Raw genomic sequence first — 57671 nt, 5'->3', positions numbered from 1 at the left:
TCCGCGAATTGTTCGGCAAGTCGCCCTTCGGCCCCCTCGTCGAGCACACCAAGAAGGTGAACGAGTGCGTCAAACTCGTGCGTCCGCTGCTCGAGGCCTGCGTGCGCGAGGACTGGGCCGAGATTCACCGCCTTCAGGATGCCGTGTCGAAGCTCGAGTACGAGGCCGACGTGGTGAAGCACGAGATTCGCCAGCATCTGCCTCGGCGCTACTTCATGCCCGTGTCGCGCGGCGACCTGGAGCAATTCCTGCACTGCCAGGACGAGATCGCGGACGCGGCGCAGGACTTCGCCGTCGTGCTGCTGATCCGCAGCACGAAGATCCATCCCGAGCTGGTGGAGGAGTTCCGCGCGTTTCTCGACCAGGTGGTGCTGGTGAGCGAGACGTTGACCAACGCGGCGCAGGAGCTCGAGTCGCTGGCCGAGACCTCCTTCGGGGGCGCCGAGGCCGAGAGCGTGCTCAAGATGATCAGCGGCCTGGGCGAAGGGGAGTGGAAGGCCGATCGCATGCAGCGCAAGCTCAGCCAGCACATCTACTGCCTCGAGAAGCAGCTCGACCCGATCACGATCATCTTCTACGAGAAGATGCTGGGAGCGCTGAGCGCCATTGCGAACTCTGCCGAGAACACCGGGGACATGCTTCGGACCATGATCGTGAAGGGCTGAGCGCCCGCGTGGCTTGGCCCTCCACGCTTAGGATGCGCCATGCTGTGGCTTCTCATGGGCGGCATCGTCGCCCTCTGCCTGTATATGGCCTGGACGATCGGCGCGAACGACGTGGCGAACTCCATGGGGGCGCCCGTCGGCTCCGGCGCCATCACGGTCCGGCAGGCCATCCTGATCGCGGCCATCTGCGAGTTCGCGGGGGCCGTGCTCGTGGGGTCGGATGTGACGGACACGATCCGAAAGGGGATCGTGTCGCCCGACGCGCTGTGCCGGAACCCCGAGGTGTTCTGCCTGGGCATGGCCAGCGCGCTGTTCGCCTCGGCCGTGTGGCTGCACGTGGCGACGTGGCTGGGCATGCCGGTCTCCACCACGCATTCGATCGTGGGCGCCGTCGCCGGCTTCGGCGTGGTCGCCGCGGGCATCCACTCGGTGAACTGGGGCAAGATGCTCGAGATCGTGTCGAGCTGGTTCATTTCGCCCGTGGCGGGCCTGGCGCTGGGGTACGTCCTGTTCCGATTCATTCTCCGCACCGTGCTGACCAGGGCGCAGCCGTTGGCGGCAGCGGCGCGCATCGCCCCGCTCATGGTGTTTCTCACCACGCTCGTCGTGGCCCTGGCGACCATCTACGACGGGATGAAGAACCTGCTGAAGCCGGGCAGCGTGTTTGCCGAGTGGGCCACGGGGGGCCGCGCCATCCTGGCCGCGGCCCTGGTGAGCCTCGTCGCCGCCGTCGTCTCGCGGCGTCTCCTCCGCTACCGGGCGCGGGGGGAGGTCGGGCTGCCGTTGCCCGAGCAGTTGCGCCGGGTCGAGCGGCTGTTTGTGCCTCTGGCGGTCATGGCGGCCTGCTCGGTGTCGTTCGCACATGGCGCCAACGACGTGGCGAACGCGGTCGGCCCGCTGGCCGCCATTGCTGACATTCTCAAGACAGGCACCGTGAAGATGCGCGTGGCTGTGCCGTTCTGGATCCTCGCGCTCGGCGGCCTGGGGATCGTGCTGGGGCTGGCCACCTACGGCTACACGGTCATGCGGACCATTGGCAAGGGGATCACCGAGATCACGCCGTCGCGCGCCGTGGCCACCGGCATCGCCACGGCCGCCACGGTGCTCTCCTGCACGCGGCTCGGGCTGCCCGTCTCGACCTCGCATTGCGTGGTGGGAGCCGTGCTGGGCGTGGGGCTGGCGCGCGGCCTGGGCGCTGTGAACCAGCGGGTGATCCGCAACATCATCGGCTCGTGGCTGGCCACTGTGCCTGCCGCGGCTGGCACGACCATGCTGCTCTTTGTCCTCGGCCACTCGCTTGGGGTGGACCTCTTCCTGAAGCAACTGATGCCCGCCGCGCCGTGAGGCGCGCTACTCTGGCACCTTCGGGGCGGCCGGAGGCTTAGGCGGGGTTTCCCCGGCAGGCGACGGGTTGGCGCGCGATCACCTTCGCCGCCGCGCGTTGCCGGCTGGTTGCCGCCGAGGGCCGGCGTGCCGGCCTCGGAGGCGGTGGTGTTTGGAGGGCGCCGGGTTCGCCCGACTCGGTCGCGGCGCCTGCCCCTCTGCGCGAGAACGCGGTCCGCACGGCCTCAGGCCCCGACGATTGGGCCGAACTTCTTGCGGAAGTCGTCGGCGCTCATCTTGGCCGCCTTGGCGCACTTCTCGATCAGAGCGGGGTCGTCGAAGTCCTTCTTCTCCAGGCGGATCATGTTGGCGCGGGCGGCGCGGTAGATGTCGGAGTTGATGTTGACGCGGCGGGTGGGGGCGCGGCCGGTCTTCTCGTCGAAGATGTCGCTGAAGGGGATGGGCACGACCTCGCCGGCCTGAATCGAGATGAGGGCGCCCGGCTCGCTGCCGTAGCTCTCCTCGCCGATGCCGAGCAGGTAGCGCACGGCGCCCCAGCCGAGCTGCTGCGTGTAGTCGGCGTCGAACGGGATGGGTGCGGCGCAGCGCAGGTCATAGCCGATCGTCACGTCCACGATGGTGATCTTCTCGCCCCGGGCCTTGGCGCGGGCCTGGAGCTCCTTCTTGATGATGACGCCGAGCGGCACCTCGCCCAGGCGGATGTGGCCGTGGGGGTCGCGCTCGAACTCGACGAGCGGGTTGTTCGGGTACTTGGCCGCGATCTCCTCGGCGATGAGGAGGCCGACGCCTTCCGCGATGCTGGCGACGCCGTAGTCGTGGCCCACGGCCTTGCCCTTGGCCATGGCGGCCTCGATGATGGAGCACAGGAGGTCGAGGGAGCACTGGCCTTCGGCGAACTCCTCGGGGATGATGCTCAGGGTGGCGCCGGCCACGTTGCCCGAGCCGAGCGCCAGGTGGCCGGCGGTGCGGCCCATGATGATGGCGAGGTACCAGCGGCGGGTGGTGCGCGCATCCTCGACCAGGTTGCGGACGAGTTCCGCGGCCAGGGTGCGGGCGGTCTGGAAGCCGAACGTGGGCGCCTGCGCGGGCAGCGGCAGGTCGTTGTCAATGGTCTTCGGCGTGTGGGCGATGCGGAGCTTGCCGCCGGAGGCCTTGGCGACCTGGATGGCGCTGGACGCCGTGTCGTCGCCGCCGATGGTCACGAGGTAGCGAACGCCCAGGGTGTCGAGGGCCTTCACCACGTTGGCCAGCGTCTCGGGCTTCTTGGTGGGCGCCTCGCGCGAGGTGTGCAGAATGGAGCCGCCGCGCACGCGGGCCTGCGACACGTCGCCGATCGTCAGGGGCGTGGTGTGCGTGGTGTCGCCTTGCATCAGCCACTTGAAGCCGTCGTAGATGCCGACGACCTCGAGGCCGTTCTGAATGGCTTCGATGGTGGCCGCCCCGATGACGCCGTTGATGCCCGGGGCCGGCCCGCCGCCGACCAGGATGCCCAGCTTGCCCTTCTGCTCTGCCATCTGCGCTGTCTCCTCTATTGCCGGTGCTCTCGAGAGGCCGTCGAATGAGCCAGCCGCGCCACGGCTCGGCTGCCCAGCCCTTCGCGGTCCCACTATCATACGAATCAGGGCGGCCCTGAGCAAATGGGCCTCGGCCCGTTCCGAGGGGGAGAGGGCAGGCATCCTGGGGGGCGAGCCGCCGTTGCGGACAGGGGCCTCGCTGGGCGTGGCTCAAGCCGGAGGCTGCGAATCGCGGAGGCTCGCGTGGGACGGCGGGGCGAGATTCCTCGGCGGGGTGTAGCGGGTGCCGTATTCCTGGAGGCTCTTGACGCTGATGCCGCGCTTGCGCAGGGCTTCGATGCCCTGCACGACCGCGGCCGCGCCGCTGATGGTGGTGATGAGCGGGATGCCGTTGGCGATGGCGACGTTGCGGATGTAGACCTCGTCTTTCCGCGGGTTCTTGCCGCTCACGGTGTTGATGATGAGCTTGACTTCCTTGTTCTTGATGAGGTCCACGACGTTGGGCCGGCCGATCGAGACGCGCTGGAGCTTGCGGACGCGGACTCCGTTCCGCGCGAGGGTGCTGGCGGTGCCCTCGGTGGCCACGAGGTCGAAGCCCATGTCGTCGAGCTTCTTGGCGATGAGGATGCAGTCGCGCTTGTCGGTGTTCCGCACGGAGATGAAGACGGTGCCCGACAGCGGCAGATTGTTGCCGGCGCCCTGGTGGCTCTTGGCATAGGCGAGGCCGAAGCTGGTGTCGATGCCCATGACCTCGCCGGTGGATTTCATCTCGGGGCCGAGCACGGCGTCCACGCCGGGGAAGCGCACGAAGGGGAAGACCGACTGCTTGACGGCCACGTGCTCGATCTCCACCTCCTTGGTGAAGCCGAGCTGTTCGAGGGAGTAGCCGAGCATGACTTTCGTGGCGATGTTGGCGAGCGGCACGCCGATCGCCTTGCTGACGATGGGCACGGTGCGGCTGGCGCGGGGGTTGACCTCGAGGACGTAGATCACGTCCTCGCGGATGGCGAACTGGACGTTCATGAGGCCTTTGACCTGGAGTTCCTTGGCCAGGGCGCGGGTCTGGGCCTTGAGTTCCTCGACGACGTCGTCGGTGAGCGTGATAGGGGGGAGGGCCATGGCGGCGTCGCCGCTGTGGACGCCCGCCTCCTCGACGTGTTCGAGGATGCCGCCGATGACGCAGCGCTCGCCGTCGGCCACGGCGTCCACGTCAATCTCCAGCGCGTTCTCGAGGAACTTGTCCACAAGGATCGGGTGCTCGGTGAGCGCCTCGGAGGCGATCTTGGCCTCGGCGATGTAGTGCTTGAGTTCCTCGTCGTCGTAGACGATGCGCATGGCGCGGCCGCCCAGGACGAACGAGGGGCGGACGAGCACGGGATAGCCCAGCTCGTTGGCGATCTCGCGGGCCTCCTCGTAGGAGAGGGCGGTGCCGTTGGGGGCCTGCTTGAGCCCGAGCTTCTCGAGCAGGGCCGCGAAGCGCTGGCGGTCCTCGGCCCGGTCGATCGAGTCGGGCGACGTGCCCAGGATGCGCACGCCGGCCTGTTCGAGGGGCACGGCGAGGTTGAGCGGCGTCTGGCCGCCGAGCTGCACGATGACGCCCTCGGGCTTCTCGGCCTCGACGATGGCCAGGATGTCCTCGCGCGTGAGCGGCTCGAAGTAGAGCTTGTCGCTCGTGTCGTAGTCGGTCGAGACCGTCTCGGGGTTCGAGTTGACCATGATGGCCTCGTAGCCGAGTTCCTTGACGGCGTAGGAGGCGTGGCAGCAGCAGTAGTCGAACTCGATGCCCTGGCCGATGCGGTTGGGCCCGCCGCCGAGGATGAGGATCTTCCTGCGGTCGGAGATGCGGTTGGCGTTGACTTTCTCGTAGGTGGAGTAGTAGTAGGGCCGCGCAGCGGCGAATTCGCCGGCGCAGGTGTCTACCAGCTTGTAGGCGGGCCGCACGCCGCGCGCCTTGCGCGCGGCGGCCACGGCCAGTTCGTCGGTGCCGGTGAGGTGGGCGATCTGCACGTCGGAGAAGCCGCTGCGCTTGGCCTCCCAGAGCAGTTCGAGGGGCATGGCCTCGAGGCCGGCGCGGCCGCGGTGCTGCGCCAGCCGGGCCGCGGTGTCGTTGATCTCGCGGATGTTTTCGAGGAACCAGCGGTCGATCTTCGTGAGGGCGGCGATGCGCTCGACGCTCCAGCCCTGGAGCAGCGCGTTCTGGATGTAGAAGTGGCGCTTGTCGTTGGGCACGACGAGGCGGTGGGTGAGCTCGGCCTCGTCCTTGGGCTCCTCGACGAGGTGGTCGCGGCCGTCGAAGCCGAGGCCGTAGCGGCCGATTTCGAGGCTGCGAATGCCCTTCTGGAAGGCCTCCTTGAAGTTGCGGCCGATGGACATGGCTTCGCCGACGGACTTCATCGAGGTGTTGATCGTGGGGTCGGCCTGGGGGAACTTCTTGAAGGTGAAGCGGGCGATCTTGAAGACGCAGTAGTCCACTGTCGGCTCGAAGAAGGCGCGGCTGCACCCGGTCACGTCGTTCATCACCTCGTCGAGGGTGAGGCCGACGGCGAGCTTGGTGGCCACGCGCGCGATGGGGAAGCCGGTGGCCTTGCTGGCCAGGGCCGAGCTGCGCGAGAGGCGTGGGTTCACCTCGATGATCACGATGTCGCCGGTGGCCGGGTTGCCGGCGAACTGGATGTTGGCTCCGCCGCCCGTGATGCCGATCTTGCGGATGATGCGCTTGGAGTAGTTGACGTATTGGGCGTATTCCTTCGCCGTGAGCGTTTGCGAGGGGGCGACGACCATCGAGTCGCCCGTGTGCACGCCCATCGGGTCCACGTTCTCCATCGAGGTGATCATGATGACGTTGTCGGCGCAGTCGCGCAGGACCTCGAACTCGATCTCCTTCCATCCGAGGACCGACTGCTCGACGAGCACCTGGCCAACGGGGCTGATGGTGAGGCCTTTGACGAGGGCGGCCTCGAGTTCCTCGAAGTTGTAGGCGGTCGAGCCGCCGGAGCCGCCGAGGGTGAAGGCGGGGCGCAGGATGAGCGGGAAGCCGATCTGCTCGGCCACCTTCATGCCTTCTTCCACGGACGTGGCGATGCCGCTGGCCGGCACCGCGATGCCGATCTCCTGCATCGCCTTCTTGAAGAGATCGCGGTCCTCGGCGCGGCTGATCGCCTCGGGGCTGGCGCCCAGCACCTCGACGCCGTAGCGGTCGTACACGCCGGCCCGGGCGAGGAAGACGGCCACGTTCAGGCCGGTCTGGCCGCCCAGGGTGGGCAGCACGGCGTCGGGGCGTTCCCGGGCGATGATCTTCTCGATCACCTCGGCCGTCACCGGCTCCACGTAGGTGCGGTCGGCCATGCGCGGGTCGGTCATGATGGTGGCGGGGTTCGAGTTGATCAGCACGATCTCGTAGCCCTCTTCCTTGAGGGCCTTGCAGGCCTGCGAGCCCGAGTAGTCGAACTCGCAGGCCTGGCCGATGATGATTGGCCCCGAGCCGATCATGAGGATCTTGTGGATGTCGGTCCGTTTGGGCAAGGTGAATCACCCCTTCGTGCTCGTGACGGAACTTGGGGAGGATGAATGGATGAGCGGATGGGTGAATGGACGCCAGAAGGAGCGGAAGGCCGCACGCCCCTCATCCATCCAATCATCCATTCATCCAGCCATCCTCTTACTCGCCCTGCACCACCAATCGCTCCAATATCTTGCTCGGCCGCCCGTGCTCGTCGGGCGTCGGGTGGAACTGCACGCCCCAGGCGGGCGCCGCCTGGCTGCGGATGCCCTCGACGGTCTGGTCGTTGACGTTGACGTGGGTGATCTCGACGGCGGGGGGCACGGCCGCGTCGTCTACCACGAAGCTGTGGTGCTGGACGGTGATGTCGCAGTGCCGGTCGGTCAGGCGCCGCACGGGGTAGTTGACGCCGCGATGGCCGAGCTTCAGGCGGCGCACCTTGGCGCCGAGTGCCAGCGCCAGCACCTGGTGGCCGAGGCCGATGCCGAGCAGCGGCGTGTTGCCGAGCAGCGCGCGAGCCGTCTCGGCCGCATAGCCGAGCGCGCGCGGGTCGCCCGGGCCGCCCGCCAGCACCACGGCATCGGGCCTGGCGGCGAGGAGGCTCGCCACCGAGGCGGCCGCGGGCGCCACGTGCACAGCGCAGCCGAGGTGCGCCAGTTGCGCAAGGAGGCTGCGGGTGACGCCGAGGTCCACCACGGTCACGCGGTGCCTGGCTCCTTCGACGGGCGCGCGGCCGGGCTCGGCCGGCAGGTCCTTCACCAGGTCGGCCGCAAAGGGCGAGGGCGTGGCCTGGAGCTTCTCGGCGAGCGCCGCGCGGTCGGCGTCGGCCGGCGCGATCATCGCGCGCATCTCGCCGTGCTCGCGCAGGTGGACGGCCACGGCCCGCGTGTCCACCTCGCGGATGCCCACCACGCCGTTCTTCCGCAGCAGGTCCTCGAACGTGCCGGTGGCGCGAAAGTTGGACACGGTGGCGCTGTAGTCGCGGACGACGACGCCGCGGGTATGGACGGCCGGCGACTCGTTGTCCTCGTCGTTCACCCCATAGCTGCCGATGATGGGGTAGGTGAAGGTGACCAGTGTGCCGCGGTAGGAGGGGTTCGTGACCACTTCCTGGTAGCCGACGACGCCCGTGTAGAGCACGAGCTCGCCGGCTGCCTCGCCCACCGCGCCCAGAGCCACTCCGTCGAACGCGGTGCCGTCTGCCAGCAGGAGAATCGCCTTCTGGGGCATCAGGATTCGCCCTTCCCTTCTGGAGGGGATGAGTGGATGGAGGGAGGAGTGGATGGATGAAAGGCGAAGAGCCGTGCCATGCTCTTCTGGCATCCATCCAGCCATCCATTCATCCAATCATCCCCACATGCGTTCGTAGAAACGTGCATCAGATGTATTCGATCGTGCTCGGGGGCTTGGGGGTCAAGTCGTAGAGCACCTTGGTCACGCTGGGGATCTCCTGGAGGATGCGGTCGCGCATGCGCAGGAGCTTGGCCCACGACACCCGGGTGGGCGTGGCCAGCACGGCCTTCTCGGAGTCCACGCAGCGGATGGCTACGGCGTCGCCCTCGCGGCGGCGGCCGTCCCGTGTGATGCCCGTGGGCCGGTCGGCGAGCAGGACGCCGAACACCTGGAAGGCCTTGCTGCCTTTCATCTCCTGCTCGACGATGAGGCAGGCCTTGCGCACGATGGCGATGCGCTCGGGGGTGACCTCGCCCATGCATCGCGCGGAGAGGCCCGGGCCGGGGAACGGCATCCGCTGCGCGATGGCCGGCGGGAGGCCGAGGAACTTCGCCACGCGGCGCACGTCGGGCTTGTAGAGGGTCTTGATCGGCTCGACGACGCCGAAGCCGTAGCCGCTCCTGGGGTCAATGCCGATCTGCGCGAGCACATTGTGCTGGGTCTTCACGCCCTTCTTCGTCTCGAGGATGTCGGGCGCGATGGTGCCCTGGAGCAGGAAGCGGGCGCCCGAGGCCCTCACGGCCTCGCCGAAGACCTTGTAGAAGGTGTCGCGGAACGCCTTGCGCTTCTCCTCGGGGTCGGTGAGCCCCCGGAAGGCGTCGAAGAAGCGCTTCTTCTCGTCGAGCAGGCTCACCCGGATGCCGAGCTTGGCGAAGATCGCCTTCACCTGCTTGGGCTCGTCCTGGCGCATCAGGCCGTCGTCAATGAAGATCGTCTTCATCTGGTTGCCCAGGGCCCGATGGCCCAGCACGGTGACCACCGAGCTATCCACGCCGCCCGACAGCGCGCTGATGACCGTCGCATCGCCCACCGTGCGACGGATGTCCTCGACCTGCTCGCGCACGAACGCCTTGCAGTCCACCCTGTGTTCTCCTGTGCTCTGGTGCTATCGCGGTACGCCCACGGCAACGGCTGCCGAACACCATAGCCAAAAGGGGGGGAAAACGCAAGGCGATTTGCGCCCGGGAAGCCGCTGGACGATTCGAGGCGAACGGCTTCGGTGGCGCTCAGGGGGCTCTCGTGGCGGCAAGCGTCCCGCTTGCCTTCCGGGAGCCTGTCCGCAGCACCCACAGGCGGGGCGCTGGTGGCTGCGATCGCAGGGACTCGCGGCGGGCCGCTGGGGGCTGCTCCGTGGCAAGAGGTGGTTCTTCGGGGCTTGGGGGTCCGGACGCGGCTGGTGGTGCAGGGTGTGGGCATTCCTGCTCGTCGGGGACCTGGCGGTTCCTGGGGAGGGCTCTGCCGGGTGCCTGGGGGGCGCAGCCTGCCCATGCTGTATCAACCCTGTGAGGAGGGAAGTGATACAGCATGGGTAGAAGGGCGAGGATTGGCGATTCTCGCGGTTCCGGCCATGCTCGCTCATCCGGGGGATGAGCAAGTATGGGAGGGGGAATGGTCGGAGTGCGTAAGATATGGCTGCATATAAGGTTAGAGAGGCTCGCCCGCTCTGCAACACCCGCGCGATAGCGGCGGGTAAGGGAGGGGGGGGGCCGGAGGCTTGTGCGCGGCTGCCTCACTTGTCGCGGACTTTGACGCGCACCGCGGCGGCGTAGCACAGGCGGGGGTCGCGGTGGAAGCGCGCGCTCTCGAAGAGCTGCTCGATCGAGCGCTGGGCCTGGCCCTGGAAGACGACCTCGCCGTTGGCCACGATGCGTACGGGCTTCTCGAGGTCCACCATCCGGTCGTCGAGGTAGACGGTGAGTTCCTCGATGTGCTTCGTGACGAGGTTGATGCGGTTGCCAGGGGCGACGGCGGCGATGACCTGCCCCAGGGTCTTGGCCATTTCGCCGAGGTAGATCATCTGCATCTGCTCGGGGCTGTATTCCTGCCCGAGCGGGGCGCGGAAGCTGAGGCGGCGGTCGGGGTCGAAGACGGTGGGCGCGAAGCGCTCGATGGCGACCCAGTAGGCGGCGGCGTTGGCGGCCTCGAAGCTGACGAGGCGCACCCGCGAGGTGTAGGGGTTGCGCGCCTTGCTCTCCAGCCAGGCGATGACCTTGGTGTTCAGCTCGGGCAGCGAGGGGTTGCGCGCGTAGCCGGGCACCTCCTCGCGCTGGACGTCGTAGCCCCAGTCGTCCATCGCCTTGTAGGCTTCGCGGTGCGAGCCGATGACGTCGGGCATGGCGTGCTGGCTGACCAGGAGGTACGTGGGCAGGTTGACGGTGGAGCGCAGGTAGAGGCGGCTCACCTCGTCGAGGGGGGCGTTGCGCACGGCGAGGGCGGCGAAGCGGTCGGGCCAGCGGACGGCGGCGGCCCAGGCGAGCGAGCCTCCCGACCCTGTGCCGGCGGCATAGACGCGGTTGGTGTCAATGTTGTAGATTTTGGTGGCGTGCCGGAGGGCGGAGAGGACGACGTTGAGGTGCGCGGGACGCCAGCCGGCCTTGGCGGGGCACGCGGGGAAGAAGAGGATGGCGCGGTCGGAGGCCGCGATGGTTTCCCAGTTGTAGTAGTGCTCCTTGGCCGTCTCGCCGTCGCGGTGGAAGGCGAGGATGAGGGGCCAGGGGCGCCGCGGGTCGTAGGTCTTGGGCACATAGGCCACGTAGGCGGCGCGGGCGAGCAACTCGTCCACCAGGAAGGCGCCCTCGACCATGCCGGACTTCTGCGGCTCGCGCTCGGTGCATTCGGCCAGGGCGCCCTGGATGGCCTCGAAGGAGGCGCCGCTGCGCGCGATGCGGAAGAGCAGGCGCTCGCGCTCGGCCTTGTCGCGGGTGGCGAAGGCTCTCGGCGCGAGGAGGAGCTGCTCGACGCGGGCGCGGCGGCGCACCAGCTCGTCGTCTGCGGGGTTGGCGGCGACCAGGTGCTGGTAGATCTCGAGCGCCAGGCGCACGCGGCCGTGCCGCTCGTTGTAGTCGCACAGGAGCTTCAGCAGCTCGGGGTCGCGCGCGCCCGCGTCGTAGGCGTCCTGGTAGCGGGCGAAGGCGCGCTCGCGCTGGCCCAGCTGCATCATCACGCGGGCCTCGGCGGCCAGGCGGCTGGCGTCGCGAGTCTTGGGGTCGGCGTCCTGTTCCTGGAGTTTCGCCAGGTGGCGGAGCGCGTCGGCGCGTTCGCGCAGGCGCGCGGCGTGGGCGACGTCCTTCGCGTTCTCGAGGGCGCGTTCGGTGAAGGCGATGGCGTCGGCCCACTGCCCTGTTTCGGCGGCGGCCTGGGCGGCGCCCTCGTAGGCCTCGATGAGCTTCCCGTCGAGCGCCAGGGCGCGGCGCCAGCGTGTCAGCGCCATGTCGTACTGCTTGCGCGCGGCGAAGCCCAGGGCCAGGTGGTGCTGGGCCGCGGCTGCGAACGAGCTGTCGGGGTACTGCTCGAGGATGGCGATGAGCGGCTCTTCGGCCTCCTCGAACTGGCCCTGCTCCTGGAGGCGCTTCGCCTGGCCGAGGAGCGGCTGCGCGCGCTGGTCGAGCAGCGGCCGGAGCTTGGCCAGGGCCGCGGGGTTGTCCTTCTCGAGTTCGAGCACCCGCCGCAGTTCGGCGATCGCCTCGGGCAGGAGGCGATGCTCGAGGCAGTAGTCGGCCAGGGCGTGGTGGCCGGCGGCGTCGTCCTCCTTCAGGGCGGCGGCGCGCTTCTTGTAGATTTCGAACGGCGCCTCGCCCTTTTCGATCTCGGCCACCTGGTCGCGGGGCACCGTGAGTTCGGACGCGCTGGCGGTGCGGATGCGCAGTTCCTTCGAGGTTTCGGCGATGATCTTGCCTTCGAGCACGTTGCCGTTCTTGAGGCGCACCACATCGGCGTGGGTCGAGGCGCCGAGTGCGAGAGCCGCCACGAGCAGGAGGGCGCGGCGCATGCCGAGCGCGTTGTTCATGCCGGCATTCTAGCAGGGGCATGACGGCAAATCAATGCGGGCGGGGAACTCAGGCGGCGCCTCGGCCGGCCTCTTCCTTGACGATCCGGCCGTCGTGCAGGGTGAACACGCGGTCCGAAAGGTAGCCGAGGGCCAGGTTGTGCGTGGTGACGACGAGGAGGATGCCGCGCTGCACGACGAGCGAGCGGAAGAGGTCGAAGATGGCCTCGCCACTGTGCGAATCGAGATTGCCCGTCGGCTCGTCGGCGATGAGGATCTTCGGCTCGACGATCAGGGCGCGGGCGATGGCGGCGCGCTGCATCTGGCCGCCCGAGAGCTCGCGCGGGCGGTGCGAGGCGCGGTCCGCCAGGCCCACCTGGCGCAACACCTCCATCGTGGCCGCGCGGTGCACGGGCCGGCGGCAGAACAGGAGCGACAGCTCGACGTTCTCGGCCACGGTGAGCGTGGGCAGGAGGTAGAACTTCTGGAACACGAAGCCCATGGTGCCGCGGCGCACGTCGGCGAGCTGGTCCTCGGACCGCCCGGCCACCTCGTGGCCGTTGACGGCGAGCGTGCCCTCGGTGGGCGCATCGAGGCACGAGAGCAGGTTCACCAGCGTGGTCTTGCCCGAGCCCGAGGGGCCGAGGATCGAGACCATCTCGCCCATCCGCAGGTCGAGGTCCACGCCGTCGAGCGCCTTGACGGTCTCGCTGCCTCGGCGGTAGTAGCGCTTGAGGTTCCGGGCGCGGATGACGGGGTTGTTCGGAGCAGCGCACATGGTTGTCTCTCCAGGGTCAGGGAGGGCTCAGTCAATTCCTTCGCGAATGGCTTCCACCGGGCGCATCGAGGCGGCCCGCCAGGCGGGGTAGAGGCCGGCGAAGAAGCCCACCACGATGGTGCCGGCAATGGCCGCGCCCAGCACCTCGGGCGTGATGCTCACCACGGAGCCGCGAACGCCGATGTCGAGCAGCGTGGTGATGCCCTTCTCGACCACTCGCACGCCCAGCACCGCGATGACGCAGCCCACGAGGGCACCCAGCGTGCAGACCGCCAGGGTCTCGAGCCAGATGAGCTGGAAGATGTCGCCGCGCGCGGCGCCGATGGCCTTCATGATACCGATCTCGCCGGTCCGCTCGTACACGCTCATCAGGATGGTGTTGATTACGCCGATGGTGGCGACCACCACGGCGATCATGGCCACGGCCGTGAGCATGACCTGCGCGGCGCCCACCAGCATCACCAGCGTGCTCTTCACCTGCTCGAGGCCCACCACCTGGACCTCGGGCAGCTTGATCCAGCGCTCCGTGAAGTCGCGCACGGCGGGGCCCGTGAAGTCCTTCATCTTGATGCCCACGATGGTCAACTGCTCGGGTCGGCCGAAGACCTTCTGGGCCACGTGGTAGGGCATGAAGACCGTGCCGTCGTCCTGGGTGCCCGTGCGGGCGAGGACGCCGACCACCTTGAACCTGTGCATCACGGGTTCGGTCTTGCCGGCGGGGGCCACGGAGACGTAGAACTCGTCGCCCACCTTTCGCTGCTCGTAGGTGGCTGCCTCGTAGCCCATCACCACCTCATCCGTGGAGTCGGGGGCGAACCAGCGCCCGCCGTCGAAGCCCGTGCCCGTGGCGAACTCCAGCCAGGGCTTCATGGTCACATAGGTCTTGGCCTCGATGCCGGTGACGACGGTGTACGACTTGGCCGTCTCGCCGATGCCGCCGGCCTCCTTCTCGGCCACGCCGATGAAGACGGGCGTGATGGCCTGAATCGCCGGGTCTCGCTGCACGTCGGTGTAGACCTCCTCGGGCAGATAGAGCAGGCCCGTGCCGCCCTTGAGCATCATGGTGGCTGCCTCGTAGGGGCAGCCCTTGGCCATGATCATCACCTGGAAGCCCAGCTTGTCTATGCTCTCGTTGATGGCGCGCCTGTAGCCCAGGATGAAGCCGCTGAGGCTCACGGTGACCATCACGGCCAGCCCCACGCCGGCCACGGTGAGGGCCGAACGCATCGGGCGGCGCAGCAGGTTCTTGAGGGCCAGGGAAACAAAGCGCATCGGGACACTCTCCTCTCTACGCCGAGTCTACTTGAACTCCACCGCCTTGCCGTCAATCTCGTACGAGTCGCCGCTCTTGCTCAGGCGGCCCTCGACCACGGCACGCCGGCCCGTGTGCTGCGGAAAGTGGGGAGCGATGGTGTTCATCTCCACGCGAATGTCCTTGCCGCTGGCGTCCTTGAGGAACAGCCAGCAGCCCGTGGCCGGGCACTGGCGCGTGATCGTGCCCTCGACGGCGACGTCGCGGCCCAGGTGCTCCTCGGGCTTCGCGAGCAGGTCGCCGATGCTCGTCGCCGGGGCGCCGCTGAACGCCGGGCCGAAGTGCTGCGGCCGCGTGAGGCGCCAGGCCACCACTCCGGCACCCGCCAGGAGGATCACCCCGCACAGGATCAGGATGTTGCGCATTGCAGGCGTCCCTTTCATCGGCTGTGCCGCCCAGCGTCGCCCTCCCGAAGGCCTCAACTCCTCCGGGAGGCTACCGATCAGACGGGCGACAGGGCGCATCGTTACCCTCCCGAACGTGTTCGAGTGGTCGGGAGGGCGCTCGTTTTACTTCTCCCCGGCCTTCACCTTCGCCAGGGCCTCCTTCGCCCGCTCGAAGAACGGCTCGTGGCGCCGATTGTAGCAGAAGAGGTCGAGCAGGATGAGGTTCTTGCGCACGCCGCGCACCGATGCCGCAAAGTCCTCGCTCCCTTCCCCTCCTTTCACGGGGCTGGCGATGCGGCCCACCTTGTCCTTGTCGCTCTGAGGGTCGGCCGCCCTGTAGTAGTCGTGCTTGTAGAAATCGGCCAGTGTGAGGCCCTCGAACTGCTTGCGGAATGCTTCGGCCTTCAGCGCCCGGGCCGCCGGGCTCTCCAGGCGTTGGAAGACCAGCTGGCGTATCTCGGCGCTCTTCGGGTCCATCGAGAGGAACACCTGGATCACCCCGCCTTTGCCGGGCACGTTGACGCCGTGGACGATGCCGATGACCTCCTCGCCCCTGTAAACGGTGTAGAGGGTGTAGGGGGTGTCGTAGGTTTCGTACACGGGGTCGAGGTCGCTGCCGATGCGCTCCTTGAGGGCCTCGAACATCTCCTTGCCGCCCGGCATCGTGTCGAGCTGGCGGGCCTCTTCGCGGTAGGTGGTCATGGCCGGGTACAGGAACTTCAGGTCGCGGGCCGGGTTGCTCAGGGTGCAGCCGACGGCCGCCTCGGCGCGGCGCGCCCCGGCGAGCAGACACACGGCCGCGAGGGCTAGCAACAGGCGTCTCATGATCGGCCTCCTCTCGGCTCACCAGTACCGGTAGTACTGGAGGGTGATGATGGTCTCCGGGCTGCCCATCTGGCGCTGGAGCTGGCGTTCGATGTTCAGCTTGACCCAGTGCAGGTTCGACTGGGTGATGTCGTTGCGGAAGTAGTAGGTCAGGTCGAGTGCGACGGACGAGTCCACGTCGTCGGGCCGCTTCATGCCCGGCATCATCGGGTCGCGGCCGATGTCCTGCCAGAAGCGGCGGAACTGGGCGGCCACGCCCACCTTGCGCGAGCGGTGCAGGTATTCGGCCTCGTAGAGCTGGGTGAGCACATCGTCGCGCTCGTCGCGGCCCGCCGTGCCCTCGAAGGTGAAGGTGAGCCAGCCGGTGGGCACGGTGCGGCGGTAGCGGGCGTCGAGCCCGGCGCGGAACGTGTCGACCACGTCGCCGTCGGCCCGCATGGCCACCGAGGGGCTGCGCATCACGGCCATCTCGCTCAGGCGCTCGCCGGCCATGAGCGCCACGCCGCCTTGGAGGCCGTAGTCCACGTTGAACGAATCGGCCAGGCTCACTCGTGCACCGACCATACCGCTCTGGCCCTTGAACTTGGGGTAGTAGCCGGAGCCGAGCAGGTAGTACAGGTCATAGTTCAGGTACGGGTTGAGCGTGCCCCAGAAGCCGGCGTACCAGTCGCGCTCGAAGCCGAAGTTGCGCTCGTTGGAGAGCTGGAGCACGGTGCCGTGGGTGTCGGTCTGGAGGTTCAGGCCCATCGGCAGGTAGAAGCGGCCGATGCGGAAGTTGAACCGCCCCAGGTGGGCGCCCTTCGCCTCGTCGGACATCAGCGGGTTGAAGACGTTGTAGAGGTCGAGATAGAAGTTGTGGAACTCGCCGTACCAGCCCTCGCGCTCCATGCCCTCGCCGTCGTTCGACACCTCGATGGGGTTGTCGCGCCGCACGAAGCGGAACTGGGCGTTGAAGGCCGCCACCGTGGCCGTGGGGGTGGACCACTTCTTCAGGACCTCGAACCCAACCGAATGGCGGTTGTACAGCTCGCCGTCGCTGTACGACGTCTGGAGCATGATCTCGCGCTTGAAGGTGAAGTTCTGGCCGAACAGGTCATCCGTCCAGCTCTTGGGCTTCGGCGGGGCCGGCTTCTCGGGCGGCGGCTTAGGCGCCTCGATGTCCTCGAACGGGTCCCCCTCGCCCTCTCGCTTGGGCTTCTCCAGGTCTTCGAAGGGGTCCTTCTCGCCCGCGTGGCTCGCCGCCGCCCACGCGAGCAGCGCGGCAGTGAACGCCAGGCGGACGAACGGGGCGGTCGAGCGCTTCGGCTCCATGGCCCGGACCTCGCTCTCGTCAGCGGTCCTCGCGCAGTTCGGAGATCAGGCGGCGCAGGCGCTCGGCGGCTTCCGACAGCCTGTCCGCCTGGGCCTTGTCCTCCGCCGTGGCCTCCTGCATGCACGTGCACCGGGCGTGGCAGGCGGACCGGTACGGCTCGAGCGTGGCGCGCTCGGCGTCGCTCGCCTGGGCCGCCATCTGGTTGAGCACCGAGCACTGGAACTCGCACGAGCACGCGAGGCGGCGGGCCACCAGGTCGCGGCCCGTGGGCGAGAGGCGGCTGCCCTGCTCCAGGGCCTTCACGGCCTCCTCGAGCATGGCGGCCAGCAGGCGGCGGTCAATGCCGCCGCCCCGCTGGTACTTGCGCACGGCCTCCTTGAGGCGCTCGTCCGCGAACTCGATCCGCAGCTCCGCGCGGCCCTCTGACCCCAGCGTGAGGGCGTAGCTCACGCGCTCGCTGAGCCGCTTGAGAGGGTACAGGAGGTCGCCGGGCACGGCGGCCGCCGCGGCATTGAGCAGCCCCCAGCCCCCCACCACGACGAGCAGCGTGGCCGCGGCGGCGACGAGGCGCCGCCGCAGCCGGTGGGCCCGTCGGGCGGGCGCGGGCCGGGCCCCGCTCTCGGCCGCCAGGTGGGCGAACAGCTTGGCCAGGCCCTCGGGGGTGGGCTGCGGCGCGGGCAGCGCCGCCAACTCGCCCGCGAGAGACACCAGCGGGCGCACCTCGCCAGCCACGTCGGCGTGGTGCCGCAGAATCGCCTCGAGGTCGCCGCCGCGGCGGGCCGCGTCGAGGCAGAGGTCCAGCACATCCTCAAGGTTGCTTGCCATCGCTCGGCTCCTCACGGCTGAGGAACTGTCTCATCGCAGCGAGCGCCCGGAACTGGAGCACGCGTATCGCCTCGGGCGAGCGTCCCGTGATCTCGCCGATGTCCGCATTCGAAAGGCCCTCGATGAACTTCAGCGTCACCAGCTCGCGCTGGTCGTCGGTGAGCTGCTCCAGGGCCCGGGCGATGTCGAGCTTGTGGGCCACGGCGGCGGCCGGCTGGTCCCTGCTCGCCACGCTCTCCAGGACTGCTTCGGTCATCGAAGCCTCTCGTTGCGTCGCGGACGCTCGGAAGTGGTCGGTCACCACGTTGGCCGCGATGCGAAACAGCCAGGCGGGGAACGACCCGCTCTGCGTCCCGATCGCCCGCACCACCTTGAGAAACACTTCGGCTGCCAGGTCCTCGGCGAAGCGGGGTCCCACCCGATAATGCATGAACCTGAGCACACGCGGGTAGAACTCGGCACACAGCTCCGCCAGCGCCGGCCTGTCGCCGTTCCTGGCTCGCTCGACGGTCGGGACGAGTTCCGTGTGGTCCAAGTCGCCCTGCCTATCGGTTGAGACGAAACACCCCCCTGGAATGTTACCTTCCCACAATATAGGGGCAAGCCCCCCCCGGATCAAGAACTTGGATCCAACTTGACCACGGACGCATTCGCTTGGGTCATTGCCCGGCTCCGAACGGCAGGCGCCGCAGCCAGATGAAGCCGGCCTCGTGGTTCCGGGCGTGGCGACGGAGTATAGCAGCCCCCCACGCATCAGGGCTGGACATTCGGCCGCAGTTCAACCACCCGGTAGATGCGGAAGCAGCGAAGCACACGCTCCTCAAGGAAGACTGGCAGCGCCTCCACTCGACTCACTTGCCGGAAGAACTGGCCGATCCGCTCCGGTTCCTGCCCACAGTTGCACCGGCGCACGCAGGTATGCTCCTCCACATAGAGCCCGCTCTGCCCCAGCCGCTCCTTCACCATGTGCGATTCATCCATGCGCCACGAGCGAAGGGCCTCGTTGAGTCCGTAGCGCTTGCTCGCCGAGTCCAGCAGCGTGTGAATCCCATCCCTCTGGCCGCTGTAGTAGCCCAGTGACAGGGCCGTTCGGAAGGAGTCGGTGACGACGAAGTCTGCCGCAGTCTCCCGCTTGACATCCTGCACCCGCGCGGCCAACTGGCGCCAGCCGAGCCTGCGCAGCGTCAGCGGCCTGATGCCCAGCGCTTCCGTGGCCGTGGGGTAGACCAACCCAACGAGGGTCGCGCCGGTCAGCATGCCGGCCAGAGCAAGTGCGCCAATGCCCAGTGGGCGGAGCCAGCGCCTGCCCGGCGGCCCCTGCCCCCAACCCGCCATCAGGGCCCCCGCGGCGATGGTCCCGACGGCATAGCCAACCAAGTCCCACTGCACTCGCAGCAGGGAACTCGCGGTGAACACGCTGGGCGGAAGGAAAAAGAGGATGGGCATCGCCCCGAAGGCGAGCACCCAGGCGGCGCGTGGGCTGCCGCGCCTCCACGCGCGAGCCTCGCACACCAGGGCTCCGATCACCAGGGCGCACAGCAGCGGTGAAAGCGCACCCAAGTGGCCCAAGACATACTGCCCGCCCGACTTCCACGAGAGCGACCAGGCGTGGCGTGACTCCAGATGGTAACGCAAGCTGGCCCATCCATGAGCCACGTTCCACCTGAGGAATTGGGCAGCAAACAGGCTCACGCCGACGGCCAGGGCCGCCCAGGGCCCGGGTGTGCGCAGAGCCCGGCGCTCCTGCGGCGACCCGCATAGAGCGAGCAGCAGAGCCGGGGGCGCCAGCACCATCATGTACTTGGTGTACAAGCCCGCGGCTAGAGCCAACGCCCCGAGCCCCCACCAGCCCGCCCCGCCCCCAGCGGCGCCCCGCCACGTGGCCCACACGAAGAGCAGCCACAAGGCGGTCAGCAGACCGTCTGGCGTTGTAGCGGCGCCCGCTGCGGCGAAGATCGGGCTGGCCGCCATGAACCCCGCCGCCCAGACCCCGGCGCGCGCACTGTACACGTCGCGCCCCAGCGCGTAGGCCAGCACGATCGCCGCCGTGCCCCACACCAGCGAGCCCGCGCGAAGGCCCAGCAGCGTGTCGCCGAACACCATCGCTCCCAGCCGGACCACCAGGTAGGTAGCAGGCGGATGCGGCGAGAAGCTCAGTGGCTTCGCCTGCGCCCCCCACCAGTAGAGGGCCTCATCCTGGAAGACTTCCAGGCGAGTCGCCGCCACGAAGCGCCCCGCCAGGGACAACCCGGCTGCCAGGGAGACCACGCACAGGTCGCGCTTCACATCTGGCCTCCCTTCCTGAACGCCAGGGCGCCCTGGCTCCCGGCGCCTGGCGCGCCTCGGGGGCGCATCACACGACGCAGGCGAAGTCGGGCGGCGGGGATGGCTGGACGCTTCGGCACCCCCGCAGAACCCGCCGAACGGTGGCCTTCAGTTCGCTGAGGTCGGACCGCCTCAGCACACAGGCATCGGCGCCGCACGCCACGAAGATGTCGCGGCACTCCGAGGAGTAAGTGGAGCAGACGATGATCGGCACCACGCTGTAGCGCTCGATAATCCTGCGGATGACCTGCACGCCGTCGGCGGGCGACGCGACACCCAGCAGCACCAGATCGGGCCTGGTGCCCGCCAGAGCGTTCAGGGCCTCGGCGCCGCGGGCTGGGGCCACGGTTGCGTAGCCCTCGCTCTGCAACTCCTCATCAAGGAGCAACCGCTGGTGCGGGTCGGCCTCGAGAATCAGGATCGTGGACAAGTAGCGTTCCCTCACGCTTGCTGGCTGCACGGCCTCACGGTCGCGCCCACGAGTCAGTTCAGTAGAAAGCGGCGTCCATCGCGCGCCGCCAGTGCGGCCGCGGTGCGGCGGCTGCGACGCCGGCCGCACTGGCGCCGAGGCCCGGGCTCGGGCTCCGGCGTCGCCTTCGGGGCATCCTGCATGCGCCGTGCCACCAGGTGGTCATAGCACATGCCCCACGTGATATAGAGGAGCACAAGTAGGCCGACGACCCACTCGGCCACGGCCATGAGCAACCCGCCCATCCTGCGCATCGGCGCCGGTCCTTCCTCCCAGCCCCCAGTTCCGCACAGAGGCGCGCGCACCGTCACTTGAGGTTTGCGAGGTAGTTCTCGGGGTTCTTGTGGAACTTCTCGATGCAGCCCGGGCAGCAGAAGTACACGCGCCGCCCGTTGTAGTCGGTGTAGACCTTCGGGTCGATCTTGCCGCCCATCACGGGGCAGGTCGTCTGCTGGATCGTCGGATCGGCGGGCGCCTCCTTCTTCTTGGTCAGTGCCCGCATCGCCATGTGCATGGGACAGTAGTCCATCAGGCTGCACCCCTGCGCCGCCAGCGAGAAGACGGCCGCCGCCACGAGGAACCCAAGACCACGCTTCATCCCACGACTCCTTCGGTTTGAGACCTCGGCCCTGGAAACAACGGGGCGGCGCGGCGGAGCGCCCGCGCGCCGCTGCCCATTGGTTGCCTAGACGCGCGAGACGCACGGAACGTTACGCGCCCGGCTCCCCCGAAAGGCGCTTCGGCGGGCTCCGCATGCGGCTCGAGCGGCGGCGCCTCCAGCCCCCTAGCGGCGCAGGTTGGTGGGGAATGCGGGCTGGGTGAGCCGATCGCCCCGCGCTGCTACGGGATCGCCGCCAGGCGCTGGCGGGCCCTGGCGGCCCACTCGCTGTCGGGATGCTTCTCGATGATCTGGAGGAAGTACTCGCGTGCCTTCTCGGGCTTCTCGACACGCAGGTAGTTTTCGGCCATGCTCCACCAGGCTCGGCACTCGCGCTCGGCGCGGTCCGAAGCGCCGGGGGCGGGAGAGGGCTTCGCGAGGGCAGGCGTGGACTCGGCGGGGCGTTCGGCCTGGAGCTTGCGGATCAGGGCGTCGGCCCGCTCGCCGAAGGGCGAGCCCTCATAGCGGTTGGCCAGGGCGGCGAGAAGGCGCGCGGCCTCGTCGCGCGGCTTCTCGGCCAGGGCCTTCTCGGCCTCCGCGAGGCGGCCCTCGGCCTGCTCGGCGAGCTTCTTCGCCGCGTCGGCCGCGGCCAGGCAGGTCTCGCTGGTCTCGGAGACCTGGGCCAGCTCGCTGTAGAGGGCGAACGCCTTGCCCAGCTTGCCCGCCTGCTCGGCGGCGCGGGCCGCTGCCAGGCGCGGCTGGAGCTGCCGCTGCGGGCCGTTGGCCAGCAGCCAGGCGGGGAGCACCGGGGTGTCCATCTTCATCTGGTGGGCGAGGCCGTCGTACTTCTCGAAGGTCACCACGGCGCCCACCTTGCGGTAGAAATCGGCGCCCTTCTGGGCGGCGGGGTAGTTCGGGTCCTTCTCGCCCACCCCGATGTAGATGGGTTTGTTGCGCAGGATGCGCGGGTTCTGGAGGGGCAGGTCGAACTTCTGCCGGCCCGCGCCCAGGATGGCGATGCCGGCCCATAGTTCGGGACACGCCTCGGCCATCGAGCTGGCCATCCAGCCGCCCATCGAGAAGCCGCCCACGAAGAGCTGCTCGCGGTCCACGGCGAGGCGGCTCGCCACGCGGGCGAGAGCCGTGGCCACGCATTCGGCCTCGCGGGCCATCTGCTGGTCGAACTCGGCCGTGGTGAGCCGCCGCGGGCTCTGGTCCAGATAGCTCATGCCCACGACGATGAAGCCCTTGCCGCCGGTGACCTCGCGGAAGGGCCACACCGTCTGCTTGCCCCCCTGGCCGTGGTAGCAGAAGATGGCGGGCCAGCGGCGCGAGGCCCGGTAGTCGCTCGGCACGTACACGGTGAAGTAGCCGCCGCCGACTTTCGGCTCGTCCACCCGAGTCTCCCTGCCGGGGGGCAACTCGGGCGCGGGAGCGACCGGGGCCTTTCCCTGCTCGGCGGCAAGAGCCGATGCCAGGCCCGCCAACGCCGCGGCCAGCGCGAACCGAGCCGTCATGTCCGATGGCCCTCCGTCGTGGGGTGCCTTCGGCCCCACGCGCGGGATCATACAGGCGGCCCGGCGGCAAAGCAAGCGGAACTCTGGCCGGGGTAGCCCGCTACTTCGGCTTGCGCGCGCCGACCACGGCGCTCATGTCGTCGGCCTTGCGGAGCAGGCGAGGGGCGGCGAAGCCCGCGGCGCGCAGCGCGCCCGCGATCTCGCGCAGCGTGTAGGTGCCGCCACTCTCGGTCGCGACGAGCATGTTGACGGCGAACAGCGCGCCCATGGGGGGATGGGTGCGCGAGGCGTCCATCACCAGGTCGCGGATCAGGATGCGGCCGCCCGGCTCCAGCGCCGCGTAGACCCGCTTGAACAGGGCGGTGGTGCCCTCGAGCGACTCCTGGTGGATGATGGCGCTCACCCAGGCCAGGTCGGCTCCCCGGGGGAGCCTGTCCCGCGTGTAGTCGCCGCCGACCAGGCGCACGCGGTCCAGCATCCCCGCCGCCGCCACGCGGCGCTGCGCGAGCGGTATCACCTGCGGGAGGTCGAAGAGCGTGGCCGTCGAGCCAGGGACGGCGCGCAGGAAGGCCAGCGTCCAGGTGGCCGGCCCCCCGCCCACGTCGAGCAGGTGCTGGAAACGCGGCGGGCCGAGCTCTCGAATGACGCGGGGAGCGATGGGCGCCGACACATTGTCCATGGCCCCGATGAATGCCTCGCGGTTGGCTTCGTCATCGCGGATGCTGCGATAGCCTTCCGCCGGCCGCCCTGTCTTCACGACCGTGGCCAACTGCGCCCACCGCCGCAGGCACGTGCCCGAGTGGCGCGTCATGGCCAGGACGTTGCTCGGGCTCGACGCGCTGAGCGCCTCTGTCACCCCGGGGGCCGGGGCATAAGTGGCGCCGCGCTTCACGAGCAGGCCCATCGCCGCGAGGGCATCGAGAAGCGTCGCCGTGGCGCGAGCGTCGGCCCGCAACTTCGACGCCAGTGCCTTGGCACCCTGGCGTCGCGACGCGAGCGCCGTGAACACATCCAGGTCGGCGGCCGCCGTCAGCACACAGGCGCCCTGGAAGGCGCGGGCGAGATTCAGCAACTCCTCAGCGGTCCAGCTCTTGGGCATCTCTAGTCGCCTCCTGGGGTTGGGTCTGGGTCTCCCATAGTCACTCTAGCCCGGCTGCCGTTCGCGTGCAACTGGTTCCTGCAAGGGCGCGATTGACAGGCTCTTGTGTTGCCGCTAGAGTTCTCTCCGTAACACGCCGGCGGCGCACGGTGTAGAGTCGACCGGGGCGAGGGGGAACAGGGGTTCACTGATGCCTAAGGCGCTTCAGGCGGCGTCGTGTCTGTGTCTCATCGCCACGCTGCTGGCGGGGGCGGAGGCCCGCGAGGCGCAACTGGACACGGGCCGGATCTCAGGCCTGGTTGTGGGGGAGGGCGGGGACGTGTGTGTCTACAAAGGCATCCCATTCGCCGCGTCCCCCGTGGGCGACCTTCGATGGCGCCCTCCGCAGCCAGTGACGCCGTGGGAGGGGGTGCGTCTGTGCACAAAGTTCGGCCCCTGGTGCCCGCAACCGAAGCCCCTCATGGGACGCGAGCTCGGTGAGTTGAGCGAGGACTGCCTCTACCTCAACGTGTGGGCTCCGGCCAGGGACCCCACGGGCCGCCTGCCTGTCATGGTATGGATACATGGTGGTGGGCACACCACCGGCTCGGGTGCTTCGCCCTACTACGACGGCGAACGCCTGGCCCGGGAAGGGGTGGTGCTGGTGACCATCAACTACCGGCTCGGCCCCTTCGGCTACCTGGCCCACCCGCTGCTGTCGAAGGAATCAGAGAGACAAGTGTCTGGTAATTATGGACTTCTGGACCAGATTGCCGCGCTTCAATGGGTCCAGCGCAACATCGCCGCATTCGGCGGGGACGCGGGGTGCGTCACCATCTTCGGGGAGTCGGCGGGAGCCGCAAGTGTCTGCCGCCTCATGGTTTCCCCACTTGCGAAGGGCCTCTTCCACCGCGCAATCGCCCAGAGCGGCGGCGCCCACGGCAACAACCGCTACCTCCGTGAGCGGCGCGGGAGCCTTGAGCCGATGGAAGCCATTGGCGAGCAGCTCGCCGCAAAGCTCGGCTGCGACAAGGCGAACGACGTGCTCGCGGCGCTCCGGGCGAAGTCCTGGCAGCAGATTCTCGACGCCGCGGCCCCCGGCCAGGGCCTCTTCGGGCGAGGCGTCAAGTACGGACCCGTCGTGGATGGCTGGGCTGTGCCCGACCACCCAGTCACACTCTTTGCTGCGGGCAGACAGCACGATGTGCCGTTCCTGGCAGGGTCCAACGCCGACGAGGGCACGGTGTTCCTCCAACAGGCCAACGTGCAGCGAGTGCAGGGCTATAAGTGGCTGCTGAGACTACGGTTCGGTGCCGAGGCCGACCGCGTGTTCGCTCTCTTCCCCGCCGAGAGAGATGAGGATGCCGGGCCCGCCTTCGCCCGCCTGGTTGGCGTGTCGGCTTTCGTGGCCCCCGCGCGATTCCTCGCCCGCTCGATGCAGAGGTGCAAGTCCCCAGCCTACCTCTACCACTTCACGCGTGTGCCGCCGGGCGAGCGCGCGCAGAAACTCGGAGCCTTCCACGCGCTCGAGCTCGCCTATGTGTTTGGCACGCTGACAGATAAGCTTGCGTTTGACCAGACCGACCGTACCCTCTCCGACACGATGCGCAAGTGCTGGACACGGTTCGCCCGGACCGGCGATCCGAACGGCCCTGGTCTGCCTCAATGGCCAGCGTATCATCCTGAAAAAGATGAACTTATGGAATTCGGCGACGCCGTGAGGGTGCGCATCGGCCTCCACCGCGAAGCCTGCGACCTGCTGGACGCGGTGCAGGCCCAGCGCGGCCCGGGCCGGCCCGCTGAGGATTTCTGAGGTTGGCTCGATTCGGCGCGGGCCTGGGCGCCGTGGGGGCCCTCTGGGGGTGAGGGACGGACAGGATGGTCGGAATGGACGGGGCGGACGGGGCGTAGCGTGGGTGCCCATTCTGTCCATCGTGTCCATTTCAAGTCAACACAGAGAAGCGCGGATCTCAACAAGCGCCTCCTCTCGCTTGACAGCCGTGGGGGAACCCGTATAATGACGGGCAACCGGGATTGCGCCCGTGTGGGGCGCAGGCGAGGCGGTACACCCCTTACCCAGGAGGAGTCGGGACGATGGCGATCCGTATCGGGATCAATGGCTTCGGTCGTATCGGCAGGCTGTTCTTTCGGGCGCTGAAGGGCGCGAGCGATATCGAGGTGGTGGCGATCAACGACCTCGCCGATGCCGCTCTGCTGGCGCAGTTGCTGAAGTACGATTCGGTGCACGGCCGCTACAAGGGCACCGTGGCCGCCGCCAAGGAAGGCGATAAGGCGTTCCTGGTGGTGGACGGCAAGAAGATCCCCGTGCTGTCGGAGAAGGACCCGGCCAAGCTGCCGTGGGCCGCGATGAATGTGCAGATCGCCGTGGAGTCCACCGGCATCTTCACCGACAAGGAGGCGATGTCGAAGCACATCCAGGCCGGCGCCAAGAAGGTGCTGCTCACGGCCCCGGCGAAGGGCGAGATTGACGCGACCATCGTGTTCGGCGTGAACGACAAGAGCCTGAAGCCGACCGACGTCTACGTGTCGAACGCCTCGTGCACCACGAACTGCCTGGCGCCGCTGGTGAAGGTGCTGCACGAGAACTTCGGCGTGGAGTACGGTCTGATGACCACCTGCCACGCCTACACGAACGACCAGCGGATCGCCGACCTGGTGCACAAGGACCCCCGCCGCGCCCGCGCCGGCGCGATCAACATCATCCCCACCACCACCGGCGCGGCCAAGGCCGTGGGCGAGGTGATCCCCGAGCTCAAGGGCAAGCTCAACGGCTTCGCGCTCCGCGTGCCGGTGGCCGACGGCTCGGTGGTGGACCTCGTGGCCGTGGTGAAGAAGGACGTGACGAAGGAAGAGGTGAACGCCGCCATGAAGAAGGCGGCCGAGGGCGAGCTCAAGGGCATCCTCGAGTACACCGAGGACCCCATCGTATCGAGCGACGTCATCGGCAACTGCGTCTCCAGCCTCTTCGACGCGCAGTCCACCATGGTCATGCAGAAGCGCATGGTCAAAGTGGTGTCGTGGTACGACAACGAGATGGGCTACTCGACGCGCTGCGTCGAGCTGATCCGCCTGATGGCGAAGTGACCTCACACCCTCCCGCGGGTTTCCCCAATCCGCGGGAGGGCTCTCTTTCCTGGTTGTCTGGCCAAGTGAGAGGACGACTGGATGGCCAAGCTGACGATTGACGACCTCGACCTGCGCGGCAAGCGGGTGCTGATCCGCGTGGACTTCAATGTGCCCTTGAAAGAGGGCAAGGTGGCGGACGACACGCGCATCGTGGCGGCGCTGCCGACGATTCGGAAGGCGATGGGCGACGGCGGCAGGGTGGTCCTGATGTCGCACCTGGGCCGGCCCGACGGCAAGGTGAACGAGAAGTACCGCCTCGCCCCCGCGGCGAAGCGGCTCGGCGAACTCCTCGGCAAACCGGTGGCCACGGCGCCCGATTGCGTGGGGCCCGAGGCCGAAGCCGCCGTGGCGAAGCTGAAGCCCGGCGACGTGCTGCTGCTCGAGAACCTGCGCTTCCACGCCGAGGAGGAGGCCAACGACCCCGAGTTCTCCAGGAAGCTCGCCGCGCTGGGCGACGTGTACGTGGACGACGCGTTCGGCTGCGCCCACCGCGCGCACGCCTCGGTGGCGGGCGTGACCGCCTATCTGCCCGCGGCGGCCGGCTATCTGCTCCAGAAGGAGATCGAGTATCTCGGCAACGCCGTGGCCCACCCGAAGCGGCCGTTCGTGGCCATTCTCGGCGGCGCCAAGGTGAGCGACAAGATCGCCGTGATCACCAACCTGCTCACGAAGGTGGACGCGCTGATCGTGGGCGGGGCGATGGCCTACACGTTCCTGAAGGCCCAGGGCATCGAGGTGGGCGCCTCGCGGGTCGAGGCCGACCGGCTCGAGGACGCCCGGGCCATGCTGGCCGACGCCGCGGCCCGGCGCGTGGCGTTCCACCTGCCGGCCGACCACGTGGTGGGCGACAAGTTCCCGATGACGAAGGAGGGCACCCCCGTGCCCGACGTCACGCGCGAGACCACGCCCGGCGCCGCCATCCCGGCCGGCCGGATGGGGCTGGACATCGGCCCCGCGACGATCCAGGCCTTCTGCAACGTCCTCACCGGCGCAGCAACCGTGGTGTGGAACGGCCCGATGGGCGTGTTCGAGGACCCGCGGTTCGCGGCCGGCACGCGGTCCGTGGCCGAGGCGCTGGCGGCGAGCCAGGCCACCAGCGTGCTGGGCGGCGGCGACACGGCGGCCGCTGCCAACGCCTTCAAGGTGGCCGACAAGATGACGCATATTTCGACGGGCGGCGGCGCCTCGCTGGAGTTCCTCGAGGGCAAAGTGCTGCCCGGCATCGCGGCCCTGAAGGACAAGTAGGGCGTGCACGCGTGCACGCGGAAGAAGACGCCCGATGCGGGTGAAGATCGCGCCGTCGCTGCTGGCCGCCGACTGGCTCCGCCTCGGCGACGAGGTCGCCTCGGTCATTGCGGCCGGCGCCGACCTGCTGCACTGTGACGTGATGGACGGCCACTATGTGCCGAACCTGACGATGGGCGTGCCCATCGTGGCCGCGGTGGCCGGGGTCTCCTCGGTGCCGCTCGACGTGCACCTGATGCTGGACAACCCCGGCGCCTTTGTCGAGATCTTCGCACGGGCGGGCGCCGCGACGATCGGCTTCCACGTCGAGGTGGCCCCGAAGCCGGGAGACCTGATCGCCGCGATTCGCGCGTGCGGCAAGCGCGCGTCCATCACGCTCAGCCCGCCCACGCCGGCCGCGGCCGTCGAGCCGTTCCTCGACGCTGTGGACCAGGTGCTCGTGATGAGCGTGGCGCCCGGGTTCGGCGGACAGGAGTTCATCCCCGCCGTGCTCGACAAGGTGCGGCGGCTTCGACGTCTGGCTCCCCCGGGGCTGGACATCGAGATAGACGGCGGCATCAACCCGGCGACCGCGGCTGCGGCCGTGGCCGCCGGCGCCAACGTGCTTGTGGCGGGAACGGCAATCTTCGGCGCCAGCGACCGGGCGCACGCCATCCGCACGCTGCGCGGATGACCCCGCCCTGGCCTGGCAGGTTGCCGCCCAGTGGCCGGTGCCTAGGACGGGAGGGCCGCGATGGCCTGGCGCGAGAGCGGACAGGACACGCGCCCCGAGGGGCGGAAAGTCTCGACCGGCATGCTGCTCAACCGCATCTCGTCGGAAGAGCAGCGCTTCGTGGCGCGCGAGCTTCACGAGACCCTGCTGGACCTGCCCAAGGTGTGGGCGCCCAGCGAGGTGTTCGTGCACGAGTCGATCTCGTACCGCCTGAAGGGCCGCGCCTTCGTGCACATGGCGCCGCCCCTCGAGTGCGACCACACCGAGCTCCATATCCTCGAGGGCCTGTATGCGTTGCCCACCCTGCTCGACATGGCCAAGCACGCGCTCCCACCGACGGTGCAGGTCCGCAGCTTCGAGACCGCGCCCCACCGGCACACCTCGGGCGGCGAGGTGGTCATCCGCGTGGACCGCAGCAACCTGGGCGACGTGTGCCGCTTCATCGTCCAACTCTACCGCCGCGAGTGTGGCTACTGAGCTTCCCGCAGGGAGTCCCTGACCCATGCCCTGGATGAGCAAGCGACGCTCGACCATTCCCGACGGCCTCTGGATGAAGTGCGACGCCTGCGGGAAGATGGTCTACAAGCGCGAGGTGGAGCAGGCCCTCTGGGTCTGCCCCAAGTGCCAATACCACTTCTCCCTCACCGCGCCGCAGCGCATCCGCATCCTCCTGGACGAGGGTTCGTTCCAGGAGGCCGACGCCGATATCGCCCCCACCGACCCGCTGAAGTTCGTGGACCGCATGCCGTACGCCGAGCGCCTTCGGGAGATGCAGCAGGCCACCGGGCTGAAGGACGCGGTGGTGAGCGGCCGCGCGAAGATTGACGGGCGTGAAACCTATGTGGCCTTGATGGACTCGCGGTTCATCATGGCCTCGATGGGTTCCGTGGTGGGCGAGAAGATCACGCGCGCCTTCGAGCACGCGGCCGAGCTGCGGCTGCCCATCATCATTTTCTGCGCCTCGGGCGGCGCGCGCATGCAGGAAGGCTGCCTCTCCCTGATGCAGATGATCAAGACCTCGGCCGCCGCTCGCCGCTACCGCGACCAGGGCGGGGTCTACATCGCCGTCCTCACCAATCCCACCTACGCCGGCGTCATGGCCAGCTTCGCCTCGCTGGGCGACATCATCGTGGCCGAGCCCAAGGCCCTCATCGGCTTCACCGGCGCGCGGGTCATCCAGCAGACCCTCAAGGCCGAGCTGCCCCCCGGCTTCCAGACCGCCGAGTTCATGCTCGAGCATGGCTTCCTCGACCGCATCATCCACCGCAAGGACCTGCGGCGCGAACTCGCCCTCCTCCTCGACTACTGCAAGCCTGTCTTCAACGGCAAGCCCACCGCAACCTGATAAGACGTGGGGAGGAACTTCTTGCAAGAAGTTCCTCCCCACACCCCTCCTCAAGAACTCCTGAACTGGGGCTGCGGCGGTTGAGCTGGGCCGTCCGCATGGGGCGCGTCTTTGGTTGGTGGGAGAACCGTCCCCGTCGAGCGGGCTCGACCGCCGCAGCCCCAATCCAAGAGTCTTTGGGAGAAGGGGGAGTGGGGGAGGAGCCCTTTCTGCCAGAAAGGGCTCCTCCCCCACACTCCCGGCTACCTCGCATTGGTTCCCAAGGCGGCTATGAGCTGCGGGATTGTCTTCGCCTCATCGTGCCGGGCCTCCACCGCCTCGCGGGCACGGCGGGCGCGGGTGAGGGCCGCGGCAGGGTCGCCCAGCACCGCCTCGATCCTGGCTGCAAGGTCGGCCGCATCGCCAGGCTTTGCCACCAGACCCGTCTCTCCGTCGCGCACGAGGTCGGGCAGGCCGCCCACGTCGGTCGTCACCAGCGGCACGCCCAGCGCCGCCGCCTCGACCACCACGTTCGGCAACCCGTCCATATCGCCATCGCGAGCGGCCACGCTGGGGGCGACGAGAGCGGCTGCCTGACCATATGCCTTCGCCAGCTCCTCCTGCGGCAGCCAGCCCCTGATCTCGACCGCGTCGCCGACGGCCAGTTGGGCGATCTGGCGCTCGAGCGCCCTCCGCTCGGGGCCGTCGCCGATGAGCCAGCAACGGACCGGGCGGCCCCGCCGGCGCAGTGCGGCCACGGCTTCGACGAAGCAGGCAAAGCCCTTCTTCTCGACAAAGCGCCCGACGCCCAGGACGAGCGGCTCGCCCCTCGGCAGCTCGGCGCGGAACGGATAGCGGCCGAGGGGCAGACCGTGGGGCACGAGCGCGATCTTCGCCCTGTCGGCCTCGCGCACCAACTCTGCCGCGCGCTTCGCAACCGCCGAGTTGCACGCGATGATCCTGTCCGCTGCTCGCGCCTTGGCCGCGAAGAACTCCGCCTCGGCAAACACGTCCCGCGCGTGCACCGCGAAACTGAAGGGCAGCCCGGCAACATCGGCGGCGAACCAGCCGAAGGTCGAGGGGGCGTTGCCGAAGTGCGCGTGCACCCGCTCGATGCCCTGGCGCCGCATACGCTGCGCCATCTCGAACGCCAGGCCGCGGCCCACCAGGGCACGCCAGGCGGCTCGCCCCTCGCGCGGAAGGTGCGCAAGCAGGCGGAACTGCCAGCGGATGCTCGCCCCCATCGCGGCCATCTCGCCCCACGGCGACCAGGCGCTGCACCGCTCCACGTGCCGCCCGGGCGGCGTCGCCGCCTGGGCGCCCTGCGCGCGCCAGAGCGGGAAGACGGCAACCTCGTGGCCGCGCGCCGCCAGCGCCTCGATCTCGCGCTCGATGAACGTCTCGGACCCGCAGGGATAGGTGCCGACGACGCAGGCTATCCGCATGTCAGCGCCTCCCGGTAGACAGCGCGCGTCCGCTCGGCGGTACGGGGCCAGGTGAACTGGGCGGCGCGGGCGAAGCCGGCGGCGCGGAGGCGCTCGCGCAGCGCCGCTTCGCCGAGCACCCGCCGCATGGCGTCGGCCAGGGCCTCAGGGTCGCGGGCGGGGACATGTTCCGCCGCGTCGCCGGTGGACTCCAGAAGCGCCTCGGCATCGGAGGTCACGACGGGCGTGCCGCAGGCCATGGCCTCCAGGGGCGGCAGCCCGAAGCCCTCGACGATTGAGGGGAAGGCGAAGAGCTCGGCGCCGCCGTAGAGGCCGGCAAGGTCGCTCTCCTTGACGTAGCCGAGGAAGCGCACGTCGCCCTCCACCCCCAGCTCGGCGGGGAGGGCGAAGGTGCCGCGGCACTTCCAGCCGCGCTTGCCTGCGATGACCAGCTCGTGCGGCTGGCCCTCGCGCTTGAGCGCGGCGAAGGCGCGCAGCAGCGTCGGCAGGCTCTTCTTCGGCTCGACGTTGCCGACGAACAGGATATAGGGGCGGGCGAGATGGTGGCGTGCCCGCACGCGCGCCCGGTCATCGAGCGAGGGCGGCTTGAGGTGGGCGTCCACGCCGAGGGGCACGACGCGCACCCGCTCGCGCTCGACGCCCAGCCGCTCGACGACCTGCCGCGCCACGCACTCCAGGGGCACCATGATCCGCGCCGCGGCCCGAGCCGAGCGCGGCAGGCGCCAGCGGTAGTGCAAGGCGTTCGACCGCCTAGCCAGGCCGGGATGGGTGAGCGCCACCAGGTCGTAGATCGTCAGCACGGTGGGGCAGGGGAGAGGGCTCGGCGCCACGTAGCCGGGCGCGTGAAACAGGTCGAAGCCCTTCAGCCGTCGCCGCAGGAATCGCTCCTCGTAAGCGATGCGGAGAACCCGCGAGCGATTGGACACCGGGAGCCGCTCGATGCCGATGCGCGCGCCGTTGAGCACCCGCTCGTCGAAGTCGCGGCCCACCAGCGCCACGAACTCGTCGCCCGCACCGGCCCCGGCGCCCACGTGCCGCAGGAGCGCGTGGATCGCCTTCTCGACGCCCGAGAAGCGGCCGGAGAGCAGCAGGGCGTTGATGGCGACACGCATGGAACCACCCCGACCGCGTGATACGCGATGCGTGATGCGTGAGAAGCCAGGCGGAAGAGTTGCGCCGCCGTTCGCCTTCTCACGTGTCACGCATCCCGGGCGCTCACACGCTGAACCGGATGTTGATCACATCGCCATCCTGAACCACGTAGTCCCGCCCCTCCAGGCGCTCCTTGCCGTGCGAGCGGCAGTCCTTCCAGCCGCCGAACTGGAGGAAGTCGGCGGCGGAGATGACCTCGGCGCGAATGAAGCCTCGGGCGAGATCGGTGTGCACGCAGCCCGCCGCCTCCACCGCCGTGGTGCCCCGCGGAATGAGCCAGGCGCGCAGCTCCTTCTCGCCCGCGGTGAAGAAGGTGATCTGGTCGAGGGCCGCCAGGACGGCCGCGAGGACCTTCTGGGCGCTCAGCTCGGCGAGGCCGAGGTCCTGGAGGAACGGCGCGCGCTCGGCGGGGTCGAGGGCCAGCAGCTCCTTCTCGATGGCAGCGGCGACGGCCAGCGTCGGCTCGTGCCGCTGGCCGAGGCAGGCCAGGGCCGCCGCGCCGTCGCCGATCTGCGTCTCGCCGATGTTGACGACGATGGCGCTGGGCTTCTGCGTGAGGAAGCAGAAGCACTTCAGCGCCTTCTCCTCCTCCGCGGTCGCGGCGAAGCGGCTGAGCGAGCCGTGGGCCTGGAGGTGCGCGTGGCAGCGCTCGAGGAGGGCCAGCTCGACCTTCTCGCCTTCCTGGCGCGGCGTGGGCTTCTTGACGCTCACGCGCAGGCGCTCGATGCGCCGCTCCAGGATGTCGAGGTCCAGAATGAAGAGATCGGAGTCGATCTCCTCGAGGTCGCGGCGCGCGTCCACGGCGCCCTTGTGCGGCGGCACGCCGGGGTTCTCGAAGGCCCGGAGCACCTTCACCAGGCCGTCGGCGTCGCGCAGCGCGCCCGCCGAGTCGGGGTCGGGACGCTCCGTGGCGAAGAGGCCGGCCAGGTCCACGAACTCGATGGCCGCATAGGTCGTCTTCCTGGGCTTCACGATCTCGGCGATGGCGGCGACGCGCGGGTCGCGCACGTGGGCCACCCCCACCTGCACCGAGCCGGGCGCGGCATAGGCGCCGGGGTCGTCCTGGCGGCCCGTCAGGGCGTCGAACAGCGTGGTCTTGCCGGATTGCGGCAGGCCGATGATGGCGATTCGCATCTTCTCGTTTCGCGTCCTTTCGCGTGTTTCGCGGGCGGGGCCGCCCGGCGGTTCCAGCGGTGTCTCAGGCGGGCGGCTCGAGGTCCAGAGCGATATCGAGCGCTCGGGGCGAGTGCGTGAGGGCGCCGACCGAGATCCAGTCTACCCCCGTCGCGGCGATGGCCTCGACGCGGGCCTCGGTGACGCCGCCCGAGGCCTCGAGAATCGGCCGCGGCTCGCAGGTGCGGGCCAGGGCCACCGCCTGGCGCATCTGGTCGTCGGTCATGTTGTCGAGGAGGATGATGTCGGCACCCGCCTCGAGGGCCTGGCGCACCTGGTCGAGGGTGTCGGCCTCGACCTCGATGCGCAGGCCGCCCGATGCGGCTCGCGCCGCCTCGATGGCGCCGGCCACGGCGCGGCCGGGCCAGCGCTGTTCAGCCACGAGCAGGTGGTTGTCCTTGATGAGCACCTGGTCGTAGAGGCCCATCCGGTGGTTCATGCCGCCGCCGGCCCGGACGGCGTATTTCTCGAGGAAGCGCCACCCCGGCGTGGTCTTGCGCGTGTCGAGGATTTTCGCCCCGTGCGGCGCGGCCCGCTCGACGAATCGGCGGGTCATCGAGGCGATGCCGCACAGCCGCTGAAGGAGGTTCAGCGCCACCCGCTCGCCTGCCAGGATCGCGCGGGCCGGGCCGCTCACCGTGGCGATGGCATCGCCCGCCGCCAGGGCGTCGCCGTCGTCCTTCAGCAGCGTGGTCTGCACGGCCTTATCGAGGCGGCGGAAGAGGGGGGCAAGCAGCGGCCCGCCCGCCAGCACGCCCGGCTCGCGCGCCACGAACGCCCCGCGCGCAAACGCCTCGGGCGGGAGGACGGCGGCCGACGTGACATCGCCCGGGCCGATATCCTCGGCCAGCGCCGCCTCCAGAAACCCGCCGACCAGTTCGACTTCCAGCCGCAGTTTCGCCACGACTCTCCTCGGCTCCCGCACTCTCGTGGGCCGCAACGGATTGTAGTCTCGCCCTCCCCCAGAGTCAAGCAACGCGCCCGGCCTTGCCTCTCGCCCGGATTCGCCCGGAGCGGCGTGTCGCTGGAACGCGAAGCGGCCAAGGCGCTTGACATGGCAGCCGAGTCTGCTACCATCAGGAAAACCTCGGCCGGTGGCTTGCGGCCGGCGCATGCACGGTGGAGAGCGCGATGTGGGACGACAAGACCTGCTCGTATGAGGGCTGCTCAGAGCCGGCCTGGGGGCGCGACCCCAACCGCCTGTGCCTGTGCCACTCCCCCGCCAACGGCGAGGACGAGCACGACGCCCGCGCCTTCTGGCGGCGCGCCCGCCACGAGACCGCGCAAGCCGCCCCGAACTACTCCGGCTGGCACTTTCCGCCCGACCCCGACGGCAAGGGCTTCGAGGGCACGAGCTTCCGATTCCCCGTCGCGTTCAGCCACGCCACGTTCGCCGGCCAGGCCAAGTTCACCCAGGCCGTCTTCCACGGGCAAGCCGATTTCCAGCACGTGGTCTTCGGCGGGCCCGCGGCCTTCGACGGCTGCGAGTTCCACCAGGCGGCCACCTTCGAGCACAGCCGCTTCGTGGACGAGGCCAGCTTCGTCCGCGCCAGGTTCAGCGACCGCGTGCGCTTCCGCAGCGTGTTCGAGAAGAACGTCTCCTTTCGATGGGCCGCCCTGAACGGCGGGGCCGACCTGAGCGGCTCGGTGTTCCACGGCGCCGCGGACCTCGTGTACGCCACGGTGCCGCCGGGCGCCGACGCCATCTTCGACCTTCCGACGGGCCTCCGCCGGCCCTTCCGCGTGCCCTCGGGAGGCGAAACGGCCTATCGCCTGGCCAAGGAGGCCGCGATCGCGCGGGGCGACTATGGGGCCGCCGGCGACTACCACTACGCCGAGCAATGCGCCGCCGAGCACAAGCGCCGGCAGACGTACGGCTGGCGCCCCTGGCGCCTCGGCTTCTGGCGGAGCCTGCTCGACCTGATCTTCGCCCGGTGGATTTTCGGCTATGGCGAGCGGCCCGCGCGGGCGCTCGTCATGGGGGCGGCCGTGATCATCCTGTGGGCCTTCCTGGCCTACGGCGTGGCGGGAATCTCGCGGGACGCGCGGGGCGACCCCGGCTACCAGCCCACGCGCCTCGAGTGCCTGCACTTCAGCATCGTCACCTTCACGACCGTGGGCTACGGCGACTTCCAGCCGAAGAAGCACTTCATGCCCTGGGCCGATGCGGAGGCTCTGCTCGGCGCCGCCCTCATGTCCGTCTTCATCGTCGGCCTCACGCGCAAGTACATGCGCTGACCCGCCCGATCGGGGTGTCGCCGGAATTACATGGAATCATGGGATCATGCATGGGAACGATCCAGCTCGCTCGGCGCGGCCGGCGGTGGCCTCGCCAGGCGCGTCCGATGCGAGAGCCTTTCGGACTGCGGCGCAGAGCGCCGCTTCGGGCGTCGCAGGCGCAGACCCCGGACCTCATGCGATCCGGGTAACTCGCGCGGGTGCAGCCGAAAGCGGTGCTTCGCACACGCACTCCGACAGGCGGACGCATGGTTCCGTGCCCCCTGCCCTCAATTGACACACCTCAGACGGCCGGGCAGTCCGTAGTGCGTGCTCTAGGCCGTACCGGGTGCCCAGGAGACGGCCCGGAGACCGTACCGCAGTCACCCACTCCGCTCGGCTGAATGTTACGGTTCTCGGACACCCATCCATCCGTAAACAGAGGGCGAGCCGCGCAATCCGTTGCCCCTTGACTCCACGCTGCCCGGGTGCATAAGATGACTCTGCGGATGGCTCGTCAGGATCGCGCCCCGTGCCCGAGAGTGATGGGCAGTGTGTGTATTGCGTGTGCCCAGCCCGCCCGCCTGGAGTTGGGAAGGGGGTGGTGATTGATGTTGGAAGACCTGACTCCCACCTCCCTTTCCAGCAGGACCGAGGAGAGACCACTGCCAAGCGCGGAGGTGTACACGATTGGACACTCGAACCATTCGGCAGAGACGTTGCTCGAACTGCTCAGAAGGCATTCCATTACCGCCGTCGCAGACGTTCGTTCAGTCCCCATGAGCAGGTACAATCCTCAGTTCAATCGAGCCACCTTCATGGCATTCCTGAGGAGGAACAGGATAGCATACGTCTTTCTCGGCGCGGAACTCGGCGGAAGGCCGCATGACCCTGATTGCTATGAGGACGGAGTAGCCGACTTCGAGAGGATGTCCGCGCGCCCCGCTTTTGAGAGGGGAATCCAGAGGCTCCTGAGGGGGGCGGCGACCCATAGGATCGCGGTACTTTGTGCCGAGAAAGAACCCTTGGACTGTCACCGAACCATCCTGGTATGCCGGCACTTGCGCGCGCGCGGCATCAAGGTCAAACACATTCTGGCCGATGGGAGCATCGAGGACCACCAGGATACCGAGCAGCGTTTGCTCAAGCTCGCGGGGTTGGAGCCAGGCTTCTTCGATAGGGGAGCCCCAGCATCTGAGAGACTGGAGAAGGCGTATGCGCGGCGTGCGAGGCAGATTGCCTTCCGGCAGGGAAGGAAGGAGCAGGACCGTGACCACCCAGTGTGACGCCCAGACCGGCGGGATCACGGTGTTCACCATTGGGTTCACCAAGAAGAGCGCGCAACGCTTCTTCGAGACGCTACGGCAAGCTGGCGTAAAGCGAGTGGTGGACGTTCGGCTGAGCAACGAGTCGCAGTTGGCTGGGTTCACCAAGAAGACCGACCTGCCTTATTTCCTCAAAGCAATTGCGGGCATTGACTACATTCACCGGCCTGAGCTTGCCCCTACCAAGGAGATGCTCGACGGCTACAAGAGAAGACGGCTGACCTGGGCCGAATACGAGCAGCAGTTCCACGCCCTCTTGGAGCAACGGAGGCCCGAGCAGTCGTTGGCCCCGGCCGAGATGGACAGAGGCTGCTTACTGTGCGGCGAGCCAGAGGCCAACAAGTGCCACCGCAGGCTCGTTGCGGAGTACTTGCGGATGAAATGGGGAGATGTGGAGATCCGGCACTTGTGATAGGAGTGCGGTCAGTGAGACGCGATCTTATCATCCTTGCCAACTCTCGAAAAATGGGCAATCGGTGTATTGCGGGTATTGATGCGTCGAGCGGCGAATGGGTACGTCCCTGCTTTGGGGCAGGCGAGGAGGGCATCCCGTGGCCTGTCCGGCAGGTGGATGGCGTAGAGCCTAAGCTGCTTGATGTCATCAGTATCCCTCTGGCGGACGACGGACCTCACCGCGATATCCAACCTGAGAACTGCACACTGCTCGAAGGCGCGTGGCGGCGGGTTGGCGAGGCTAAGACCAAAGATGTTCGGAGGCATGTGCAGAAGACTGGGTTCGTCCTGCATGATGCGCACAGCCATATCCCAGTCAGCGCCCTGCGAAGGCTTCATGAGGCTGACAGGGCATCCCTATGCCTGGTTGAGGCGCATGTTGAGTTCACGACCGAAGGAACGCGCAGAGGCAAGAGAGTCAACGCGGCATTCACGTTTGGTTGTTACACCTACTGCCTCCCTGTCACGGACTTTGAGTTCGAGAGGCAGTTTCCAGCCTATAGCAGGGATGAGGCAGATTGCCTTCTAGCGGTGAGTCTCGGGACGCCATTCGGAAACTGCTGCTACAAGTTTGCCGCGGGGGTGATCCGACTGTGAACCATGCAGGAACATGATTCAGGCCAGGAGGTGGTGCGTCCCCTTAGTGTGCCCGACACCGCGTTCGTGGCTCCGGATCTGCTTCGGTCTGCCGGGCAGTATCCGAAACGCCCCTGCCGGGGCTTGACACCCCTTCCGGGGCGTGGTCTCTCTCCTGGAGGCGGCCGGGGAAGCGCCCGGCAGAAAGGAGGTCGTCGAGATGTGTTGGCGTACATGGCTGGCCGTAGGCTGCATAGCCCTGGCAGCGGGCTCTGCCCTGGCCGCGAGTGTCCCCAGCAAGGTGGCCCAGATTGACGGCGAGAAGGTGAAGGTGGACGCCAAGCCCCTTCCGCTGCGGCTGCCCGTCGAGGTAGACTGCGCAGTATACACGGCGGAGCGTGGCCCTGACAAGGTGCTCGTGGCCGCCGGGAACTTCCGCAGCAACCTGCCGCACGACTGGTACAACGTGACCGTCCGGGTCAAGGTCTACCATGCCTTCAAGGATGCGAACAACCCGAAGGGCACTATCGCGGACACGGCGGGCGATGCCGTCGTGGTGTTCGAGCGTCCGAAGCCTGGCGTGGTCGAGCGCTTCATCGCCTGGGTGAAGAAGGAGGACGGCTCCTACGTCACGCCGGCGACCGTGGGCTACTACGCTGTCACGACCAGCTTCGAGCGTGTGATGGCCCCCTGACACCTGGACGTGCGCCCAGCCGGACGCCCGCCGCCAACCGGGGCGAGGGCAGAGGCGCTTCTCGGGATGCCCTGGGTCCTCACCGTCTCCCTCCCGGGGCATCCCGCCCTCCTCACCCCCCTTCTCTCTCCCCTTTCGCTTCTCCCTTTGTATCTCCTATCTTCTATACCCCTCAACCCGCTCACCGTCCTTATCCCCCCAATGGAAGTGATGCCTCTTAGGATTCGGCAGGCATTGGGTACTCAGATTCCAGATTCGAGATCCCGAGAGCTCCCGATTCGGTGCCTGGCACACGGTGGATTCACTGTGGGCTGTAAGTCCTGTATTGTCAGCTAGTTAGGAGCTATGACGACATTTCGCGAAGGCCAGGGGCTTCGGCGGGGCCGCGCGGTGGGGGGGGCATGCGTCCATACTTGCTCATCCCTATGGGGGAGAAAGTGAGCAAGTATGGGTGGAAGGCGGAGAATTGGCGATTCGAGGCCTTCCGGCCATTCCGGCGCTGGCCGGAGGATGAGCAAGTATGGACGGACGGGCGAGAACGGGCGACTAGCGGGCAACCGGGAGGCGCGAGCGTGCGAGGAGGCGCGTCTGCGCAGAAACAGGGCACCGTGCGTCGGGCGACTCAGGGCAAGACCGAGAGTTCGATGTGAGAAGGGTGCGCCGGGCCGTGGTGGACCTTGTTCTCGGCGGTCTGGGGTGTGGTCCAGGCCGATGGGTGGTCGGCGACGTTAAGGTGGCGGTCGAAGCGGGGAAAGTTGCTGCTGCTGATGTGCAGGCCGATGCGGTTGCCCTTCTTGAAGACGTAGGCGGTGCTCCAAAGGTCAATCTCAACCTCGACGACCTCGCCCGGCTTCAGCAGCTTGGGCTTGTCGCGGCCCTCGCGGTAGCGGCAGCGGACGATGCCGTCCTGGAGGTTCCCCTGGTAGCCGTCGGGGCGGACGTCGAGGAGCATGGCGGTGAAGTCGGTGTCGGGCGCGGAGGAGGAGACGAAGAGGCGGGCGCGCAGCGTGCCGACGACGGCCAGATCGCGGTCGAGGGGGTCGGAGAGGAACTGAAGGACGTCGGGCCGCTCGGCGTTCTTGCGGTGGTCGTGCATGCCTTTGGGGATGGTGAGGTTGGTGCCGCCGAGGGTGGGGACGGGCTTGGCGGGGTCGTAGGTGAAGGCGGAGGGCGGCTCGTCCTGCTTCGGCGGCTCGGAGAGGAGTCTGCCCCTGGCGAGGTAGAGCTTCGTGGGCCTGGCGGCGGCGGGGGGCCAGGTGTCGGTGTCGAGCCAGCGGTCCTGGTTCATCACGTAGGCGCGGATGGGGGGCCACTGGTCCACGTCGTTGGCCGCGCCCTTGAGCCATCGGGCGAACCACTTCTCCTGGAGACCGGCGAGGGCGCGGCCGGCGGTGGGGAAGTTGGCGTCGCCGGCCGCGGAGCCGATGCCGTGGGGCCAGGGGCCGATGAGGATGTGGCTGTGCTTGCGGGCGAGGTCGCTGCCGCCGCGCGCGCGAAGGGCCAGAAGCAGGTTGAGGTTCTCCTGGGCGAAGATGTCGTAGAAGCCGGCGGTGATGTGGACGGGGACCTGGATGTCCTCGACGTGCTCGATGGGGCTGATCTCGCGCCAGGACCCCGGCTTTTCCCAGTTCTTCACGCCGTCGAGCCAGTAGTTCACGTAGCCGGGGCCGCCCACGGTGAGGGGGCCGGGCTCGGCGAGGGGCAGGTGCCAGCACCACTGCATGAAGTTGCGGTGGGGCTGCCACTTCTGAAGCTCCTCGGCGGGCGCCTCGTTGCGTTGGACGCGTTGGCTGGACCAGGCCTGGCCGATGAGCCAGCCCTGGACGAGTTCCTGGCGGAGCGCGCCGCCGTAGAAGACCACGCCGTTCTCGAAGTCGGATGGCGGCACGGCGGGCAGGATGCAGCGGAGGGCGGGGGGCTTGGTCATGGCCGCGGCGAGCTGGGTGAAGCCGACGTAGCTGCCGCCCATCATGCCCACGGTGCCGTCGCACCAGGGCTGCTTGGCGAGCCAGGCGAGGGTGTCGAAGGCGTCGGCGGGGTCGTCGAAGAACGGGCGGTGTTGGCCCTCGGAGTTGAAGCGGCCGCGGACGTCCTGGCAGGCGAACGCATAGCCGGCTGCCACGGCGAAGCCGGCGGGGCCGAGGTTCTTGCGGTAGGGCGTGCGCAGGAGGATGACGGGGAACCTCTGGCCCTGGGCCTTTGGGTAGGCGAGGTCGGTCGCCAGTTTGACCCCGTCGCGCATGGGCACCATGACGTCGGTCTCGACCACGGCGTTGCGCCGCAGGGCCTCCAGGGCGGGCTGGCCGCCCAGGCAGGCCGCCGAGGACGAGATGAGCGCCAGGAGGTGGAGGGGCAGGCGCCGAGCGATCACGATGGGGTCTCCTTGTTGAGAGTCCGCTGCTACGGGGGCGCGGGGCGAAGCCGGGTTGCCACTCACAGCGCCTTCTCGTAGATGCGGTAGCGCTTGTAGAGGCGGGGCTTGAACGCCGCCTCGAGGGTGCGCATCGAGGCCACATTGTCCTCGGCCACCCACGACAGTTCGCCCCAGTAGAAGCCATGCGCCTTGCTGTGGCGCAGGTACTGGAGGAAGAGCAGCGGGATGACGCCCAGGTTCCGGAAATCGGGGTGCACGGCGGCCCCGAAGATGCGCATGGAATCGAGCCTTCTGCGGCCGAAGAGCAGGTGGAACCAGCCGAAGGGCAGGAGGCGGCCGTTGGCCTTTTTCAGGAGCGGCCCGATGTCGGGCAGGCCCATCGTGCAGCCGGCCAGGCGGCCGGCCACCTCGGCGAGGATCACGCAGTCGGGCACGAGGATGGGCCGGATCTCGCGGGCCATGGCGCGCATCTCGGCGGGCGTCACGGGCACGAAGCCCCAGTTGCGCTCGCGGGCGAGGTTGAACAGCTCGCCCAGGGCCAGCACCTCGTCCTCGAAGCGCGTCATATCAATCGTGCGGATGGTCAGCTCGGGATTGCGGCGCCGCACGAGGGCCTCGATGCGCTCCATGCGTTCGCGGGCCTCTGTGCCGGGGGCGATCATGTCCTGGTCGAGGTAATAGGCCAGCAGGTCCTTGTGCTTGGTGTGGCCCGCGCGCTGGATGACGTCGGGGTAGTAAGGCGGATTGTAGGGCATCAGGAGCGACGGCGGGCGGTCGAAGCCCTCGATGAGCACGCCGCACTCGGCGTTGATCGAGGGGTTGAACGGGCCGCGCATTGAGGCGAGGCCGCGCGAGCGGAGGTCCTCGGCCGCCCGGTCCAGGAGGGCCTGGGCAACGGCGGGGTCCTCCTCGGCCTCGAAGAAGCCCCAGAAGCCGGCCCCGTCGTGGTAGCGCTCGTTGTGCAGGTGGTTCACCGTGGCAACGATGCGCCCCACGGGGCGCCCTCCGCGCCAGGCCAGATAGAGGCGGCTCTCGGCGTGCTCGTAGAAGGGGTTGCGTCGCGGGTCCAGCATGTGGTCCACGCTCGACAGGAGCGGGGGCACCCAGTTGGGGTCGCCGCAGTAGATCTCCCACGGCAGGCGCAGGAAGGCCCTGCGCTCGCGGCGGTTGGCGACGGGGCGGACCTCGATAGCATCGGACATGCGCGACCCCTTCCAGGCGCTCGGCGGCAGTCTATCCGGGGTGCGCTCCGATGTCAAATGGCCCCGGATTCCGCATGCGGCCTTGACAGGCCTCCGCGAATCCGTATGGTATGTTGCCGGTAGATAACGGAAGTTAGGCGACTATGACGGAAGACAACAGCAGTGGGGTGTTCACGCTGGCCGAGGCCGCGCGGTTCGTGCGGGTGAGCGAGAAGACGCTCCGCGAACTGGCCTCGTCGGGCAGGGTGCCGGCTCAGAAGGTCGGGCGTGCCTGGCGGTTTCTGCGGGCGGCCTTGGAGGGCTGGCTGGCGCAGCGGGAACCGGCCTCGGCGGGTCCCGCCCCCTCGGAGGCGTATTCCGTGAGGCCTGTCGAACCGCCGCCGCTTGTGGCCGAGGGCGGCGCCGGGAGGACAGGCTTCGGCGACACGGCGTTCACGAAGAACCGCTCGCAGCCGCTGCACCGCTGGGTGCCTTGGATCGCCGGCTTCTCGGCGTCGTTCGTGGGCGGCGTGCTCGAGGCCGCGAGCGAGCGCGACCCGGCCGAGGTGACGGTGCTCGACCCCTTCGCGGGCGTGGGCACCACGCTGGTGGAGGCGATGGACCGCGGCTACGACAGCATCGGCTTCGAGATCAACCCCTATGCGGCTCTAGCCTGCCGGGCCAAGGTCTCGTGCCTCGGCTACGACTTGGGCGTGCTGCGGGGTGCCATCGGCGCCTTCCGCGAGCACATGGCCGGGCGCGCGCGCCGCGCGCCGCGCAGCCGCCCGCCGGCAGAGTTCCGCAGCCGCGCGCCGTTCTTCAGCCCCGCCGTCGAACGCAAGGTGTTGCACGCGCTGGACTTCATCGCCGAGCGCCCGGAGGCCTGGGTGGCCGACGTGTTCCGCGTGGCGCTGGGTGCGGTGATGGTGAGCTTCTCCAATTACTCGTACGAGCCGAGCCTGGGCCGCCGGGCGTCGGCAGGCAAGGAGGACATCCTGGACGCCGACGTGGCCGGGGCGGTGGCGGCGAAGCTCGACGAGATGGCCACCGACGTCGCCCAGGTGCAGCTCCACGCCCGCACGCTCGGGCGGCGGCCCGAGGCGCGGGTCCATTGCGAATCATTCCTCGCGGGCTACCGCCGGGTGCCGCCCGACAGCGTGGCCTTCCTGATCACTTCGCCGCCGTACCTCAACAACTACCACTACGTGCGGAACACCCGCCCGCACCTGTTCTGGCTCGGGCTGGTCGAGCGGCGCGCGCGGCTCGCCGAGATGGAGCAGTTGAGTTTCGGCAAGTTCTGGCAGACCGTGCGCGGCGCGGCCCCCATCGCGCTGGAGGCTTGCTGCGACGAGTTGGCCGAGCAGCTCGACGAGTTGCGCCGGCTGCACCCCGAGAAGGGCATCTACGGCGGGAGCGGCTGGGCCAACTATGCCGCGGCTTACTTCAACGATTGCCTGGCTTTCTGCCGCGCCGCGCGCCACGTGATGCGGCCCGGGGGCACCGCCGTGGTCGTCATCGGCAACAACATCCTCCAGGGCATCGAGTTCAGGACCGACCGCTACTTCGCGCAGATCGCGGAGGGCTGCGGGTTCGAGACGGTGGAGTTTCACCCCGTGCGCCGTAAGCGCACCGGCTCCAGCATCATCCGCTCGTCGGTGCGTGTGGGCAACGCGCGCGGGCCGGTGGAGCTGTACGAGACGGCGCTGGAGCTGCGGGCCGTTCCCGCGAAGCGGCGGCGATAGCAGCTTCAGGAGCGATCTCAGAACAGCCAGGCTTGCGCGGCGCCGCCGACGGGGGGCCTCCCGGGGGCGGCATGCAGGCAGGCGGCGACCTCCCGGAGCACGTCGGCGGCCGACTCGGCGGCCTCGAGGCCCGCGGCCCACGGGCGGCCGGGGTGCAGGATGTCCCACCGCGGGCGCCGCATGCGGCTCCGGCCCGAGCCGGGCGGGTGGTTCCCGAAACCGTCTACCACCGTGTTCCACAGCGGCCTGTAGTGGGTCACGAGGAACCGCTCGGCGAGCGTGACCCACACGGGCACCACGACGAGGTAGCGGCACAGGAAGTCGGCCAGCCGCAGGTTCTCGGCCTGGGCGAGCGACTTGGCGTGGTCGCAGAGGCGGCGATGGAGGGGGGCCTCGTGGGCGCCGGGCGGCGCGAGGCCCTTGCGGCCGCCGGGCGGGGCGGCTTTGCCCACGTAGATGGGCCGGTGACACTCGCGCGCCGCCAGGGGCTGATAGGCGGGGAAGTCGCCGGTGTAGTAGACGGCGTAGACGCCCGGCCCCGGGAACTCCTTGTGGGGAGGCAGCGGTTCGGGCGCGCGCTCCATCAGCGCCGCGACCACACTCTTAGCGAGGTTCTCGTAGCTCAGAGGGTCAAACAGGCCGTCCACGGGCCGGTCCTCGCGAGGCTGCGGCTACTCGGCCGCCGCGGCGACGGGCGGCTTGCCCATGGCCTGGACCTCGGCCCGCGCGGCCTCGAGGGAGTTCACCAGGTAGTCCACGTCCTCGTGCGTGTGGAGCGCGGTGGGGATGGCGCGGATGATTCCGTTGCCGCGGCGCACGGCAGGGTAGACCACGGCCGAGACCCACACGCCGTGCTTGCGGCGCAGGATGTCGGCGCAGTGCACCGCGCAGTGGTCGCCCAGGCGGATGGGGGTGATGGGGGTCTGCGTGTCGCCCACCTCGAAGCCGCGCTCGCGCAGCAGGCCCTGGAGGTAACGGGCATTGTCCCAGACCCTCTTGCGGCGGTCGTTGGCCTTGCGGACGAGTTCGAGAGACTTCATCGTGGCGGCGACGACGCAGGCGGGCGCGGCCTTGGTGAAGAGGATGGTGGGGGCGAGGCATCGGACGTAGAAGACCACCTCCTTGGGGCCGGCGATGAAGCCGCCGTAGGTGCCGAAGGCCTTCGAGAAGGTGCCGGCGTGCAGGTCAATGCGCTCCTCCACGCCCAGCATCTCGGCCGCGCCGCGCCCGTGGTCGCCGCACACGCCGTGGCCGTGGGCGTCGTCCATGAACAGCCGAGCCCCGTAGCGCTCCTTGAGGTCGCAGATCTCGCGCAGCGGGGCGATGTCGCCGTTCATGCTGTACACGCCGTCCACCACGATCAGCTTCGGGCGGGCGGGGTCGGAGCGCTTGAGCACGCGCTCGAGGTTCTCGGGGTCGTTGTGGCGGAAGAACTTGATGCTGGCGCCCGAGATCTTGCCGCCGCACACGAGGCTGGCGTGGGCGAGCTGGTCCATGATGAGCAGGTCGCCCTGCCGCGCGAGGCAGGCGATGGCGCCGATCATGGCGCCGGCGCCCATGGTGAAGCTGAGGGCGGCCTCGGTGCGCTTGAAGTCGGCGATCCGGCGCTCGAACTCCAGGTGGAGCTCGATGGTGCCGGTGAGCGGCCGGGCGCCCATGGGGGCGCTGATGCCGTAGCGGGCCGCATACTCGGCGGCCACGGCGCGCACCTCGGGGTGCACGCTCATGCCCAGGTAGTCGTTGGTGCTGAACTGGAGCATGCGCCGGCCGTTGGCCTCGATCCACGGCCCGGCATTCTCCGTGGGCGAGACGCCGAAGATGACCCGCTCGACGATCGGCAGGTCCTCCTGGGCCGCGATACGCTGCTCCTCGCGGAAGCGCATGCACCGGTCAAAAATGTCGGCCACCGCTGCTGAGCCCTCCTATCCAGGGGCCTCAGGTCCACCTCCAGGAAGCCCTATGATACACATCGGGGCCGCCGGACGCAAAGCGAGTTGCAAAAAACACCGGGGGTGCTATCATCGCAGCCGAATCCGCCGCCGCGTAGTGAGGCCGCACCCGATGGGCGCGATCAACTGGTTCATTCGCCGGGCCATGCAGCGTCGGCTGCGCCAGGCCGCGCAGGCCCTGGCCAACCCTGCCGTTGCCCAGGAGCAGCTGCTGCTGCGCCTGGTGCGACGGGCGGCCGACACCGAGTGGGGCCGCGCGCACGGCTACGCGGCCATCCGCTCCGTGGCCGACTTCCAGCGCGCCGTGCCCGTGTGCGGCTACGAGGAGATGGCGCCCCTGTGGCACACGGCGTTCGACGGCGCCCGCGACGTGTGCTGGCCCGGCCACATCCGCTTCTTCGCGCTCTCGTCGGGCACCACGGCCGAGACGTGCAAGGCCCTGCCCGTCTCGCGCGAGGCGATCCGCGCCAACTTCCGTTCGGGCCTCACGCTGATGGGGCTGGTCGCCCGCCAGGCGCCCCAGGCCGACGTCTTGCGCGGCAAGACGCTCTACTTCGGCGGCTCGCCCAAGCTCGAGCCGCGCGGCCAGTGCCTCCAGGGCGACGCCAGCGGCATCACGGCCCTGCACATTCCGCGCCTCGCGCGCCGCTACCGCCTGCCGGAGCCCGACATCGCGAGCATCCCCGACTGGGAGCAGAAGGTCGAGGCCGTGGCCCAGCGCTACCTGCGCAGCCCGATCACCACGCTCGTGGGGCTGCCGTCGTGGACCCTCTTCCTCTTCCGCCGCCTGATTGACCTCGGGCGCGAGGAGCTCGGGCCCCACGTGCGCACGGTGGCCGACGTGTGGCCGGGCCTGCGCGTCTTCATCCACTTCGGCATGGCCTTCGAACCCTACCGCGCGCAGTTCCGCGAGTTGGTCGGCAGGTCCATCGCCTACGTGGACACCTATTCGTCTTCCGAGGCCGGCATGACCGCCATCCAGTGCGACCAGGCCGACCCGGCGATGCTCATGGAGGTGGACGTCGGGGCCTTCTACGAGTTCGTGCCCGTGGCCGAGCTCGGCCGCCCGCAGCCCACGCGGCTCACGCTGGACCAGGTGGAGACCGGCCAGGACTACGCGGTGCTGCTCAGCACGTGCTCGGGCATCTGGGCCTACGACGTGGGCGACCTCGTGCGGTTCACGGCGCTCGGCCCGCCGAAGCTCGTCGTCTCGGGCCGCACCCGGCTCACCCTCAACGCCCTGGGCGAGCACGTCATCGGCGGCGAACTCGAGGCCGCGGTGGCCGCCGCCTGCCTCGCCACGGGCGCCACGGTGCGCGAGTACACCGTCTCCACGATCCTGCCCACCGCCGCCGACCCCAGCGGCGCGCATCACTGGCTGGTCGAGTTCGACGGCGCCCCGCCGACCCCCGACGAGTGGATCGCTCGGGTGGACGCCAGCCTGATCGAGAAGAACCTCGACTACAAAATCCATCGCGACCGCGGCTACGCCATGCGGCCGCCCGTCCTCACCCTCCTGGCGCCCGGCACCTTCTACGAGTGGGCGCGGCGCCACGGCCAGCTCGGCGGGCAGCACAAGATTCCCCGCGTGGCTCGCACGCAGGAAATGGTGGACGAACTGCTGGCCATCTCGAACGCTGCGCAGCCGCGGTAGGCGCCTCTGCTCCCTGTCTTCTCACGCATCACGTCCCACGCGACCCCATCCATCCATGCTCCGCGTACCACCGTGCCGTCTCCCTCATCCCCTCCGCCAGCCCTCTCTTCGGCGCATAGCCCAGCTCGCGCTCGGCCTTGGCCCAGGAGCAGGTCCACCGTGGCTGAAGGGCGTCGCGAATCTTCCGACGGCTCACGATCTGCGGCTTGCCCGTCAGCGTCCATTTCAGCTCGCCGATCTCGCCGGCGAGGCGCGCGATGAGGCCCGGCATCCGCAGGATGCGCAGCCGCTGCCCCAGCGCCGCGCTCAGCGCCGCGGCAATCTCGCGCCACGTGTGCGTGCCGCTGCCCACGTAATAGGTCTGGCCGACCGCTGCCTCGCGCGTGCCTGCCAGCCAGATGCCCTCGGCCAGGTCGGCCGCGTGCACCAGGGTCAACTGCTTGGCCGGGCTGCCGATCACAGGCACCAGCCGCCAGCGCTGTGCCGTGCGGAACAGCGTCACGAAGTTCGGGTCGCGGGGCCCGTAGACCGCGGGCGGCCGCACGATGGCCACCGGGATTCGCTCGCGCATCGCTAGCACGGCCCGCTCGGCCGCCAGCTTGCACGCGCCGTAGCCGGGCAGGGGATGCGGCTCGGCCGACTCGTCGAGCGGCGCCTCGGCCGGCGTGGGCCCCGCCGCGGCCAGGCTGCTCACGTAGACGAAACGCCTCAGGCGCGGGTTCGCCCGTGCCGCCGCCTCGACGAGCCGCCGCGTCGGCTCCGCGTTCGCCGCCAGGTACGCCGCCGCCGTGCGCTCGCGCGTCACGCCGGCCACGTGGAACACGCAGTCCACCTCGCCCAGCGGCAGCGCCTCGGGCCTCTCGAGCGAGCCGACCACCTTCCGGACGGGCAGCCCTTCGAGCCACTCGAGGCGGCTCGTGCCCCGCACGAGGCACAGGGTCTCCACACCTTCGGCGCACAGCCGCTCGGCCAGATGGCTCCCCACGAAGCCCGTGGCGCCCGTGACCAGTGCCTTCATCGGCCGGCTCCCCTTCGCCTCCCGCCGTCCGCCAGTCAACCATGCTGTGTGCGCCGAGTCAAGGGCGACACGCCCGCCGGTTGCATTCCCCGCCCTTGTGTGGCAGAATGCGTACTGAGGGGTGAGAGTACCACGGAAGAAGGAGCACCGCATGCGGCGAGCGAGGCTGGGGGCCCTGATGGCGGCGCTGGGGGTGGCCGGCGTGGCGGCGTTCGCCGCCGCGGCCGCCGAGCCCGAATGGCCCGGCTGGCGCGGGCCGAACCGCGACGGCAAGTCGCCCGACAAGGGCCTCCTCAAGGAATGGCCCTCCGACGGGCCGAAGCTGCTCTGGAAGGCCGACGACATTGGCAAGGGCTACTCCAGCGTCGCCGTGGCCGGCGGCCTGGTGTACATCACGGGCGACGCCCAGGGCGCCCTGCGCCTCTTCGCCTTCGACCTCGACGGCAAGGAGAAATGGCACGTGGATGTCGAGCCCGCCTGGCGCGGCGACCACCCCGGCGCCCGCGCCACGCCCACGATTGACGGCGGCAAGCTCTACCTCGAAACCGCCGCCGGCCTCGTGGCCTGTCTCGACGCCAAGACGGGCAAGAGAATCTGGAGCAAACACCTGGTGCGCGACTTCGGCGGCGACGTGCCCGGCTGGGGCTATGCCGAGTCGGTGCTCATCTACCGCACGCTCGCCATCGTGAAGCCCGGGGGCAAGAACTGCCTGGTCGCGCTCGACAAGGAGACCGGCGCCGTCAAGTGGATGAGCAAGGGCTTCGACGCCGGCGCCGAGTACGGCTCGTGCCTCGGCGTGCCCTACGAGGGCGGCCATCTCGTCTTCGCCGGCACCCGTGGCGGGCTGCTCTGCGTGAATGCCCGCACCGGCGCCGTTCTCTTCTCCAACCCCTGGAGCAAGGACAACACGGCCAACTGCCCGACGCCGGCGTTCGAGGACGGCTACGTCTTCTGGTCCAACGGCTATGGCAAAGGCGGCATCTGCCTGAAGGTCACGGCCAGCGACAAGGGCGTGTCGGCCCGCCAGGCCTGGACCACCCGCGAGATGGTCTGCCACCACGGCGGCTACGTGATCGAGAAGGGCTACATCTACGGCAACCACGAGGGCGGCTGGGCCTGCCTCGACCTCAAGACCGGCAAGCGGATGTGGTCCGAGCAGGGCGTGGGCAAGGGCAGCCTGTGCTGGGCCGACGGCATGCTCTACCTCTTCGGCGAGAACGGCGGCCAGGCGGCCCTCGCCACCTGCTCGCCGCAAGGCATGGAGGTCAAAGGCCGCGTGCGCGTGCAGGGCAGCGGCCCGAGCTGGGCGCATCCCGTTGTCGTCGGCGGACGGCTCTACCTGCGTTACGACACCAACCTCTACTGCTTCGACGTAAAGGCCAACTGATGGTGATCGAGCATCTCGGCCTCAACGTGCCCGAGCCGGCGGCGATGGCCGACTGGTATGTCGCCCACCTCGGCCTGCGTGTCGTGTTGGCCAAGGACCAGCCCGTGCCCGTCCGCTTCCTCGCCGATTCGGCGGGCCGCGTCATGCTCGAGGTCTACCGCAACCCTGCGGTTCCCGTGCCCGACTACTGGGCGATTGACCCGCTCGTGCTGCACCTGGCCTTCACGAGCGGCGACGTGCCCGGCGACTATCGCCGGTTCCTGGCCGCCGGGGCCACGGCTGCCACCGCGCCCAACGTGTTGCCCACGGGCGACGAGATCGCCATCGTGCGCGACCCCTGGGGCTTCGCCGTGCAGCTCGTCCGGCGCGCCAGGCCGATGCTGTGAGGGCAGCGCCTGGCACAGGTCCGACCGGTCTGACCAGTCCGACAAGTCCGACGGGACAGGTGTCCCCAGTGCGCAGAGCCCTGCCCATCCTCCTCGTCTTCGCCGCCGCAGCTCTCCTGCTGCTCGTGCACTTGGGCGCCGAACCCCTCGATGAGGCCGAGGCGCGCTCCGCCATCGTCGCCCGCCACATTCTGCGCACCGGCCAATGGCTCTGGCCGATGCCCGGCAAGCCGTTCGCCTGCGAGAAGTCGGCCCTCGTCTACTGGCAATCCGTGCCCTTCGCGGCGGGCGAGTTCCTCTTGAGCAGGCATAAGCCATTCGTGAGCGAACTCGCCGCGCGGCTGCCCTCGACGCTGTGGGCATTGGCGCTGCTGTTCCTCACATGGGACCTGGCACGCCGCTGGCACGATGGCCTGACGGCGTTGCTGTCCGCCGGCGCGCTGGCCACGAGCTACGGCTTCCTCTGCTTCGGCCGCCACGGCACCGCCGAAATGGCCCAGGCCGCCACGATCCTGTGGTGCCTGTGGTACTTCGTGAGACACCGGGCCGACGGCAATCGCCGCTGGCTCCCCGCCCTGGGCCTCTTGCTGGGCATCGCGGCCAGCTTGGGCGCGCGCGAGGCATACGGCGTGGTGGTCGCTAGTGTTCTCGTTCTGTCTGCGATGGCGATGGAGTGGGCCTGGCTTCGGCCGGGCAAGACGGTGGCCATTGCGTTCCTCGTCTCCGTTGTTGTGTTTCTCGCATTGCCGCTCGCCGCCAGCGCCACCACGGGTTCGGTCGAGCCATTGCGCGCGCTCTGGCGCGAGCACGTGCTGCGTCACCTTCAGCCGCCCGGCCAGGCGTTCGGCTGGCACAAGGACCTCGCGCGCCTTGCGACCCTCTGCCTCCCGTGGCTCGTGCTGGTGCCGAGCGCGGGGCTGCACGGCCTTTGGCGCGGGCGGCGGCGCGAGGCAGGCTCCAACCCGGCGCTCCTACTCGGCGGGGCCGCGCTGGCTTGGCTGGCGCTCTCCAGTTCCAGGGAGCCGCGGCACCTCCTCACCGTGGTTCCATTCGTCGCCGTCGCCGCCGGGCGCCTCCTCGCGCAGTTCTCCCGCCAGGAACTGGGCGCGCTGGCCAAGAGGGCGACCCAGGCGGTGCTTGTCCTGGGCGGCGTGCTCGTTGTGTCCATCCTCGTCTACTCCGCGGTTCCGGCCAGCGGGTCGGAAGGGCACTGGTGGGTCTTCGTCCCCGGGGTGCTCGCGGGCTTGGCTCTGCTCGCGTGCGCCTTCTCGAGGATTGGGCATGCGGCGCCGGCAGCCGTGGCCGTTCTCTGGCTCGTTCATTCCACGGACTCCCATCTTCACTGGGCGCGGGGGAGTGATCTCAGAGACCGGATCGCCGGAGTGAGGCGTCTCGGCAAGCCTGTCGCCTTCGTCGGCCATGTCCCGGCTCCACTGGCGTTCTATCTGGACTGGACCTACAGCCTGCTTGACGATCCGGCGGATATCCAGCGGTGGGTGACGGAGCGGGAGGGCGGCATCCTCATCGCGTCGCGCAAGCCTGATGGCCCCCTTTGGCAGACCGTGGCCGAGGGGATAGGGTGGCAAGCGTTCACCTGGGACTCGCATACGGGCGCACTCTCCCTCACCCGCGACCCCGCCTGGCTCGCGAAGCACCCGCTGCGCGGCCTCAAGAGCGAGACGCTCACCTACACCTTCAGCGCCGAGGCCGCGCTCCGCTTCAACCTCGGCACGGTGACGATGAAGCTGTTCCACGAGGACACGAGGGACGGGCGCCAGATCGTGATCGCGGCCGAATCGAAGGGCGGCGTGCCCGGCTACACGGTGGAATCCGCCATCGTCTCGCGCCTGCGCGAAAACGACCTCGCCCAGCTTGAAGCCCACGACGTCCGCACTAAGCCATCCTACAAGCACCGCCGCTTCGTCTGGACGCCCGAGGGCGTGGACTATCATCGCCACGACCACTGCAAAGGGAGGGGCTGCCGCGACCCCCAACACCTGGTCACGCGCGCCGACGGCACGAGGATTCACTGCTCCGACAAGCGCTGCGATAAGATGGAGCACCGCATCTGGAATCTCAAGGAGGCCTTCCGCCAGCCCGGCGCGCGCGACGCCTGGCACGTCATCGCCGCCTGCTACATCGCCCGAGGCTTCGACCTCACGCCCGGCGCCCCGCCGCAACGCATCCGCGTCCTCAACAACGAATCCATGTGGGACGTGGCGATCCGCGGTATAGAAGAGAGGGCCATCGAAGTGCCCGCAGGCCAGTTCCAGTGCGTGAAGGTCGGCTTCGACGCCACACCTATCAGCGCCGAGGCTAAGGAGGCCGCCGAAGAGGCCGAAGGCCCCTTCGGCCTCACCGGCCACGCCGACCTCTATGTGGACAAGGCGACAGGCGTACTCGTGCTCCTCGACGGCCAGGTGCAGATGGGCGCGACCTTCAAGGTGCAGGTGACCCTCACCAGCCGTCAGGCTGAGACGCGGTAGCCGACGGCCCCGTCACTCGAGCCTGTGCACCCGCACCTCATCGAACCAGGCGACATCGTCGCTCGCCGCCTGGTCGGCAATGCCCAACAACACGAGCAGGCGCCCCACGCCTTCAGGCACCTCCACTACGCCGAGCATCTCGCCCCAGCGGTCCCGCGGCGCCTCGCAGGGGATGAGCACATCCAGGGCCTCCGCCGTCCATCTGCCCTCGGCCGTTTGCCACCGCACGCGAAGCCAGGCCTCGCCCTGGCCCTGGAGGCGGCAGAGGGCGCCCACCGCGTAGCGTTCGCCCGGCCTCACGGCACAGGCCTGGAGGAAACAGCCGTTGGCCACGCCGGCCGCCCTGGCCGAGCCTTTGCCCACCCCGCGGTCCCAGGTGAACGTGCCCTTCGACCCCTCGTGTTGCCAGGCGCTCCAGCCGGCGGGGGGGCGGCCTTCCTTCCATTCGACCTGTGCGCCCTCGAACGACAGAGCCCTTTCGGCGGCGAAGTCGGCGTTACGGGCCAGGTTCGCCAGCTTGCCCGCGGCTTGGAGCTCGGCCATCTGGGTGCGGGCGTAGTCGAGCGGGTCGCGTGCGAAGCGCAGGGCGGCCTCGCAGCCGGGCAGGGCCTCGGGCCAGGTTTCCTCCTTCACGCGCTGGTTCGGCGTGGGCCACCAGCGGAACTGCTCGCCGTAGACCCACACGTATTCGTCGGCCACGCGCAGCGCGGTGCGGGCGTTGGCGCGCAGCCGGTCCACGCGCGAGCCGCCCAGGCCGTCCACGTGCCACGGCGAAGTGGGCGGGTTCCAATAGGCGTCGAGGTAGAGGCCGAAGCCCGCCTGCACCTGGGCGCGATACTTCGCGCGGTTCTCGGGCGAGACGAGTTCCTGGCAGGCGCCTTTGATGAGCAGCGCCGCCTCGAGGTACTGGCCCACGCTGTTGTAGAGGTAGGCCATCTCGCAGCCGTCCACGAACGTCACCGTGGGCGGCGCCGCGTCCAGCCAGCCGTCCACGAAGGCCGGCAGCAGGCCGTAGCCATGGCTGGCCAGCAGGCGGTTGGGGTTGGCGCGGCCCGTGGCCGTCGAGGCGACGACGTTCATGAAGTAGCAGAAGAGCACGGCGTCGGGGAACTCCGCTGCGACGGCGGCCATCACCTGGCGGCCGCGCTCGCGGGCCTTGGCGGCATAGGCATCGAACGAGCGCCCGCCGCGGCCGGGTTGGGCCGTGTAGCTAAACTGATTATGCGGCGGCGTGTAGGGCTCGGGGTCGAAGAGCAACCCCCTAAGCCCGCCTTGCTTCGCCAGCCAGGCGGCGATGCGCCAGTGCTCCGCCACGTGAGCCCAGCCGGCGTCGTCGAACCAGTCCACGTTGCCCGGGTTGGCGCCCAGGATGAGAAAGTTGTCGGTGAAACGGGAGAACTTGCAGGCCTTCAGGTGGGCGAGGCAGGGCTGGAACCAGTCGCGCTGCCACGGCTCCTTGGCGAACGCCGCGCGGAGCGGGACACGCCGTGTCGCGTCCGCATACCCCACGGCGGCCACGACCACGCCGTCGAAGGGGCGTTTCTCCATCTCGGCCAGGTGGCGCACGAGGCGCTCCGTGTCGGGCTGGTCCCAGCCTGTGGCGATGAGTTTCTTCGGGCGGCGCGCATCGCCGGCCGCCCCATAGGAGGGCAGGGCGGCGAGGGCGACCACGAGAGCGTTCCACAGGGAGCGGCATCCCATCGGAATCTCCTGCACGTGGTGGGGCATTCCGAGCGCCGAGGATACGAGGCGCCCGCGCCTGCGTCAAGCCCTGTGGCACCGCGATGCGGCGCCTGCTAGAATCGAGGCGCGGGGAAATTGACTGGAACGCGCGGAAGAGGCTGCTATAATGTCGGAGGAGCAGAGCCAGGGTGCGGCCACGGCAGGATGGGCCTATCGGCTGATGGCCGACTGGCGCCTCCAATTGCTGCTCGGGGCCGTGGCCCTGGGGCTGGCGGTGGCGCTCGGAATGGCGTTGGGCTGGCCAGCGCCGCGCAAGAGTGCGGGGGCGCCTACGCCCGACTCGATGCCCCAGTCGCACCCGATCAGCGACTCGTGGCGCGCGATGGCCGGGGCGGACGTGGCGGCGTACCTGCGCTGCTTCACGGGCGAGGCCCTGGCGGCCCGCGAGGCGCACCTCGCGCGGCTCGGCCCCGAGGGGTTCCGCAAGCAGCTCCGGGCCGAGGCCGAAGCAGCGCTTGGCATCGAATGGCAGGCCCCGCAGCCGGCGCCCGAAGGCGGGCTGCGATTCCCGGTGGTTGTTGCCCACGAGGGCGATGAGGAGCTTTTCGACTACTGGGTCGTGAAGGTCGGTGCCGTGTGGAAGATACGGGCGGTGGAGCCGCGCGGCCGGCGGGCCGGCGCTCCGCCTCGGTCGGACAGGCTCGGGCCGCCCGCAACGCAAGGAGACCAGAAATGAGCCGGAAGGTGTGGCCTCCCATCGGTCTTGGCCTCGTGACGGCGCTTCTGCTGGCCGCGTCTGCTTCGGCCATCGAGGAGGGCACGCCGCCGGGGGCGGGCCATCCCGGCGAGGCCGCCACCAGCGCAGAAACGCCGCGGCTCCCGGGGATGGGCCCGCTATCTCGGCTCACCCGCGGCGTGTGCAACATCGTGATCTCACCCCTGGAAATCCCTGCCACCATGCTGCGCGTGGCGGGAGAGCACAACGCGATCTATGGCATCTTCGCCGGCGGCGCCGAGGGGCTGGGCAATGGCATCGTGCGTCTGGGGGCCGGCGCGCTCGAGGTCGTGACGTTCCCCCTGCCCAGCGACGTCCTCCCGATCTACAACAAGAAGCTGGGTGAGCGCGCCTTGCCGCCGCTGCGTCCCCCGTCGGATATCACGCGGCCCTGACGGCGCCCGCCGACGCCGTCAACGAAAATTCCGGCAGATTTGACTGGAACTTTGGCGCGCGGCTGCTATAATGTTAGCGTTCTTGGCGATTTGCTGTCGCCATGTGCCTCTGGGCGGCCCGAGAGGCAAGGAGACGAGCTATGGGTACGAGAACCCGCTGGCTTCTCGCGCTGGGCGTTCTCGCGGTGATCGCCGCCGCGGGCCCTGCGTCCCGCGCGGAAGCTGCCGCGTGCACGGGGTGACCCATCGCCGATAGCATGCTGGACAGGGGTTCCAGCTCCACCGGCGATAGTCCTCTGACACGCTTTGCCGGCGGCCTATGGAAGGTGGCCTCCGCGCCCCTCCAGTTGCCGGTGACTGTGCTCCAGACGTCGTTCCAGCGGAACATCGTGTACGGGACCACAATCGGCACCGTCCAAGGCGTCGGGCGCGGCGTGGGCAACGTGGTGACCGGCACCGTGCAGGTCTTCTCGGCCGTCATCCCTCCGAATCCGCTGGACCTGGTCCAGCGGAAGCTGGACTACATGACCGGTAAAGTAACGCCTGCCCCCGTGTCGTCCCTGAGCGGCCTGCTAGGGGGATCTCCTACCAGTTCAGGTTACTATGGCCGGTGAGGGCGTTGATCCCGCCGTATTCATGAGCCGCGCCCTTGAGCTTGCCGAGCGCGGGCGCGGGCGCGTGGAACCCAACCCGATGGTCGGTGCGGTGGTGGTGCGCAACGGCCGCATCGTGGGCGAGGGGTTCCACGAGCGCTTCGGCGCCCCCCATGCGGAACCCAACGCGATCGCCGCCGCAGGCGACGCCTGCCGCGGTGCCACCCTGTACGTCTCTCTCGAGCCCTGCACCCATTACGGCAAGACGCCGCCCTGCGTGCCCGCCATCGTGGCTGCCGGCTTCTCCCGCGTGGTGGCGGCCATGGTGGACCCCGACCCGCGCAACCAGGGGCGCGGCCTCGAGCAGCTCCGCCAGGCCGGCATCGAGGTCGAGGTCGGTTTGCTGGAGGCAGCAGCCCAGCGCCTCAACGCTCCCTTCGTGAAGCTCACCACGCGCGGCCTCCCCTACGTCACCGCCAAGTGGGCGATGAGCCTCGACGGCAAGACGGCCACCCGCCTCGGCGACTCGCGCTGGATCTCCTCCGCGCCGGCGCGGGAACTCGTCCATACCCTGCGCGGCCAGGCCGACGCCGTTCTGATCGGGGTGGGCACCGCACTGGCCGACGACCCGCTGCTCACGGCGCGCCCGCCCGGCGCGCGCGTGCCGGCTCGCATCGTCGCCGACGACCAGGCCCGCCTGCCGATCTATAGCCAACTTGTGCAGACCATCGGCGAGGCGCCGCTCATTGTGGCCACCACCGAGGCGGCGCCACGCGAGCGGCGCGCCGCCCTGGCGGCCAAGGGCGCGGAGATTCTCGTCCTCCCCGCCCAGCGCGGCGGCGTGAGCCTGCGCGCCCTGATGGCCGAGCTCGGCCTGCGCCGCATGACCCACGTGCTCCTGGAGGGGGGCGGCGAGCTGT

Annotated in this window: 50 protein-coding genes (2 of these 50 cut by a window edge); 22 read left to right on the top strand and 28 right to left on the bottom strand. The window is 69.1% G+C overall.

Features of this window, described 5'->3' with window-relative positions; all coding sequences use genetic code 11:
• Both PLE19_04945 and PLE19_04940 read left to right on the top strand, forming a co-directional pair.
• Window positions 1-665, top strand: partial view of a TIGR00153 family protein gene (locus tag PLE19_04945; protein HPD14271.1) — the 3' portion only. The gene continues 10 nt to the left of window position 1, outside the view; only the last 665 of its 675 coding nucleotides appear in the window; the start codon falls outside the window, past its left edge; the stop codon is at window positions 663-665.
• A gap of 39 nt (window positions 666-704) precedes the next feature.
• The gene (locus tag PLE19_04940) at window positions 705-2009 is read left to right on the top strand and encodes an inorganic phosphate transporter (GenBank protein ID HPD14270.1); all 1305 of its coding nucleotides are present in this window, start codon (window positions 705-707) and stop codon (window positions 2007-2009) included.
• Window positions 2010-2233: 224 nt separating this feature from the next.
• On the opposite strand, the gene PLE19_04935 is transcribed toward PLE19_04940, so the two are convergent.
• The 18 genes from PLE19_04935 to PLE19_04850 form a co-directional block, all read right to left on the bottom strand.
• Window positions 2234-3523, bottom strand: a complete 1290-nt coding sequence (locus PLE19_04935) for a 6-phosphofructokinase (GenBank protein HPD14269.1) — start codon at window positions 3521-3523, stop codon at window positions 2234-2236.
• Between the two features lie 210 nt (window positions 3524-3733).
• Window positions 3734-7045, bottom strand: a complete 3312-nt coding sequence (carB, locus tag PLE19_04930) for a carbamoyl-phosphate synthase large subunit (GenBank protein ID HPD14268.1) — start codon at window positions 7043-7045, stop codon at window positions 3734-3736.
• Window positions 7046-7181: 136 nt separating this feature from the next.
• On the bottom strand, window positions 7182-8252 hold the full coding sequence (gene carA / locus PLE19_04925; GenBank protein ID HPD14267.1) for a glutamine-hydrolyzing carbamoyl-phosphate synthase small subunit: 1071 nt from the start codon (window positions 8250-8252) through the stop codon (window positions 7182-7184).
• A 148-nt stretch (window positions 8253-8400) separates the two neighbouring features.
• Window positions 8401-9336 (bottom strand): asparagine synthase-related protein, encoded by a 936-nt coding sequence (locus PLE19_04920; protein ID HPD14266.1) that lies wholly within the window; start codon window positions 9334-9336, stop codon window positions 8401-8403.
• A gap of 648 nt (window positions 9337-9984) precedes the next feature.
• Window positions 9985-12261, bottom strand: a complete 2277-nt coding sequence (locus PLE19_04915; protein HPD14265.1) for a hypothetical protein — start codon at window positions 12259-12261, stop codon at window positions 9985-9987.
• A gap of 49 nt (window positions 12262-12310) precedes the next feature.
• Entirely contained in the window at window positions 12311-13018 is a 708-nt protein-coding gene (locus PLE19_04910) for an ABC transporter ATP-binding protein (GenBank protein HPD14264.1), read from the bottom strand.
• 27 nt (window positions 13019-13045) lie between these two features.
• Window positions 13046-14290, bottom strand: coding sequence for an ABC transporter permease (locus PLE19_04905; protein ID HPD14263.1), 1245 nt, complete (start codon window positions 14288-14290; stop codon window positions 13046-13048).
• A 27-nt stretch (window positions 14291-14317) separates the two neighbouring features.
• Window positions 14318-14695: a hypothetical protein gene (locus PLE19_04900; GenBank protein HPD14262.1), complete on the bottom strand. Its 378-nt coding sequence runs from the start codon at window positions 14693-14695 to the stop codon at window positions 14318-14320.
• A 144-nt stretch (window positions 14696-14839) separates the two neighbouring features.
• Window positions 14840-15541: a hypothetical protein gene (locus PLE19_04895; GenBank protein ID HPD14261.1), complete on the bottom strand. Its 702-nt coding sequence runs from the start codon at window positions 15539-15541 to the stop codon at window positions 14840-14842.
• A gap of 18 nt (window positions 15542-15559) precedes the next feature.
• Entirely contained in the window at window positions 15560-16852 is a 1293-nt protein-coding gene (locus PLE19_04890; GenBank protein ID HPD14260.1) for a hypothetical protein, read from the bottom strand.
• Window positions 16853-16871: 19 nt separating this feature from the next.
• Complete coding sequence (locus PLE19_04885) at window positions 16872-17678, bottom strand: DUF5667 domain-containing protein (protein ID HPD14259.1); 807 nt, start codon at window positions 17676-17678, stop codon at window positions 16872-16874.
• Entirely contained in the window at window positions 17662-18213 is a 552-nt protein-coding gene (locus tag PLE19_04880) for a sigma-70 family RNA polymerase sigma factor (protein ID HPD14258.1), read from the bottom strand. The genes PLE19_04885 and PLE19_04880 overlap by 17 nt, the downstream gene beginning before the upstream one ends.
• A gap of 218 nt (window positions 18214-18431) precedes the next feature.
• A complete protein-coding gene (locus tag PLE19_04875; protein HPD14257.1) occupies window positions 18432-19964 on the bottom strand; it encodes a glycosyltransferase family 39 protein in 1533 nt (510 codons plus the stop codon).
• 67 nt (window positions 19965-20031) lie between these two features.
• On the bottom strand, window positions 20032-20433 hold the full coding sequence (locus PLE19_04870; protein ID HPD14256.1) for a response regulator: 402 nt from the start codon (window positions 20431-20433) through the stop codon (window positions 20032-20034).
• 53 nt (window positions 20434-20486) lie between these two features.
• Entirely contained in the window at window positions 20487-20726 is a 240-nt protein-coding gene (locus PLE19_04865; GenBank protein ID HPD14255.1) for a hypothetical protein, read from the bottom strand.
• 53 nt (window positions 20727-20779) lie between these two features.
• Window positions 20780-21070: a YHS domain-containing protein gene (locus PLE19_04860; GenBank protein ID HPD14254.1), complete on the bottom strand. Its 291-nt coding sequence runs from the start codon at window positions 21068-21070 to the stop codon at window positions 20780-20782.
• 242 nt (window positions 21071-21312) lie between these two features.
• Window positions 21313-22587, bottom strand: coding sequence for a dienelactone hydrolase family protein (locus PLE19_04855; protein HPD14253.1), 1275 nt, complete (start codon window positions 22585-22587; stop codon window positions 21313-21315).
• A gap of 100 nt (window positions 22588-22687) precedes the next feature.
• Window positions 22688-23686 (bottom strand): methyltransferase, encoded by a 999-nt coding sequence (locus PLE19_04850; protein HPD14252.1) that lies wholly within the window; start codon window positions 23684-23686, stop codon window positions 22688-22690.
• 190 nt (window positions 23687-23876) lie between these two features.
• Here PLE19_04850 and PLE19_04845 point away from each other — a divergent pair, with 190 nt between their 5' ends.
• From PLE19_04845 to accD, 6 genes are all read left to right on the top strand, one after another.
• The gene (locus PLE19_04845) at window positions 23877-25478 is read left to right on the top strand and encodes a carboxylesterase/lipase family protein (GenBank protein HPD14251.1); all 1602 of its coding nucleotides are present in this window, start codon (window positions 23877-23879) and stop codon (window positions 25476-25478) included.
• A gap of 281 nt (window positions 25479-25759) precedes the next feature.
• Complete coding sequence (gene gap, locus PLE19_04840) at window positions 25760-26770, top strand: type I glyceraldehyde-3-phosphate dehydrogenase (protein HPD14250.1); 1011 nt, start codon at window positions 25760-25762, stop codon at window positions 26768-26770.
• A gap of 81 nt (window positions 26771-26851) precedes the next feature.
• A complete protein-coding gene (locus PLE19_04835; GenBank protein HPD14249.1) occupies window positions 26852-28057 on the top strand; it encodes a phosphoglycerate kinase in 1206 nt (401 codons plus the stop codon).
• A gap of 34 nt (window positions 28058-28091) precedes the next feature.
• A complete protein-coding gene (gene rpe / locus PLE19_04830; GenBank protein ID HPD14248.1) occupies window positions 28092-28730 on the top strand; it encodes a ribulose-phosphate 3-epimerase in 639 nt (212 codons plus the stop codon).
• 60 nt (window positions 28731-28790) lie between these two features.
• Complete coding sequence (locus PLE19_04825; GenBank protein HPD14247.1) at window positions 28791-29246, top strand: hypothetical protein; 456 nt, start codon at window positions 28791-28793, stop codon at window positions 29244-29246.
• A 25-nt stretch (window positions 29247-29271) separates the two neighbouring features.
• A complete protein-coding gene (accD, locus tag PLE19_04820; GenBank protein ID HPD14246.1) occupies window positions 29272-30114 on the top strand; it encodes an acetyl-CoA carboxylase, carboxyltransferase subunit beta in 843 nt (280 codons plus the stop codon).
• Window positions 30115-30356: 242 nt separating this feature from the next.
• Here accD and PLE19_04815 read toward each other — a convergent pair whose 3' ends face one another.
• From PLE19_04815 to nadC, 4 genes are all read right to left on the bottom strand, one after another.
• A complete protein-coding gene (locus PLE19_04815) occupies window positions 30357-31538 on the bottom strand; it encodes a glycosyltransferase family 4 protein (GenBank protein HPD14245.1) in 1182 nt (393 codons plus the stop codon).
• The gene (locus tag PLE19_04810; GenBank protein ID HPD14244.1) at window positions 31529-32650 is read right to left on the bottom strand and encodes a glycosyltransferase family 1 protein; all 1122 of its coding nucleotides are present in this window, start codon (window positions 32648-32650) and stop codon (window positions 31529-31531) included. The genes PLE19_04815 and PLE19_04810 overlap by 10 nt, the downstream gene beginning before the upstream one ends.
• A gap of 103 nt (window positions 32651-32753) precedes the next feature.
• Window positions 32754-33824: a DUF933 domain-containing protein gene (locus tag PLE19_04805; protein ID HPD14243.1), complete on the bottom strand. Its 1071-nt coding sequence runs from the start codon at window positions 33822-33824 to the stop codon at window positions 32754-32756.
• A 64-nt stretch (window positions 33825-33888) separates the two neighbouring features.
• Window positions 33889-34767, bottom strand: coding sequence for a carboxylating nicotinate-nucleotide diphosphorylase (gene nadC / locus PLE19_04800; GenBank protein HPD14242.1), 879 nt, complete (start codon window positions 34765-34767; stop codon window positions 33889-33891).
• 227 nt (window positions 34768-34994) lie between these two features.
• On the opposite strand from nadC, the gene PLE19_04795 reads away from it, so the two are divergent.
• From PLE19_04795 to PLE19_04775, 5 genes are all read left to right on the top strand, one after another.
• Complete coding sequence (locus PLE19_04795; GenBank protein HPD14241.1) at window positions 34995-36101, top strand: pentapeptide repeat-containing protein; 1107 nt, start codon at window positions 34995-34997, stop codon at window positions 36099-36101.
• A gap of 590 nt (window positions 36102-36691) precedes the next feature.
• Entirely contained in the window at window positions 36692-37366 is a 675-nt protein-coding gene (locus PLE19_04790) for a DUF488 domain-containing protein (GenBank protein HPD14240.1), read from the top strand.
• The gene (locus PLE19_04785; GenBank protein HPD14239.1) at window positions 37350-37817 is read left to right on the top strand and encodes a DUF488 domain-containing protein; all 468 of its coding nucleotides are present in this window, start codon (window positions 37350-37352) and stop codon (window positions 37815-37817) included. Before PLE19_04790 ends, PLE19_04785 begins: the two co-directional genes overlap by 17 nt.
• A gap of 14 nt (window positions 37818-37831) precedes the next feature.
• Complete coding sequence (locus PLE19_04780; GenBank protein HPD14238.1) at window positions 37832-38455, top strand: hypothetical protein; 624 nt, start codon at window positions 37832-37834, stop codon at window positions 38453-38455.
• A gap of 199 nt (window positions 38456-38654) precedes the next feature.
• Window positions 38655-39128, top strand: a complete 474-nt coding sequence (locus PLE19_04775; protein ID HPD14237.1) for a hypothetical protein — start codon at window positions 38655-38657, stop codon at window positions 39126-39128.
• A gap of 622 nt (window positions 39129-39750) precedes the next feature.
• Here PLE19_04775 and PLE19_04770 read toward each other — a convergent pair.
• Window positions 39751-41499, bottom strand: coding sequence for a CocE/NonD family hydrolase (locus PLE19_04770; GenBank protein ID HPD14236.1), 1749 nt, complete (start codon window positions 41497-41499; stop codon window positions 39751-39753).
• Between the two features lie 62 nt (window positions 41500-41561).
• Window positions 41562-42704: an N-acetyltransferase gene (locus PLE19_04765; protein ID HPD14235.1), complete on the bottom strand. Its 1143-nt coding sequence runs from the start codon at window positions 42702-42704 to the stop codon at window positions 41562-41564.
• Between the two features lie 143 nt (window positions 42705-42847).
• Between PLE19_04765 and PLE19_04760 the strand changes: the two genes are divergently transcribed.
• Complete coding sequence (locus tag PLE19_04760; protein HPD14234.1) at window positions 42848-44425, top strand: helix-turn-helix domain-containing protein; 1578 nt, start codon at window positions 42848-42850, stop codon at window positions 44423-44425.
• Window positions 44426-44442: 17 nt separating this feature from the next.
• Here the strand turns inward: PLE19_04760 and PLE19_04755 are convergent, their stop codons facing one another.
• On the bottom strand, window positions 44443-45072 hold the full coding sequence (locus tag PLE19_04755; protein HPD14233.1) for an Eco29kI family restriction endonuclease: 630 nt from the start codon (window positions 45070-45072) through the stop codon (window positions 44443-44445).
• Window positions 45073-45096: 24 nt separating this feature from the next.
• A complete protein-coding gene (locus PLE19_04750) occupies window positions 45097-46332 on the bottom strand; it encodes an aminotransferase class I/II-fold pyridoxal phosphate-dependent enzyme (GenBank protein ID HPD14232.1) in 1236 nt (411 codons plus the stop codon).
• Between the two features lie 154 nt (window positions 46333-46486).
• On the opposite strand from PLE19_04750, the gene PLE19_04745 reads away from it, so the two are divergent.
• Window positions 46487-48028: a GH3 auxin-responsive promoter family protein gene (locus PLE19_04745; protein ID HPD14231.1), complete on the top strand. Its 1542-nt coding sequence runs from the start codon at window positions 46487-46489 to the stop codon at window positions 48026-48028.
• A 28-nt stretch (window positions 48029-48056) separates the two neighbouring features.
• Here PLE19_04745 and PLE19_04740 read toward each other — a convergent pair whose 3' ends face one another.
• Complete coding sequence (locus PLE19_04740; GenBank protein HPD14230.1) at window positions 48057-49046, bottom strand: NAD-dependent epimerase/dehydratase family protein; 990 nt, start codon at window positions 49044-49046, stop codon at window positions 48057-48059.
• A 151-nt stretch (window positions 49047-49197) separates the two neighbouring features.
• On the opposite strand from PLE19_04740, the gene PLE19_04735 reads away from it, so the two are divergent.
• The 3 genes from PLE19_04735 (at window position 49198) to PLE19_04725 (ending at window position 53305) form a co-directional block, all read left to right on the top strand.
• Entirely contained in the window at window positions 49198-50433 is a 1236-nt protein-coding gene (locus PLE19_04735; GenBank protein ID HPD14229.1) for a PQQ-binding-like beta-propeller repeat protein, read from the top strand.
• The gene (locus PLE19_04730) at window positions 50433-50819 is read left to right on the top strand and encodes a VOC family protein (GenBank protein HPD14228.1); all 387 of its coding nucleotides are present in this window, start codon (window positions 50433-50435) and stop codon (window positions 50817-50819) included. The genes PLE19_04735 and PLE19_04730 overlap by 1 nt, the downstream gene beginning before the upstream one ends.
• A gap of 68 nt (window positions 50820-50887) precedes the next feature.
• On the top strand, window positions 50888-53305 hold the full coding sequence (locus tag PLE19_04725; GenBank protein ID HPD14227.1) for a glycosyltransferase family 39 protein: 2418 nt from the start codon (window positions 50888-50890) through the stop codon (window positions 53303-53305).
• 12 nt (window positions 53306-53317) lie between these two features.
• Here PLE19_04725 and PLE19_04720 read toward each other — a convergent pair whose 3' ends face one another.
• Window positions 53318-55006 carry a hypothetical protein gene (locus tag PLE19_04720; GenBank protein ID HPD14226.1) on the bottom strand — a complete coding sequence of 563 codons (1689 nt, stop codon included), beginning with the start codon at window positions 55004-55006 and terminating at the stop codon, window positions 53318-53320.
• A gap of 148 nt (window positions 55007-55154) precedes the next feature.
• On the opposite strand from PLE19_04720, the gene PLE19_04715 reads away from it, so the two are divergent.
• The 4 genes from PLE19_04715 to ribD all read left to right on the top strand — a co-directional run.
• Window positions 55155-55724: a hypothetical protein gene (locus PLE19_04715; GenBank protein ID HPD14225.1), complete on the top strand. Its 570-nt coding sequence runs from the start codon at window positions 55155-55157 to the stop codon at window positions 55722-55724.
• Window positions 55721-56158, top strand: a complete 438-nt coding sequence (locus tag PLE19_04710; protein HPD14224.1) for an exosortase system-associated protein, TIGR04073 family — start codon at window positions 55721-55723, stop codon at window positions 56156-56158. The genes PLE19_04715 and PLE19_04710 overlap by 4 nt, the downstream gene beginning before the upstream one ends.
• Before the next feature lie 326 nt (window positions 56159-56484).
• The gene (locus tag PLE19_04705; GenBank protein HPD14223.1) at window positions 56485-56772 is read left to right on the top strand and encodes a hypothetical protein; all 288 of its coding nucleotides are present in this window, start codon (window positions 56485-56487) and stop codon (window positions 56770-56772) included.
• Window positions 56773-56794: 22 nt separating this feature from the next.
• Window positions 56795-57671, top strand: partial view of a bifunctional diaminohydroxyphosphoribosylaminopyrimidine deaminase/5-amino-6-(5-phosphoribosylamino)uracil reductase RibD gene (gene ribD, locus PLE19_04700; GenBank protein ID HPD14222.1) — the 5' portion only. The gene runs 191 nt beyond the window's last position; only the first 877 of its 1068 coding nucleotides appear in the window; it begins with the start codon at window positions 56795-56797; its stop codon lies beyond the right edge, outside the window.

The sequence above is a fragment of the Planctomycetota bacterium genome, assembly GCA_035384565.1.
GTDB lineage: Bacteria > Planctomycetota > PUPC01 > DSUN01 > DSUN01 > DAOOIT01.
Note: the sequence above shows the minus strand (reverse complement) of the source record. Positions and strands in the feature narration are given on the sequence as shown.

Bases quoted from the DNA above. Each gene is read 5' to 3' on its own strand.
- PLE19_04845 (HPD14251.1), top strand. From the start codon at position 23,877: ATGCCTAAGGCGCTTCAGGCGGCGTCGTGTCTGTGTCTCATCGCCACG.
- PLE19_04860 (HPD14254.1), bottom strand. From the start codon at position 21,070: ATGAAGCGTGGTCTTGGGTTCCTCGTGGCGGCGGCCGTCTTCTCGCTG.
- PLE19_04910 (HPD14264.1), bottom strand. From the start codon at position 13,018: ATGTGCGCTGCTCCGAACAACCCCGTCATCCGCGCCCGGAACCTCAAG.
- PLE19_04815 (HPD14245.1), bottom strand. From the start codon at position 31,538: ATGCGGATAGCCTGCGTCGTCGGCACCTATCCCTGCGGGTCCGAGACG.
- PLE19_04895 (HPD14261.1), bottom strand. From the start codon at position 15,541: ATGAGACGCCTGTTGCTAGCCCTCGCGGCCGTGTGTCTGCTCGCCGGG.
- carA (HPD14267.1), bottom strand. From the start codon at position 8,252: ATGCCCCAGAAGGCGATTCTCCTGCTGGCAGACGGCACCGCGTTCGAC.
- PLE19_04765 (HPD14235.1), bottom strand. From the start codon at position 42,704: ATGTCCGATGCTATCGAGGTCCGCCCCGTCGCCAACCGCCGCGAGCGC.
- PLE19_04795 (HPD14241.1), top strand. From the start codon at position 34,995: ATGTGGGACGACAAGACCTGCTCGTATGAGGGCTGCTCAGAGCCGGCC.
- PLE19_04730 (HPD14228.1), top strand. From the start codon at position 50,433: ATGGTGATCGAGCATCTCGGCCTCAACGTGCCCGAGCCGGCGGCGATG.
- gap (HPD14250.1), top strand. From the start codon at position 25,760: ATGGCGATCCGTATCGGGATCAATGGCTTCGGTCGTATCGGCAGGCTG.
- PLE19_04790 (HPD14240.1), top strand. From the start codon at position 36,692: ATGTTGGAAGACCTGACTCCCACCTCCCTTTCCAGCAGGACCGAGGAG.
- PLE19_04825 (HPD14247.1), top strand. From the start codon at position 28,791: ATGGCCTGGCGCGAGAGCGGACAGGACACGCGCCCCGAGGGGCGGAAA.
- PLE19_04805 (HPD14243.1), bottom strand. From the start codon at position 33,824: ATGCGAATCGCCATCATCGGCCTGCCGCAATCCGGCAAGACCACGCTG.
- PLE19_04900 (HPD14262.1), bottom strand. From the start codon at position 14,695: ATGCGCAACATCCTGATCCTGTGCGGGGTGATCCTCCTGGCGGGTGCC.
- PLE19_04850 (HPD14252.1), bottom strand. From the start codon at position 23,686: ATGCCCAAGAGCTGGACCGCTGAGGAGTTGCTGAATCTCGCCCGCGCC.
- PLE19_04935 (HPD14269.1), bottom strand. From the start codon at position 3,523: ATGGCAGAGCAGAAGGGCAAGCTGGGCATCCTGGTCGGCGGCGGGCCG.
- accD (HPD14246.1), top strand. From the start codon at position 29,272: ATGCCCTGGATGAGCAAGCGACGCTCGACCATTCCCGACGGCCTCTGG.
- PLE19_04915 (HPD14265.1), bottom strand. From the start codon at position 12,261: ATGAACAACGCGCTCGGCATGCGCCGCGCCCTCCTGCTCGTGGCGGCT.
- PLE19_04940 (HPD14270.1), top strand. From the start codon at position 705: ATGCTGTGGCTTCTCATGGGCGGCATCGTCGCCCTCTGCCTGTATATG.
- PLE19_04905 (HPD14263.1), bottom strand. From the start codon at position 14,290: ATGCGCTTTGTTTCCCTGGCCCTCAAGAACCTGCTGCGCCGCCCGATG.
- PLE19_04835 (HPD14249.1), top strand. From the start codon at position 26,852: ATGGCCAAGCTGACGATTGACGACCTCGACCTGCGCGGCAAGCGGGTG.
- PLE19_04735 (HPD14229.1), top strand. From the start codon at position 49,198: ATGCGGCGAGCGAGGCTGGGGGCCCTGATGGCGGCGCTGGGGGTGGCC.
- rpe (HPD14248.1), top strand. From the start codon at position 28,092: ATGCGGGTGAAGATCGCGCCGTCGCTGCTGGCCGCCGACTGGCTCCGC.
- PLE19_04810 (HPD14244.1), bottom strand. From the start codon at position 32,650: ATGCGTGTCGCCATCAACGCCCTGCTGCTCTCCGGCCGCTTCTCGGGC.
- PLE19_04715 (HPD14225.1), top strand. From the start codon at position 55,155: ATGTCGGAGGAGCAGAGCCAGGGTGCGGCCACGGCAGGATGGGCCTAT.
- PLE19_04865 (HPD14255.1), bottom strand. From the start codon at position 20,726: ATGCGCAGGATGGGCGGGTTGCTCATGGCCGTGGCCGAGTGGGTCGTC.
- PLE19_04775 (HPD14237.1), top strand. From the start codon at position 38,655: ATGTGTTGGCGTACATGGCTGGCCGTAGGCTGCATAGCCCTGGCAGCG.
- PLE19_04740 (HPD14230.1), bottom strand. From the start codon at position 49,046: ATGAAGGCACTGGTCACGGGCGCCACGGGCTTCGTGGGGAGCCATCTG.
- PLE19_04855 (HPD14253.1), bottom strand. From the start codon at position 22,587: ATGACGGCTCGGTTCGCGCTGGCCGCGGCGTTGGCGGGCCTGGCATCG.
- PLE19_04720 (HPD14226.1), bottom strand. From the start codon at position 55,006: ATGGGATGCCGCTCCCTGTGGAACGCTCTCGTGGTCGCCCTCGCCGCC.
- PLE19_04885 (HPD14259.1), bottom strand. From the start codon at position 17,678: ATGGCAAGCAACCTTGAGGATGTGCTGGACCTCTGCCTCGACGCGGCC.
- PLE19_04890 (HPD14260.1), bottom strand. From the start codon at position 16,852: ATGGAGCCGAAGCGCTCGACCGCCCCGTTCGTCCGCCTGGCGTTCACT.
- PLE19_04710 (HPD14224.1), top strand. From the start codon at position 55,721: ATGAGCCGGAAGGTGTGGCCTCCCATCGGTCTTGGCCTCGTGACGGCG.
- PLE19_04745 (HPD14231.1), top strand. From the start codon at position 46,487: ATGGGCGCGATCAACTGGTTCATTCGCCGGGCCATGCAGCGTCGGCTG.
- PLE19_04760 (HPD14234.1), top strand. From the start codon at position 42,848: ATGACGGAAGACAACAGCAGTGGGGTGTTCACGCTGGCCGAGGCCGCG.